Annotated in this window: 49 protein-coding genes, 1 tRNA gene and 3 pseudogenes (2 of these 53 only partly in view); 24 read left to right on the top strand and 29 right to left on the bottom strand. The window is 66.6% G+C overall.

Annotation, left to right across the window (positions count from 1 at the left end):
- Positions 1-1859, bottom strand: partial view of an ATP-binding protein gene (locus F1599_RS09770; RefSeq protein ID WP_150082900.1) — the 5' portion only. Its footprint begins 826 nt before the window's first position; the window shows 1859 of its 2685 coding nt (coding positions 1-1859); it begins with the start codon at positions 1857-1859; its stop codon lies beyond the left edge, outside the window.
- A 185-nt stretch (positions 1860-2044) separates the two neighbouring features.
- Positions 2045-2578: a hypothetical protein gene (locus F1599_RS09765; protein ID WP_149318434.1), complete on the bottom strand. Its 534-nt coding sequence runs from the start codon at positions 2576-2578 to the stop codon at positions 2045-2047.
- Between the two features lie 140 nt (positions 2579-2718).
- Between F1599_RS09765 and F1599_RS26515 the strand changes: the two are divergent.
- Positions 2719-3453 (top strand): annotated as a pseudogene (locus tag F1599_RS26515) (extracellular catalytic domain type 1 short-chain-length polyhydroxyalkanoate depolymerase); the annotation flags it as partial.
- On the opposite strand, the pseudogene F1599_RS26160 reads toward F1599_RS26515, so the two are convergent.
- The 3 genes and pseudogenes from F1599_RS26160 to F1599_RS09745 all read right to left on the bottom strand — a co-directional run.
- A pseudogene (locus F1599_RS26160) lies at positions 3383-3766 on the bottom strand (ATP-binding cassette domain-containing protein); the annotation flags it as partial. The pseudogenes F1599_RS26515 and F1599_RS26160 overlap by 71 nt on opposite strands.
- Positions 3759-4811 carry a branched-chain amino acid ABC transporter permease gene (locus F1599_RS09750; protein ID WP_150082899.1) on the bottom strand — a complete coding sequence of 351 codons (1053 nt, stop codon included), beginning with the start codon at positions 4809-4811 and terminating at the stop codon, positions 3759-3761. The pseudogene F1599_RS26160 and the gene F1599_RS09750, both read right to left, overlap by 8 nt.
- Positions 4812-4853: 42 nt before the next feature.
- A complete protein-coding gene (locus F1599_RS09745; protein WP_149316432.1) occupies positions 4854-5717 on the bottom strand; it encodes a branched-chain amino acid ABC transporter permease in 864 nt (287 codons plus the stop codon).
- Between the two features lie 503 nt (positions 5718-6220).
- Between F1599_RS09745 and F1599_RS09740 the strand changes: the two genes are divergently transcribed.
- The 3 genes from F1599_RS09740 (at position 6221) to F1599_RS09730 (ending at position 9111) form a co-directional block, all read left to right on the top strand.
- Positions 6221-7099: an IclR family transcriptional regulator gene (locus F1599_RS09740; protein WP_149316431.1), complete on the top strand. Its 879-nt coding sequence runs from the start codon at positions 6221-6223 to the stop codon at positions 7097-7099.
- A gap of 77 nt (positions 7100-7176) precedes the next feature.
- On the top strand, positions 7177-7992 hold the full coding sequence (locus tag F1599_RS09735; RefSeq protein ID WP_149316430.1) for an SDR family oxidoreductase: 816 nt from the start codon (positions 7177-7179) through the stop codon (positions 7990-7992).
- 132 nt (positions 7993-8124) lie between these two features.
- Positions 8125-9111: a Bug family tripartite tricarboxylate transporter substrate binding protein gene (locus F1599_RS09730; protein ID WP_150082898.1), complete on the top strand. Its 987-nt coding sequence runs from the start codon at positions 8125-8127 to the stop codon at positions 9109-9111.
- A 174-nt stretch (positions 9112-9285) separates the two neighbouring features.
- Here F1599_RS09730 and F1599_RS09725 read toward each other — a convergent pair whose 3' ends face one another.
- The 8 genes from F1599_RS09725 to fliL form a co-directional block, all read right to left on the bottom strand.
- Positions 9286-10677: an MFS transporter gene (locus F1599_RS09725; protein WP_150082897.1), complete on the bottom strand. Its 1392-nt coding sequence runs from the start codon at positions 10675-10677 to the stop codon at positions 9286-9288.
- A 273-nt stretch (positions 10678-10950) separates the two neighbouring features.
- On the bottom strand, positions 10951-11736 hold the full coding sequence (gene fliR / locus F1599_RS09720; protein WP_150082896.1) for a flagellar biosynthetic protein FliR: 786 nt from the start codon (positions 11734-11736) through the stop codon (positions 10951-10953).
- 99 nt (positions 11737-11835) lie between these two features.
- Positions 11836-12105, bottom strand: a complete 270-nt coding sequence (fliQ, locus tag F1599_RS09715) for a flagellar biosynthesis protein FliQ (protein ID WP_149316426.1) — start codon at positions 12103-12105, stop codon at positions 11836-11838.
- Between the two features lie 51 nt (positions 12106-12156).
- A complete protein-coding gene (gene fliP / locus F1599_RS09710; protein ID WP_150082895.1) occupies positions 12157-12945 on the bottom strand; it encodes a flagellar type III secretion system pore protein FliP in 789 nt (262 codons plus the stop codon).
- Entirely contained in the window at positions 12942-13487 is a 546-nt protein-coding gene (gene fliO, locus F1599_RS09705; protein ID WP_150082894.1) for a flagellar biosynthetic protein FliO, read from the bottom strand. The genes fliP and fliO overlap by 4 nt, the downstream gene beginning before the upstream one ends.
- Positions 13484-13921, bottom strand: a complete 438-nt coding sequence (gene fliN / locus F1599_RS09700) for a flagellar motor switch protein FliN (protein WP_006576009.1) — start codon at positions 13919-13921, stop codon at positions 13484-13486. Before fliN ends, fliO begins: the two co-directional genes overlap by 4 nt.
- On the bottom strand, positions 13914-14921 hold the full coding sequence (gene fliM / locus F1599_RS09695; protein WP_150082893.1) for a flagellar motor switch protein FliM: 1008 nt from the start codon (positions 14919-14921) through the stop codon (positions 13914-13916). The genes fliN and fliM overlap by 8 nt, the downstream gene beginning before the upstream one ends.
- Positions 14922-15062: 141 nt before the next feature.
- Positions 15063-15542 carry a flagellar basal body-associated protein FliL gene (gene fliL, locus F1599_RS09690; RefSeq protein WP_023265181.1) on the bottom strand — a complete coding sequence of 160 codons (480 nt, stop codon included), beginning with the start codon at positions 15540-15542 and terminating at the stop codon, positions 15063-15065.
- A 240-nt stretch (positions 15543-15782) separates the two neighbouring features.
- Here fliL and F1599_RS09685 point away from each other — a divergent pair, with 240 nt between their 5' ends.
- Positions 15783-17075 (top strand): esterase-like activity of phytase family protein, encoded by a 1293-nt coding sequence (locus tag F1599_RS09685; RefSeq protein WP_223819549.1) that lies wholly within the window; start codon positions 15783-15785, stop codon positions 17073-17075.
- Between the two features lie 107 nt (positions 17076-17182).
- Here F1599_RS09685 and F1599_RS09680 read toward each other — a convergent pair whose 3' ends face one another.
- Positions 17183-17677, bottom strand: coding sequence for a hypothetical protein (locus F1599_RS09680; RefSeq protein WP_150082892.1), 495 nt, complete (start codon positions 17675-17677; stop codon positions 17183-17185).
- A 260-nt stretch (positions 17678-17937) separates the two neighbouring features.
- Between F1599_RS09680 and acnB the strand changes: the two genes are divergently transcribed.
- The 7 genes from acnB to F1599_RS09645 all read left to right on the top strand — a co-directional run bounded on the left by acnB (position 17938) and on the right by F1599_RS09645 (position 26507).
- Positions 17938-20529: a bifunctional aconitate hydratase 2/2-methylisocitrate dehydratase gene (gene acnB, locus F1599_RS09675; protein WP_149316420.1), complete on the top strand. Its 2592-nt coding sequence runs from the start codon at positions 17938-17940 to the stop codon at positions 20527-20529.
- Between the two features lie 266 nt (positions 20530-20795).
- Positions 20796-21863 carry an XRE family transcriptional regulator gene (locus tag F1599_RS09670; protein ID WP_149316419.1) on the top strand — a complete coding sequence of 356 codons (1068 nt, stop codon included), beginning with the start codon at positions 20796-20798 and terminating at the stop codon, positions 21861-21863.
- Between the two features lie 6 nt (positions 21864-21869).
- A complete protein-coding gene (locus F1599_RS09665; protein ID WP_150082891.1) occupies positions 21870-22364 on the top strand; it encodes a PIN domain-containing protein in 495 nt (164 codons plus the stop codon).
- 232 nt (positions 22365-22596) lie between these two features.
- Positions 22597-23064 (top strand): DUF2846 domain-containing protein, encoded by a 468-nt coding sequence (locus F1599_RS09660; RefSeq protein ID WP_149316417.1) that lies wholly within the window; start codon positions 22597-22599, stop codon positions 23062-23064.
- A 229-nt stretch (positions 23065-23293) separates the two neighbouring features.
- Positions 23294-23887, top strand: coding sequence for a tetratricopeptide repeat protein (locus F1599_RS09655; protein ID WP_150082890.1), 594 nt, complete (start codon positions 23294-23296; stop codon positions 23885-23887).
- Between the two features lie 51 nt (positions 23888-23938).
- Positions 23939-24766, top strand: a complete 828-nt coding sequence (locus F1599_RS09650; RefSeq protein WP_150082889.1) for a hypothetical protein — start codon at positions 23939-23941, stop codon at positions 24764-24766.
- A gap of 910 nt (positions 24767-25676) precedes the next feature.
- The gene (locus F1599_RS09645) at positions 25677-26507 is read left to right on the top strand and encodes an alpha/beta fold hydrolase (protein ID WP_150082920.1); all 831 of its coding nucleotides are present in this window, start codon (positions 25677-25679) and stop codon (positions 26505-26507) included.
- A 128-nt stretch (positions 26508-26635) separates the two neighbouring features.
- Here F1599_RS09645 and F1599_RS09640 read toward each other — a convergent pair whose 3' ends face one another.
- Positions 26636-27550 carry a LysR family transcriptional regulator gene (locus tag F1599_RS09640; RefSeq protein ID WP_150082888.1) on the bottom strand — a complete coding sequence of 305 codons (915 nt, stop codon included), beginning with the start codon at positions 27548-27550 and terminating at the stop codon, positions 26636-26638.
- Positions 27551-27654: 104 nt separating this feature from the next.
- On the opposite strand from F1599_RS09640, the gene F1599_RS09635 reads away from it, so the two are divergent.
- Positions 27655-28404: an SDR family NAD(P)-dependent oxidoreductase gene (locus F1599_RS09635; protein WP_150082887.1), complete on the top strand. Its 750-nt coding sequence runs from the start codon at positions 27655-27657 to the stop codon at positions 28402-28404.
- 152 nt (positions 28405-28556) lie between these two features.
- On the opposite strand, the gene F1599_RS09630 is transcribed toward F1599_RS09635, so the two are convergent.
- From F1599_RS09630 to F1599_RS09605, 6 genes are all read right to left on the bottom strand, one after another.
- Entirely contained in the window at positions 28557-29489 is a 933-nt protein-coding gene (locus F1599_RS09630; protein ID WP_150082886.1) for an MBL fold metallo-hydrolase, read from the bottom strand.
- A gap of 623 nt (positions 29490-30112) precedes the next feature.
- The gene (locus tag F1599_RS09625) at positions 30113-30979 is read right to left on the bottom strand and encodes an NmrA family NAD(P)-binding protein (protein ID WP_150082885.1); all 867 of its coding nucleotides are present in this window, start codon (positions 30977-30979) and stop codon (positions 30113-30115) included.
- Positions 30980-31108: 129 nt separating this feature from the next.
- Positions 31109-32431, bottom strand: a complete 1323-nt coding sequence (locus tag F1599_RS09620; protein ID WP_150082884.1) for an MFS transporter — start codon at positions 32429-32431, stop codon at positions 31109-31111.
- Positions 32432-32612: 181 nt separating this feature from the next.
- Positions 32613-32816: a DUF2783 domain-containing protein gene (locus F1599_RS09615; protein WP_150082883.1), complete on the bottom strand. Its 204-nt coding sequence runs from the start codon at positions 32814-32816 to the stop codon at positions 32613-32615.
- 37 nt (positions 32817-32853) lie between these two features.
- Positions 32854-34599 carry an FAD-dependent oxidoreductase gene (locus tag F1599_RS09610; RefSeq protein WP_150082882.1) on the bottom strand — a complete coding sequence of 582 codons (1746 nt, stop codon included), beginning with the start codon at positions 34597-34599 and terminating at the stop codon, positions 32854-32856.
- A gap of 67 nt (positions 34600-34666) precedes the next feature.
- Positions 34667-35626, bottom strand: coding sequence for an MBL fold metallo-hydrolase (locus F1599_RS09605; protein WP_150082881.1), 960 nt, complete (start codon positions 35624-35626; stop codon positions 34667-34669).
- Positions 35627-35896: 270 nt separating this feature from the next.
- Between F1599_RS09605 and F1599_RS09600 the strand changes: the two genes are divergently transcribed.
- The 3 genes from F1599_RS09600 to F1599_RS09590 all read left to right on the top strand — a co-directional run bounded on the left by F1599_RS09600 (position 35897) and on the right by F1599_RS09590 (position 38090).
- The gene (locus F1599_RS09600) at positions 35897-36670 is read left to right on the top strand and encodes an IclR family transcriptional regulator (RefSeq protein ID WP_150082880.1); all 774 of its coding nucleotides are present in this window, start codon (positions 35897-35899) and stop codon (positions 36668-36670) included.
- Between the two features lie 3 nt (positions 36671-36673).
- The gene (locus tag F1599_RS09595) at positions 36674-37498 is read left to right on the top strand and encodes an IclR family transcriptional regulator (RefSeq protein WP_150082879.1); all 825 of its coding nucleotides are present in this window, start codon (positions 36674-36676) and stop codon (positions 37496-37498) included.
- A gap of 91 nt (positions 37499-37589) precedes the next feature.
- Positions 37590-38090: a cupin domain-containing protein gene (locus F1599_RS09590; protein WP_149316404.1), complete on the top strand. Its 501-nt coding sequence runs from the start codon at positions 37590-37592 to the stop codon at positions 38088-38090.
- A gap of 62 nt (positions 38091-38152) precedes the next feature.
- On the opposite strand, the gene F1599_RS09585 is transcribed toward F1599_RS09590, so the two are convergent.
- The 3 genes from F1599_RS09585 to F1599_RS09575 all read right to left on the bottom strand — a co-directional run bounded on the left by F1599_RS09585 (position 38153) and on the right by F1599_RS09575 (position 41612).
- The gene (locus tag F1599_RS09585) at positions 38153-39544 is read right to left on the bottom strand and encodes a tripartite tricarboxylate transporter permease (RefSeq protein WP_150082878.1); all 1392 of its coding nucleotides are present in this window, start codon (positions 39542-39544) and stop codon (positions 38153-38155) included.
- 23 nt (positions 39545-39567) lie between these two features.
- The gene (locus tag F1599_RS09580; RefSeq protein WP_150082877.1) at positions 39568-40086 is read right to left on the bottom strand and encodes a hypothetical protein; all 519 of its coding nucleotides are present in this window, start codon (positions 40084-40086) and stop codon (positions 39568-39570) included.
- A 158-nt stretch (positions 40087-40244) separates the two neighbouring features.
- Entirely contained in the window at positions 40245-41612 is a 1368-nt protein-coding gene (locus tag F1599_RS09575; protein ID WP_150082876.1) for a hydroxymethylglutaryl-CoA reductase, degradative, read from the bottom strand.
- Positions 41613-41733: 121 nt separating this feature from the next.
- Between F1599_RS09575 and F1599_RS09570 the strand changes: the two genes are divergently transcribed.
- The gene (locus tag F1599_RS09570) at positions 41734-43155 is read left to right on the top strand and encodes an aminotransferase-like domain-containing protein (protein WP_150082875.1); all 1422 of its coding nucleotides are present in this window, start codon (positions 41734-41736) and stop codon (positions 43153-43155) included.
- Between the two features lie 113 nt (positions 43156-43268).
- Here F1599_RS09570 and F1599_RS09565 read toward each other — a convergent pair.
- Positions 43269-43345: transfer RNA gene (locus F1599_RS09565), tRNA-Val, on the bottom strand.
- A 209-nt stretch (positions 43346-43554) separates the two neighbouring features.
- Here F1599_RS09565 and xth point away from each other — a divergent pair.
- The 3 genes and pseudogenes from xth to F1599_RS09550 form a co-directional block, all read left to right on the top strand.
- Positions 43555-44358 (top strand): annotated as a pseudogene (gene xth / locus F1599_RS09560) (exodeoxyribonuclease III); the annotation flags it as partial.
- Positions 44359-44757: 399 nt separating this feature from the next.
- Positions 44758-45777 carry a MerR family transcriptional regulator gene (locus F1599_RS09555; protein WP_150082873.1) on the top strand — a complete coding sequence of 340 codons (1020 nt, stop codon included), beginning with the start codon at positions 44758-44760 and terminating at the stop codon, positions 45775-45777.
- Positions 45778-45883: 106 nt separating this feature from the next.
- A complete protein-coding gene (locus F1599_RS09550) occupies positions 45884-46774 on the top strand; it encodes a class I SAM-dependent methyltransferase (RefSeq protein WP_150082872.1) in 891 nt (296 codons plus the stop codon).
- 106 nt (positions 46775-46880) lie between these two features.
- On the opposite strand, the gene F1599_RS09545 is transcribed toward F1599_RS09550, so the two are convergent.
- Complete coding sequence (locus F1599_RS09545) at positions 46881-47654, bottom strand: aldolase (protein WP_149316396.1); 774 nt, start codon at positions 47652-47654, stop codon at positions 46881-46883.
- Positions 47655-47713: 59 nt separating this feature from the next.
- On the bottom strand, positions 47714-48691 hold the full coding sequence (locus F1599_RS09540; protein ID WP_223819548.1) for a Bug family tripartite tricarboxylate transporter substrate binding protein: 978 nt from the start codon (positions 48689-48691) through the stop codon (positions 47714-47716).
- Positions 48692-48826: 135 nt separating this feature from the next.
- On the opposite strand from F1599_RS09540, the gene F1599_RS09535 reads away from it, so the two are divergent.
- Complete coding sequence (locus F1599_RS09535) at positions 48827-49378, top strand: helix-turn-helix domain-containing protein (RefSeq protein WP_150082871.1); 552 nt, start codon at positions 48827-48829, stop codon at positions 49376-49378.
- A gap of 154 nt (positions 49379-49532) precedes the next feature.
- On the opposite strand, the gene F1599_RS09530 is transcribed toward F1599_RS09535, so the two are convergent.
- Positions 49533-50387 carry a D-amino acid aminotransferase gene (locus F1599_RS09530; protein WP_150082870.1) on the bottom strand — a complete coding sequence of 285 codons (855 nt, stop codon included), beginning with the start codon at positions 50385-50387 and terminating at the stop codon, positions 49533-49535.
- 381 nt (positions 50388-50768) lie between these two features.
- Positions 50769-51737 carry an alpha/beta hydrolase gene (locus F1599_RS09525; RefSeq protein ID WP_223819555.1) on the bottom strand — a complete coding sequence of 323 codons (969 nt, stop codon included), beginning with the start codon at positions 51735-51737 and terminating at the stop codon, positions 50769-50771.
- Positions 51738-52046: 309 nt separating this feature from the next.
- Between F1599_RS09525 and F1599_RS09520 the strand changes: the two genes are divergently transcribed.
- The 3 genes from F1599_RS09520 to F1599_RS09510 form a co-directional block, all read left to right on the top strand.
- On the top strand, positions 52047-54053 hold the full coding sequence (locus F1599_RS09520) for an alkaline phosphatase D family protein (RefSeq protein ID WP_150082868.1): 2007 nt from the start codon (positions 52047-52049) through the stop codon (positions 54051-54053).
- A gap of 235 nt (positions 54054-54288) precedes the next feature.
- Positions 54289-57183, top strand: a complete 2895-nt coding sequence (locus tag F1599_RS09515; RefSeq protein ID WP_223819547.1) for a M16 family metallopeptidase — start codon at positions 54289-54291, stop codon at positions 57181-57183.
- 149 nt (positions 57184-57332) lie between these two features.
- Positions 57333-57671: the 5' end (the start) of a glutathione peroxidase gene (locus tag F1599_RS09510; protein WP_150082867.1), read on the top strand. The gene runs 393 nt beyond the window's last position; the window shows 339 of its 732 coding nt (coding positions 1-339); it begins with the start codon at positions 57333-57335; its stop codon lies off the right edge, out of view.

The following is a 57671-nucleotide window of genomic DNA, read 5'->3' as shown; positions in this document are numbered from 1 at the left end:
TGGCCCGGCCGGCTGAGCAGTTCGAGGTCCCCGCCCATCTGGCGGGCGAGCTGGCGCGAGATCGACAGACCGAGGCCGGTACCGCTGGTCGAGCGCGCTTCCGCGGCCCGGAAGAACGGCTCGAACAGCCGGGGCATCTGGTCCGCGGCGATGCCGGGGCCGCGGTCGCGCACCACGATGCGCACCGTTTCCCGATCGACATCCTCGCCCGCGCTCTCGAGCTTCACCGTGATGTCGCCATGGCCGCTGAACTTGATCGCATTGCTGAGCAGATTGCCGACCACCTGCCGCAGCCGCTGCGGGTCGGCCCGATGGCGACGGGCCCGCAGCGTGCCCAACTGCAGGCGGATGCGCAGACCGCGCGATGCCGCCAGCGGCCGAAACGCCTGGACCCACTGCTGCAGCAGCGTATCGAGCTGCACCGGCTCCGGCCGGATTTCCATTCGGCCCGCCTCCAGCCGCGCCATGTCGAGCAGATCGCCGACCAGCGCGACCAGCGACTTGGCGCAGTCGTGCGCGGTGTCGATGTAGTGGCGGGCCTCGCCATGGATCGCGGTCTTGTGCTTGAGCAGATCGAGGATGCCGATCACCGCGTGCATCGGTGTCCGGATTTCATGGCAGATCGTCGCCAGCAGGCTCAGGCGGTCCGCATCGGGCGAAGCGCCGGGGGAAGCACCGACGGCAGCGCCGACGGCAGAGCCCACACAAGGCGAGGGACCACGGTGGCCGCCGTCCGCGGACGGCCGCATGCCGGCCGCGCTGCGGTGGGTGGCCGGGCTTGCGTGGCCCAAGCGCCGGTGCAGCGTAGTGGCGGCGCGGGCGATGCGCCGGCCGTGGCGATGCAGGGCGACCGCGCACGCACCCATTGCCGTCATCCACAGCAAGGTGCCGAGCGAGCAGGTCAGCAGCCATGGCCGACGTCCGTGGTGCGCGTGCGCGGGCGCCGGCAGCGCAGCGGGAACCGCAGCGGGCATCGGCGCCGTCGACACCCAGCCGGCCTGCAGCGCGTCCCAGTGCGCTGGCGGGATCGCGGCCAATGCCTTGTTCAGGATCATGCGCAGCTGCGGCGCCGCCGGCGAAACGCCGAAGCCGATCGCGGCCGGCTGCGGGCCGAGCGGAGCGGCCACGCGCAGCCATGGCGCGAAGGCGTAGCGGACCATGTAGTGCGCGCAGGTCAGCGTGTCGACCGCGGCGTCGGCCTGGCCGTGCGCGACCATGCGGTAAGCCTCGGTCGTGGAACTGGTGCGGATGACGGTGGCGTTGGGAACCTGTGCGAGACGCTCCGCCAGGCCGCGGCTGCTGCGGCGCACGGCGATGCGCATGCCGGCCAGGCCCGCGGCATCGCGGATGGCGCCGTTGGCGGCGTGGGTGGTGATGACCCATGGCGTAATCAGATAGGGCAGCGATGGCTGCAACCGGCGCGCCCGGCGTCCCGATTCGCGCATCGCGGCGGCATCCGGCGGCGGCAAGTCCGCCGTCACCGCGGGCACCAGCAGCACCGTGCCGTCGCGCAGGGCCGCTTCGCGCGCCCCGGGGTCTTGCTGCCAGACCGGTTCGAAACGCAGGCCGGTGATGCGGCCGACCTGCTCGAGCGTCTGTACGGCGATGCCGGCGGCATGTCCACCGGCGCCGACGAAGGCCATCGGCCCACCGATCGGCGATGCGCTGTAGCGCACCACCGGATGGGCGGCCAGCCAGCGCCGTTCGGCACTGGTCAGCGTGTCGGCGAGCCGTTCGCGCACTGCTCCGGTATCGTCGCGCTGCGTCTGGATGCGGCCGAGCTGCGCGGCCACCAGCGCCGCCCACAGCAGGCAGCCGCACGACATCAACCCGTACAGCCGACGCTCAGAGCGCTGCATCGGCCGGCCGGCGCATCGTCGCCGCCATGCACGGCGTGCGGTTGGCAAGAGGGGTTGGCATCGCGGCGACCTCCGGGCAGACACAGTGAAGCGGAGGAATCTAGCCAATGCGCCATGCCGCGACTATCGCAGTTCGACGCGGACGGTGTTCTATCGGACGCGTTGCTCCGAATCCGATGCCGGGATCAATCCTGTTCGCAGCGGCCGGGCGCGATCGCGATTTCGCCGACCGGCCGGTCGCCGATGCCGGTGTAGCGAAACACCAGTGCGATGCCCAGGCGGCCCAGCACCGGTACATCGGGATTGCGACAGATGCCGCGCACCAGAGCCGGCGTGGCGCTGGCCATGAAGGCGGCGGTGCCCTCGCGCGAGGCATCGAAACGAACGAGATTCAGATGGAAGACCACGCGCTTGCCGCTTTCGCCGCGGCAGCCGTCCAGACGCGTGGCGGTATCGAGCAGGATGGGGCCGGAGCGCGTCAGCTCGCGGCAGGCGCTGCCCAGCGCCACATCGGTGCTGCTGCCGGAACCGGTCAGCCGCGTGACGCCGTTCATGCCGGTGGGCCGGCCGTCGGCCACCCCGACCAGCAACCGGGCCAGTGCCGACATGCTCGACGGCGCGGTGGTCGAGGCGGCGGCGTTGCCATGCTGGGCCACCGCCGGCCACGATGCGCAGGCGATCAGGGCGGCTGCGCGCCAGGGGTGGGGCAACGAAATCAAAAGCGAGTTCCGCATGAAGATACCGGTATCGAGTTGGCCTCGAATGGCGGCTGCGGGCGGGCTGCCCGTTCGCCATGGCGAAACCATAGCGAGCCGATTGCCGGTGTGCTGTCAGTCACTGTCCTACATTGGCAAGCGAAATGCGTTCAAATCCATGTGCTATGCTGCAACGCAGCAAAAATCAACCCGGAGCGTTCGCGCGCTTCCGCAAACCGCGCATGGCAAGAAGCTTGATGGGAAATTGGCAGCGTCCGTGGCGGCAGATCGGCACGCTGCCGCGTCAGTCGGCCCGTCACCTTGGCGACTGGCTCGATCGCTTGCACGGACGGGGCACCACGGCTCCCACCGCCCGCACGCGCGTTCCGCCGCCGCTCGCGCTGCCTGCCGGTCCGCTGCCGGGGCAGTGGTCGCAGTGGCGCCTGAAGCTGCCGGCAATGCCCGGCGAACTGGTATCGCAGTTGAGCTACTGGCTTTACGAGCCGTCGCGCCGGCACCGCGGGCCGCTGCCGCTGGTGGTGATGCTGCATGGCTGCCGGCAGACCGCCGAGGACTTCGCCGCCGGCACGCGCATGAATGCGCTCGCCGAGCGCGAGGGCTTTCTGGTTGCCTATGCCGAACAGCCGCTGCGGCGGCAGTTGCAGCGCTGCTGGCAATGGTTCGACCTCGCCGCCAGCGAGGGCGCGCGCGAAGCGCAGGCGATCGCCGCGCTGATCGATGCGCTGGCCTTGCGGCGCGATGTGTGTCCCGATCGGGTGTACCTTGCCGGCCTGTCCGCCGGTGCCGCGATGGCGGCCGTGGTGGCCTTGCGCTATCCCGACAGGATCGCCGCGGTCGGCCTGCATTCCGGCGTGGTGGTGGGCGCAGGCCCGCATGGGTGCGCAGCCGATGGCCGACGATCAGGTTGTCGAGCACGGTGGCGCGATCGAACAGCGCGGTGGCCTGGAAGGTGCGGGCGATGCCCAGGCGGGCGATGCGGTCGGCCCGCATGCCGGCCACGTTGGTGCCCTTGAACAGCACCTCGCCGGAGCTTGGCGCATGGGTGCCGGCGACCAGGTTGAAGAAGGTCGTCTTGCCGGCGCCGTTCGGGCCGATGATGGCGTTGATATGGCCGGCCTCGAAGGTCACCGAGACATCGTTGACCGCGGTCAGCCCGCCGAATTTCTTGGTCAGGTTGCGGATCTCAAGCATGGTCGGCTCCGGCGGAAGCGGGGGCGGGCGCAGCGGCCTTGCCGTCGGCTGCCTCATCTCCGGCGGCGCGGCGTGCCGGCTGGCGCTGGCCGCGGCGCGCGGCGGCGGCACGGCGCGCCTGGCGCTTCAGGTAGGTCCCGACGATGCCGTCGGGCAGGAAGATGATCAGCAGGATCAGCACCGGGCCGAACACCAGCATGCGGTAGTCCTGCAGGAACTGCAGCGTCTGCGTGACCCAGGGCACCAGCAGCGCGCCCAGCAGCGGCCCGAGCAGCGTGCCGATGCCGCCGACCAGCATCGCCATCACCATGTCGAAGGTCAGGTCGGTTCGCGCGATGTCCGGACCGAGGAAGCGCACGTGGCCCGCATACAGTGCACCGGCGAAGCCCGCATAGGCCACCGACAGCACGAAGGACAGCACCTTGGTGCGCATCAGGTCGATGCCCAGCGCCTCGGCCAGCGCGTCGCTGTTGCGCACCGCCATGAAGCTGCGGCCCAGCAGCGAGCTGACGATCCGGTGCATCAGGAAGGCGCCGATCACCAGGAAGAACAGCACCAGGTAGTACTGCGCCTGCACGCTGTCGAAGGTTACCGGGCCGATCGCGGCCGGTACCGGAATGCCGATCAGGCCGACCGTGCCGTGCGTCAGGCTTTCCCACTTCTCGATCAGCAGGTAGATGATGTAGCCGATGCACAGCGTGAAGATCGAGAAGTAATGGCCCTTGAGCCGCAGCGATACCACGCCGACCACATAGCCGACGATCATGCAGACCACGCCGGACAGCACGAAGGCGGCCCAGAACGGCATCTGGTGATCGACGGTCAGGATGCCCAGCGTATAGGCGCCGATGGCCATGAAGCCGCCGTGCGCGAGATTGAGCTGGCCGGTGTAGCCGGTGATCAGGTTCAGGCCCAGCGTCGCGATCGCGTAGATGAAGGCCAGCGTCATCACCGTCAGGTAATAGCTGTTGGTCGTCAGCAGCGGAAACGCGATGGCCAGCGCCAGCAGCAACGCCCAGCCGGTCTTGCCTTGCAATGCGTTCATGTCGAGAGTTCTCCTACCTTGTGCGCTTCGATGCGGCGGCCGTCACGCGGCCTTGCCGGCGAACAGGCCCTGCGGCCGGATCGACAGGATGATCACCAGCAGCACGAAGGCGATGATGTCCTTGTAGTCGGTCGACACGTAGAAGCCGCCGAAGCTCTCCGCCATGCCGATGATCAGGCCGCCCAGGATCGCGCCGGGGATGCTGCCCATGCCGCCGAGGATGATGATCACGAAGGCCTTGGTGATGACCAGGTGCCCCATCGCCGGATAGACCAGGTTGATCGGCGCATACAGCGTGGCGGCGATCGCGGCCAGCGCGCCGGAGATCGCGAACACCAGCAGCGTGACGCGCGTCGCGTCGATGCCGACCAGCGCCGCGCCTTCGCGGTTCTGCGCCATCGCGACGATGGTCGAGCCGGTCACGGTGCGGGTCAGGAACAGATGCAGCACCACCATCAGCGTGAAGGCGGCGGCGATGATCAGCAGCCGCTGCAGCGGCGCGGTCAGGCCGAACACCTCGACCAGCTGCCCGTAGGGTGTCGGCATGCGATGGAAGTCGGCGCCCCACAGCGCCTGTGCGCCCGCTTCCAGGAACAGGAGGATGCCGATCGCCGCGATCATGTCGTGCAGCTCGGGCGCGTTGCGCAGCGGATGGAAGACCAGCCGCTCGGCCAGCATCGACAGCAGCGCCACGGCCAGCGCCGCGGCGACCATCGCCAGCCAGTAGTTCACGCCCAGCGACGTCATCATGTAATACGAGACGTAGGCGCCGGCCATGTAGAAGGCGCCGTGCGCGAAGTTGGGTACGTGCAGGATGCCGTAGACCAGCGTCAGGCCGAGCGCGACGAGGCTGTAGACCCCGCCGAGCGTCAGCCCGTTCAGAAACTGTTGGAAGAACATTGACACCGACTCACCTCATGCAGATCGAAATCGCAAACGGGGGCGCGCTTCGGCGAACCGATGCGCGTGGCAGGACAGCGCCGCGAAAAAAGACGCGGCCTGCCGGTCAACCAATGTGGGGGTCAACTGCGCGGCTTGGCGCGCATCGGAAAGGGTTGCATGGCGGTCTCCTGAAACGGTCGATCCGGGCCGCAAGATGCCCAGCTTTCATACCGGTTATTCGTGTCGTGACTGACCGCTGCGAGGTGTGTCGCAGCGTCTCCGCACGATCGTTCGTTTTCGTTGACTGTTGCATAGGGCTTGAGGCACAGTCAAGGAATACGGAATAGTCTTTCGCACAGCGAAATAGGGGTTTCCGGCCCGGCCGCGCAGGGGTTTTTCGCTGTCGCAGCGCGGTCAAATGCGCGCGGGTTTTCCCTGCTTTTCGGCCGCTGCCGCCGCTGTCGCGCCCGGCTTTCCGCTCGATTTCCGCCTCGATTCCGCCCCGATTTCCGCCTGGACCGCCGATCATGAAGCGCACCGCCACCGTGATTCCCGTTGTCGCCGAGCCGCCCTCGACGGTGCCGGCGAGCGCATTGCGCGATGCCGACGAGGCGGGTCCCGGAAATCCCGCGGAGGCCGAGGATCGCAGCTTCGTCACGGCGCTCGCGCGCGGTCTCGATCTGCTGCGCGCGTTCGGGCCGCAGGACGACTATCTCGGCAATGCGGAGCTGTCGCGCCGTACCGGCATTCCGCGGCCGACGGTGTCGCGGCTGACCTATACGCTGACGCGGCTCGGATACCTGGTGTATGTCGAGTCGCTGGAGAAATACCGCCTGGGCCAGGGCGCGATGGTGCTGGGTCACCGGTATCTCGCGACCTCCGGCATTCGCGAGGTCGCGCAGCCGCTGATGCAGTCGCTGGCCTTCGCCACCGGCTGCACCGTTGCCCTTGCCACGCCCGACCGCCACGAGATGGTCTATCTCGAAGTCTGCCAACCGCGCGGCGCGCTGGTGATGCGGCTGACGCCGGGCTCGCGCCTGCCGATCGCGACCTCGGCGATCGGCCGCGCCTGGCTCGCGGGTTTGCCCGCGGCGCGGCGCGCCAGCGTGCTGGGGGATCTGGAGCGCCACTATCAGACGCGCTGGCCGACGATTCGGAGCAAGCTCGAACGGTCCTTGCGCGACTACGGGCGGCGCGGCTTCTGTGTCGCGCATGCCGAATGGGACCGCACCGTCAGCGGGGCCGCCGCGCCGGTGGTGCTCGAAGGCGGTACCGAAGTGCTGTCGATCAATATCGGCGGCGCGGCCTCGCGGCTGACGCCGGAAATCCTCGAGGCGAATCTCGGCCCGCGCGTGCGTCAGCTTGCCGAGGCGCTGCAGGGCAGGCTGTGGCGCGTCCACGGCTGAGCGGACCTGGCCATCGGGACCATCACCAATACCCACGACATCTCGACCACCACAATCATCAGCACAAGGAGACAGGCATGGAGATCAGCAACAAGACCGTCGTCGTCACGGGCGGCGCCACCGGCATCGGGCGGGCACTGGTACTGGCGTTCGCCAAGGCGGGCGCGCGTGGCATCGCGGTCGCCGATCTGGACGAGCGCGGCGCGCAGCAGGTCGCCGCGGAGGCGGCCGAGCTGGCGCCGTCGTGCCAGACCTTCGGCTGCCGCACCGATGTCGCCGATGCGGCCGCGGTGCAGGCGCTGGCCGACGAGGCCACGCGCCGCTTCGGCCAGGTCGACGTGTTCTGCTCGAACGCCGGCATCATCCTGCGCAAGGGCCTCGATGCCACCGCCGACGAATGGCAGCGCATCTGGGAAATCAACGTGATGGCCCACATCCACGCCGCCAATGCCGTGCTGCCGCAGATGCTCGAGCGCGGCGAGGGCTATTTCGTCAATACGGTGTCGGCGGCGGGCCTGCTGTCGCAGATCGGCTCGGCGCCGTATGCGGTGACCAAGCACGCGGCGATCGGCTTCGCCGAATGGCTGGAGATCACCTACGGCGATCGCGGCATCAAGGTCAGCTGCATCTGCCCGCAGGGCGTGCAGACCAAGATGCTGTTCGGCGAGAACGGCGAGCGCAAGGGTTTCCTGCAGGAGGGCTCGGTCACGGCCGAGCACGTGGCCGCGGTGACGCTGGAAGGCATCCGCGACGAACGCTTCCTGATCCTGCCGCATCCCGAGGTGCTCGAGTACTACCGCCGCAAGGGGCAGGACTACGACCGCTGGCTCAAGGGCATGCGGCGGCTGCAGGAGAAGGTGATGAGCGAGTTCGGCGGCATCGGCAAGCAATGACCGCCGGCACGCCGATGTTCGAGATGGATTGACCCATGGCGGCGACGGGCCGATTGAAACGATTGGCCCCGATTGGCCGCAATCGAGACGACAGAGACCGAACAAGCGTCCAACACAAAGGAGACAAAGATCATGCGGATTTCCCCATTCACCGGCGCGCTGTCCGCGCTTGCCACGGTGCTTGCCACCGCGTTCGCCGCGCCGGCGGTGCAGGCCGAAACCTATCCGGGCCGGCCGATTCGTATCGTGGTCGGCTTCCCGACCGGCGGCGCGCCGGACACGCTGGCGCGCATCGTGTCGGAGAAGATCTCGCCGTCGTGGGGCCAGCCCGTGGTGGTCGACAACAAGCCCGGCGCGGGCGGCAATATCGGCGCGGAAGCGGTGGCACGCGCGCCGGGCGACGGCTACACGCTGGCGCTCGGCACGGTCGGCACCCATTCGATCAATGGCGCGGTCTACAGCAAGCTGCCGTACGACATGGTCAAGGACTTCACGCCGGTGATCCTGCTGGCGACGACGCCCAATGTGCTGGTGGTCCATCCGGGCGTGCCGGCCAAGACCACCGCCGAGTTGATCGCGCTGGCCAAGTCCAAGCCCGGCGCGCTGACCTTCGGCACGCCCGGCATCGGCACCTCGCCCCACGTGGCCGGCGAGCTGTTCAATACGGTGGCCGGGGTCAAGATCACGCACGTGCCCTACAAGGGCCGCGCGATGGCGATCCCCGACCTGCTGGGCGGCCATATCACGATGATGTTCGACAACCTGCCGTCGGCGCTGCCGGTCATCAAGGAAGGCAAGCTGCGCGCGCTGGGCGTGACCAGCCTGAAGCGCTCGGCCTCCGCCCCGGATATTCCGACGCTGGCCGAGCAGGGGTTGAGCGGCTTCCAGGCCGACTCGTGGTTCGCGATCTTCGCGCCGGCGACCACGCCGAAGGACGTGGTGGCCAAGCTCAATTCCGAGCTGAACCGAATCTTCACGCTGCCGGACGTGCAGGCCAAGCTGAAGACCCTCGGCCTCGATCCGGTGCTCGGCACGCCCGACGCGCTGGCCTCGTTCCAGAAGGCCGAGATCGCGAAGTGGGCGAAGGTGGTGAAGGACTCGGGGACGACGCCGCAGTAATCGGCGGTATCGGCAACACCGAGCGTTACGTCATGCGACGCGGTTCTCCCCTCTCCCGCCGGCGGGAGAGGGGACGGGGGAGAGGGCAACAGCGCCCGCTATTGCCAATAGCGCCCGCAAAACCACCACCGCCTTTTCCTCTCCCGCGCGCGGGAGAGGGGAGCCCCGCCCCGGTTATTCCTCGAGCGCAGTAGTACCTCGTTCCGCCAGCCGGTCGGGCACGCCGCGCAAGCGCGCCAGGCTGACCGCCGCGCCAACCGCCGCCACGCAGGCCGCCACGCCCAGCGCCGTGCGCGAGGCGGACGTCCCGATCAGCGCAAACAGCAAGGCCACCACCGCGGTGCCCGTGGTCTGCCCCAGCAGCCGCGTGGTCGCCTGCGCGCCGCTGGCGCCGCCGCTGCGATGCGGCGGCGTCGCGCCGATCATCGCGCGGTTGTTCGGCGACTGGAACAGGCCGAAGCCGAGCCCGCACATCGCCATGCGCCACAGCACGTCGATGCTGCTGCTGCCGCGATCGAGCATCGCCAGCAGGACCAGCCCCGTGCACAACAGCGCGAGCCCTAGCCCGGCCAGCACGCTGGCGGGGAAACGATCCGAAAGCCGCCCTGACAGCGGCGCCATCACGGCCACCATCAGCGGCCACGGCGTGATCAACAGCCCGGTCTCCTGCAGCGATCGCCCGAGCTGGTATTCGAGATAGAAGGGCAGCGCGACGAAGGCCAGCATCTGCGTCATGAACGAGCAGAACGACGTGCCCACCGCCAGCGTGAAGGCGCGGTTCGCGAACAGGTCCACCGGCACCAGCGGCGCCGCCTTGCCACGTTCCATCCGTGCCAGCCACCAGCCGAGCAGCAGCGCCGCGATCAACCCGCCGACCGCCGCCCGGCGCAGGCCGTCATGGCCCAGGCCATCGACGCCGAGCACGAACAGGCCGATCACCACCGCCGACAGCAGCGCGCTCGGATAGTCGAACGCGCGCGGCTGCGGCGGCGTGACAGGCAGCGCCCAGCGGCTCAGGCTCAGCGCGATCACCGCCACCGGCACGTTGATGGCGAACAGCCATTGCCAGCTGGCGAACGACAGGATCAGCGCGCCGACCGACGGGCCGATGCCGGTCGTGATGCCGACCACCAGCGCGTTCAGGCCGATGCCGCGGCCGAGCTTGGTGGGCGGATAAATGTAGCGCACCAGCGCCGTGTTGACGCTCATGATGCCGGCGCCGCCGATCCCCTGCAGCACGCGCGCCGCCACCAGCATCGGCAGGTTGACCGACAGCGCGCACAGCAGCGAGCCGACCAGGAAGGTCGCCAGGCCGATCCGATAGACGCGCTTGTAGCCGAGGATGTCGCCGAGCGAGGACAGCGGCAGCAGGCAGACGGTGACCGTCAGCTGATAGGCGTTGACCACCCAGATCGTATGGCCGGGATCGGTGCCGAGCTGGCGGGAGATCGACGGCAGCGCGATATTGGCGATCGAGCCGTCGAGCACGGCCATGATCAGGCCGCAGAAGACGGTGAGGATCGCCCACTGGCGTTGCGGATGGGGAAGACCTTGATCTGAATGCATCGACGGTACGGCGGGGAAGGCGAGGATGGCGGCTGGCCGGCCCGGTGCGATCGCGCATCAAGTACGCCGCGGCGAGCGGACCGATGGCGCGGCCCGATGCTGGCCGGCGCCGGGCGGCGACATTATCGGCGCAGCGCCGCGCGCCCGCAAATCGCCGCGTTGTGGTATATCGCGCGCGCTGGAATCATGCGCACGTGCCGCGTTTTCGCACAGACATTGCAGACATGGCATCGCCGTGCGCGCCCGTAACCGGCGCCGTGCCGGTGTTCGCGATCAGCGCGCCAGCTGGCCGAGCACGCTCTCGAGCGACGACAGCCCGTTCTCGATCAGGTGCGACATGTAGACGTTCATCTGCGGCATCACCAGCATCAGCAGCAGCATGCCGCCGGCCAGCGTGACCGGGAAGCCGACCGCGAAGATCGACAGCTGCGGCGAAGCGCGGTTCAGGATGCCCAGCAGCAGGTTCAGCGTCAGCAGCGCCGCCACCAGCGGCAGCGCCAGCAGCAGGCCCGACGAGAACACCGTGCCGCCCGCACGTGCGACGGCCGCCCAGCCATCGGCCGACAACGGCGTGCCGCCGATCGGCAGTGCCGAGAAGCTGTCGACCAGCGTGGCCAGCATCAGCAGGTGGCCGTCCAGCGCCAGGAACAGCAGCATCGCGACGATGCCGAGGAAGCGCCCCAGCACCATGGTCTGGCCGCCGGCGCTCGGATCGAAGAACGAGGCGAACGACAGGCCCATCTGCAGGCCGATGATTTCGCCGGCGTATTCGACCGCGGCGAACACCAGCCGCATCGTGAAGCCGAGCGCGATACCGACGCCGATCTCGTTCAGGATCAGCAGAAAGCCGTCGAAGGAATAGACCGGCACCACCGGCAGGTTCTCGATGGTCGGCGAGATCGCGATCGCGATCAGCGCGGCCAGGCCGATCTTGGCCTGCCGCGGAATGGTGCCCTCGCCGAACAGCGGCGCGGTGGCGATCAGCGCGAGCAGCCGGAACAGCGGCCACAGGAAGGCCGCGATCCATTCGTAGAGCTGGGCCGTGGTCACCGATACCATCGCGTCTCGCCTCTTGCCGTGGTTGTCGTTGTCTGCGCCGCTATCCGCGTCGCTACCTGCGTCGTCTTCTGTGCCGCACGTGGCCGACTCACGGCCGGCTCAGCGCACCAGCCCCGGAATGCCCTCGAACACCTCGCGCATGTAGTCGACGAAGGTGTTGATCATCCACGGCCCCACCAGCACCAGCGTGATGAACAGCGCCAGCAGCTTGGGGATGAACGAAAGCGTCATTTCGTTGATCTGCGTGGCGGCCTGGAACAGGCTGATCGCCAGGCCCGCGATCAGCGCGACCAGCAGCAGCGGGCCGGCCAGCAGCAGCGTCATCTTCATCGCCTGGGTGGCGATGGTCATTACGGTTTCCGGCGTCATTTGGCCTCCGGTGCGCTTGCGGCGTCGGCGTGGTACATCGAAGGTGGCACGTCAGGTCAGGAAGCTCTGCGCCAGCGAGCCCAGCAGCAGCTGCCAGCCATCGACCAGCACGAACAGCATCAGCTTGAACGGCAGCGAGATCGTCGCCGGCGGCACCATCATCATGCCCATCGCCATCAGCACGCTGGCAACCACCAGGTCGATGATCAGGAAGGGGATGAAGATCGTGAAGCCGATCTGGAACGCGGTCTTCAGTTCGCTGGTGACGAAGGCCGGCACCAGCACGCGCAGCGGCACGTCTTCGGGGCCCTGCATCTCCGGCGTCTTGGCCATCTGCGCGAACAGCGCGAGGTCCTTCTCGCGGGTCTGCTTCAGCATGAAGGCCTTCATCGGCGCGGCGGCGCGTTCGGCCGCCTGCTCCAGGCTGATGCGGTTCTCCGACAGCGGCTTGTAGGCCTCGGTGTAGACCCGGTCCAGCACCGGCGACATCACGAAGAAGGTCAGGAACAGCGACAGGCCGATCAGCACCTGGTTCGGCGGCGACGTGGCCGTGCCGAGCGCGGTGCGCAGCAGGCCGAGCACGATCACCACGCGGGTGAAGCCCGTCATCATCAGCAGGGCGGCCGGCAGGAAGGACAGCGAGGTCAGCAGGACCAGCGTCTGGACCGACAGCGACCAGGTCTGGCTGCCACCGGGGCCGGGGCGGCTGACGATGCCCGGCAGCGCCTGCGCGGCCGCGGGATCGGTGCCGAGCGCGAGAGCGGCGGCCAGCAGCAGGCCGAGCGTCAGCGTCAGCGGCGCTCCGGACCGACGCCGGCTGGCGGCGTACATGGTGTTCATGACTTCAGGGTCTGTTGCAGGTTCTGTTGCATCGAGCGCAGCAGTTTCTGCGCGAAGGTGGCCTTGTCGCCGAACGGGGCGTGCGGCGACATCGGCGTCGAACCCGTGCCGCGCATGCCGCCCGTGCCGGCCATCGCGGCGATCGCCTCGCCGGGCGATGCGGAGCCGGCCGGCAGCGTATGCAGCGTGCGGATTTCGCCGGCGCTGACACCGAGCACCAGCCAGGTATCGCCGACCTCGACCAGCAGCAGGCGCTGGCGTGCGCCCAGGCTGGTGCTGCCGACGACTTTCATCACACCGCCCTGGACATGCCGCACCAGGCCGGCGCGGCGCGCCAGCCAGGCAAGGCCGAGGATCAGCGCAATGATCGCGAACAGGCCGAGACCGGCCTGCGCGAGCGCGCCGGCACCGGTCGCGCCGGTCACCGCATCGGCCGCGTGCGCGAGGACCGGCAGGCCGGTCGCCGCACCGCAGATCGAGCGGGCCGCGTACGAGCGCGTGCCAGGCGCGGGCCGCAATGCGCGGCCCCGAGCGGGTTTCATTTGTTCAGCTTCCGGATGCGTTCGGACGGCGTGATGATGTCGGTCAGGCGGATGCCGAACTTGTCGTTGACCACCACCACCTCGCCCTGCGCGATCAGATAGCCGTTGACCAGCACGTCCATCGGCTCGCCGGCCAGGCCGTCGAGCTCGACCACCGAACCTTGCGCCAGTTGCAGCAGGCTCTTGATCGGTACCTTGGTGCGGCCCAGTTCGACCGTCAGTTGCACCGGGATATCGAGGATCATCTCGATATCGTTGTGGAAGCCGCTCGACGCTTCGCGCTCCAGCGGCTGGAAGACCGTCGCGGCCGCGGGCGTGGCCGTCGCCACCGTGGCGGCGGGCTCAGGCGCAGCGGTCGCGCTGGTTTGCTCGGCCAGGGCGCTCGCCCAGTCGTCCATCGGATCGGCCGGCTTGTCCTCTTTGCCGTCAGTCATGGTCGGTTTCCTTGTTGGAATCGCTGTCTTGATGATTGAACATGCGCTGCACACGCAGCGCGTACTGGCCGTTCATCGTGCCGTAGCTGCACTGCATGACCGGCACGCCGTCGACCTTGCCGATCACGTTCTCGGGCAGCTCGATCGGCAGCACGTCGCCGGCGCGCAGCGCCAGCACTTCTGCCACGGTGCTGCGCAGATGCGCGAACTCGGCCACCAGTTCCACCTCGGCGGCGCGCAGCTGTTGCGACAGCTGCTGCAGCCAGCGCTTGTCGACCTCGACTTCATCCTGCAGCGGATTCATCAGCAGATCGCGCACCGGCTCGATCATCGAGTACGGGAAGCAGACGTGCATCTGCCCGCCGACCGCGCCCAGCTCGATATGGAATGCGGTGGTCACCACGACCTCGTTGGGGATCGCGATGTTGGCGAATTTGGTGTGCATCTCCGAGCGGACGTATTCGAACTCGATCGGATGGACCGCCTGCCACGCGTGGCCATAGCTGGCCAGCGCCAGATCCAGCATGCGGCGGATGATGCGTTGCTCGGTCTGCGTGAAGTCGCGGCCCTCGACGCGCGTATGGAAGCGCCCGTCGCCGCCGAACAGGTTGTCGACGACCAGGAACACCAGGTTCGGGTCGAACACGAACAGCGCGGTGCCGCGCAGCGGCTTCATGTGGACCAGGTTCAGGTTGGTCGGCACCGGCAGGTTGCGCACGAACTCGCCGTATTTCTCGATCCTGATCGAACCGACCGAGATATCCGCGCCGCGGCGGATGAAGTTGAACAGCGCCGTGCGCAGCTGGCGCGCGAAACGCTCGTTGATGATTTCCAGCGTATGCAGCCGGCCGCGGACGATGCGCTCCTGGGTCGCCAGGTTGTAGGGCCGCACGCCGTCTTCGGAGACCGGCGCCACGGCCTCGGGCGTCTCGGCCTCGCCGGATACGCCCTTGAGCAGCTCGTCTACTTCATCCTGCGAGAGGAATTTGTCGTAAGCCATTTAATGTCCTGCCCCAATGAACGACTGGATTAAAGAAGCGCCGCGCGCACGCCGGCCTGGGCGCGCGCGAGGTGCGCATCGGCGGGCGAGAGTCGGGTGGTCGGCTTCATATCGGGTTGGCAAGCGGGGCAGGGCACGGGCTTACTGCACCACGAAGGAAGTGAACAGGACATCCACGATCTGTTGGCTCGGCAGCGCCGGTGCGAACGGCTTTGCCAGCGCCTGCTTGATTTCTTCGGCGAGCTTCTGCTTGCCCTCGACGGTCGACAGCTCCGGTGGCTGCTTGGCCGACAGCAACAACAGGATGCGGCTGCGCGCCTCCGGCAGATATTCGGCGATGCGCGCCTGCGTCTGCGTGTCGGCCACCTTGACCGACAGGCCGGTGTGCAGGAAGCGGTCGCCGTCCTCGCCCTTCAGGTTGACGGTGAAGGCGTCGAGCGCGACAAAGATCGGCGCCGGAACCACGGGGGCGGCCGGCGCGGCGGGTGCGCGGTTGTTCAGCAGGCTGCCGAGGAAGAAACTTCCCGCGCCCAGCACGGCCGCGACCGCGACACCGGCGAGAATCAGCACCCCGCGCTTGCTGGAGCTGGGTGCCTGGGGAGTCGTGAGCGTTTTCGCCATGAGATGCCTGTATCGGAATGCCACGCCATTCTCGGTGAATCGGTGGCGGGCAATGGGCCGAAAAAAAGGGGGAAACCCGCTCAGCTTGGCCGTTTGAGTCGAGCGGGAGCGACCGTCGGCGGCAGCGGACGGTCATCTCATGGGTTAACGTTGGTGGCCGGCGGAACTTGAGCGGGCTGTCATCGGCGGGTCATTGCCGGGCGCCAGACTCGCGGGATTTCCATCCACGAGAGCCTGCGCATGCGCCGTCCCGCCGTCCGTTCCGCCGCCTGTTTCGTCGCCACTTCCGTCGATCCTTCGATCGAGGCCGTCGTTGCGTCCGCCGATGCGCCCGCCATTGCGCCGGCCATTGCGCCCGCAATTGCGCCGGCCGGCGCGCCCGGCCGCCGTGCCGGGACCCGGGTAGTGGGCCTCGCCGCGCTGGTGATGTCGACCGCGCTGCTCGCCGCCTGCGGGGGCGATGACGACCATGACGACGGCCCGCGGCGTTCGGTGGGCGCGGTCCGGCTGATCGGCGAGCAGACGCTGCCCAACGACCTGCAGGTCGGCGGCACCACGGTGGGCGGCCTGTCCGGCATCGACTACGATCCGGCGGCCAATCTCTGGTATCTGGTCTCGGACGACCGCTCGGACAAGCAGCCGGCGCGCTTCTATACGGCGCGGATCAGCTATGACTCGGCTCGCCTGCAGCCGGTGCAGATCGCCAGCGTCGTGACGCTGCGCCAGGCCGACGGCAGCGCCTACCCCAACCGCACGGCGGGCGGCGTCGTGCCCGATCCCGAGGCGATCCGCTTCGATCCGTCCACCGGCGGCCTGTGGTGGACCAGCGAGGGCGATCGCGTGCTCGGCCTCGATCCCTTCGTCGCGCGGGCCCGCACGGACGGCACGCTGAGCGGGACGCTGCCGCTGCCGGCGGCGTTCCAAATGTCGCCCACGCAGGAAACCGGCTCGCGCAACAACGCGACGTTCGAGGGACTGTCGCTGTCGGCCGACGGCAAGTCGCTGTGGGTCAGCATGGAAGGGCCGCTGTACCAGGACGGGCCGCTGCCGACGCCGTCGTCCGGCTCGGTCTCCCGCCTGCTGCGCTACGACCGCAACGGCAATGTGCTGGCGCAGTTTGTCTATCCACTCGACGCAATCCCGGCCGCGCCAGCCCCGGGGCGCAGCGCCGACAACGGCGTGACCGAGATCCTGGCGATCGACGACAACCGGCTGCTGACGCTGGAGCGCGCCGGCGTGCAGGGCGCCGATGGCAACTTCACTACCTATGTGCGGCTGTACCAGATCGATATCCGCGGCGCGACGGACGTGCGCAGCCTGGACCGGCTCGCCGGCGCCAGCTACGTGCCGGTGCGGAAACGGCTGGTGCAGAACCTGAACGCGCTGGGGCTGAAGACCGTCGACAACATCGAGGGCATGGCCTGGGGGCCGAAGCTGGCCAATGGCCGCGACAGCCTGGTGCTGGTGTCGGACAACAACTTCAACGCGACGCAGATCACGCAGGTGCTGGCGTTCGAGGTGGTGCCGGAGTAGAAGAGGGGGCCGGCGCTGGCGGCGTTCCTCGGCTTCCGTCAGCCGCCGTCAGCCGCCGTCAGCCACCGTCAGCCACCGTCAGCCACCGTCAGCCACGTCAGCCGCCGTCAGCGCCCGTAGCCGTATCCGTCGTAGCCGCGGCCGTCGTATGGCTGGTCCGGATAGCCCTGCTGGTAGGCCGGCGGATAACCGCGGCGGTCCTCGCCGTATTGCCGCTGCCGCGCCGGCCCGTCGGCCCGGATGCGGGCGGCACGGATCGGCCCGGCCGCTTCCAGCGGCCCGTTGACGATCAGGTCGCCCTGCACGCGCAGGGGGCCATGCACGGTCAGCGGGCCGTTGAAGGTGCGCTGCGGCGCCCCCCGCATCGACGGGCCGTCGTCCGTCTCGAACCATTGCCCGGTGACCGGCCCGCGTACCCGCACGCGGCCATCGACCTCGACCGGGCCCTGCACCGTCACCGGCCCGTTGACGACCAGCGTGCCGGCCACCGTCATCGGGCCCGATTCGACAGGCTGCGCCTGTGCCTGGCCTGCCAGCATCGTCACGCCGCACATGGCCATGGCGGCCAGCCCTCGGCGCAGGGCAAAAATTCCTGCATTCACACCGTTCTCCCCATGATTCGGTAGCCTCCGTTGTACCGCGTGGCGAGGCGCCCTGGGGCCGCCGTTTCCCTTTGTTGCCAACGACTTACGGCGGTTACACCCGGTAACGGCGGGGCAGTGTTGCGTGGCTGTTGCCAGGTCGTCAGTCCTAAGTCTTATATAAGATATAAGACGTTTGACCGAGGACCGGCGTTGAGCGTACAATCGCGATCACAACGGTGTTGTTTAACCCCTATTCCTCTATCACCCCGCAGGCTCCCATGCTCGAAAACTATCGCGCCCATGTCGCCGAACGCGCCGCGCTTGGCATTCCTCCGCTGCCGCTGTCCGCGCAGCAGACCGCCGAACTGATCGAACTGCTGAAGAATCCGCCCGCCGGCGAAGAGCAGACCCTGCTGGACCTGATCACCTACCGCGTGCCCGCCGGCGTCGATGACGCCGCCAAGGTCAAGGCCTCGTACCTGGCCGCCGTCGCCCTCGGCAAGGAAACCTGCGCGCTGATCAGCCGCGCCCGTGCCACCGAACTGCTCGGCACGATGCTCGGCGGCTATAACATCTCGCCGCTGATCGAGCTGCTGGACGACGCCGAAGTCGGCACCGTCGCCGCCGACGCGCTGAAGAAGACCCTGCTGATGTTCGACGCCTTCCACGACGTCAAGGAAAAGGCCGACAAGGGCAACGCCAATGCGCGCGCCGTGCTGCAAAGCTGGGCCGACGCCGAATGGTTCACCAGCCGTCCGGAAGTCCCGCAAAGCCTGACCGTGACCGTCTTCAAGGTCCCGGGCGAAACCAATACCGACGACCTGTCGCCGGCGCCGGACGCCACCACCCGCCCCGACATCCCGCTGCACGCGCTGGCGATGCTGAAGAACAAGCGCGAGGGCGCCGCGTTCCAGCCCGAGGAAGACGGCAAGCGCGGCCCGGTCAAGTTCATCGAAGCGCTGAAGGAAAAGGGCCACCTGGTCGCCTACGTCGGAGACGTGGTCGGTACCGGCTCGAGCCGCAAGTCCGCCACCAACTCGGTGCTGTGGTTCACCGGCGAAGACATCCCGTTCGTGCCGAACAAGCGCTTCGGCGGCGTGTGCCTGGGCGGCAAGATCGCCCCGATCTTCTACAACACGATGGAAGACGCCGGCGCGCTGCCGATCGAGCTCGACGTGTCGAAGATGGAAATGGGCGACGTGGTCGAGCTGCGTCCCTATGAGGGCAAGGCGCTGAAGAACGGCGAAGTCATCGCCGAATTCCAGGTCAAGTCCGACGTGCTGTTCGACGAAGTGCGCGCCGGCGGCCGCATTCCGCTGATCATCGGCCGCGGCCTGACCGCCAAGGCGCGCGAAGCGCTGGGCCTGGCGCCGTCGACGCTGTTCCGCCTGCCGCAGAACCCGGCCGACACCGGCAAGGGTTACACGCTGGCGCAGAAGATGGTCGGCCGCGCCTGCGGCCTGCCGGAAGGCAAGGGCATCCGCCCGGGCACCTACTGCGAACCGAAGATGACCTCGGTGGGCTCGCAGGACACCACCGGCCCGATGACCCGCGACGAACTGAAGGACCTGGCCTGCCTGGGCTTCTCGGCCGACCTGGTGATGCAGTCGTTCTGCCACACCGCCGCCTATCCGAAGCCGGTCGACGTCAAGACGCACCACACGCTGCCGCAATTCATCAGCACCCGCGGCGGCATCTCGCTGCGCCCGGGCGACGGCGTCATCCACTCGTGGCTGAACCGCATGCTGCTGCCCGACACCGTCGGCACCGGCGGTGACTCGCACACCCGCTTCCCGATCGGCATCAGCTTCCCGGCCGGCTCGGGCCTGGTGGCCTTTGCCGCCGCCACCGGCGTGATGCCGCTGGACATGCCGGAATCGGTGCTGGTCCGCTTCAAGGGCAAGATGCAGCCGGGCGTCACGCTGCGTGACCTGGTCAATGCGATCCCGCTGTATGCGATCAAGCAGGGTCTGCTGACCGTTGCCAAGCAGGGCAAGAAGAACATCTTCTCCGGCCGCATCCTGGAAATCGAAGGCCTGCCCGACCTGAAGGTCGAGCAAGCGTTCGAACTGTCCGACGCCTCGGCCGAGCGCTCGGCCGCCGGCTGCACGGTGCGCCTGAACAAGGAACCGATCATCGAATACATCAACAGCAACATCACGCTGCTGAAGTGGATGATCGCCGAGGGCTACCAGGACGCCCGCAGCCTGTCGCGCCGCATCAAGGCGATGGAAGCGTGGCTGGCCGATCCGAAGCTGCTCGAGCCCGACGCCGACGCCGAGTACGCCGCCGTGATCGAGATCGACCTGGCCGACGTGCACGAGCCGATCGTCGCCTGCCCGAACGACCCGGACGACGTGAAGACGCTGTCCGACGTCGCCGGCGCCAAGATCGACGAAGTGTTCATCGGCAGCTGCATGACCAACATCGGCCACTTCCGCGCCGCGTCGAAGCTGCTGGAAGGCAAGCGCGACATCCCGGTCAAGCTGTGGGTCGCGCCGCCGACCAAGATGGACCAGAAGCAGCTGACCGAGGAAGGCCACTACGGCGTGTTCGGCACCGCCGGCGCGCGGACCGAAATGCCGGGCTGCTCGCTGTGCATGGGCAACCAGGCACAGGTGCGCGAAGGCGCGACGGTGATGTCGACCTCGACCCGCAACTTCCCGAACCGCCTGGGCAAGAACACCAACGTGTATCTGGGCTCCGCGGAACTGGCCGCCATCTGCTCGCGCCTCGGCCGCATTCCGACCAAGGAAGAGTACATGGCCGACATGGGCGTGCTGAACGCCAATGGCGACAAGATCTACCGCTACATGAACTTCGATCAGATCGAGGACTTCAAGGGGGTGGCGGATACGGTGACGGTTTGATGGCAGGGATTTGATCTGGTCTTTGGGGTTTGGGTTGGCGATTGTCCCGAGCCCCAGGGACTGAGCTGAACTGCTTTTGCATTTGTTGCTGTTGGAAAGCCTCGGAGGCGAAAGTCTCCGGGGCTTTTTGTTTTGGCGCGACTTGTTGGAGGGCGATTCTGTTGCCGCGTCCTCCCGAGCGGGGTCTTGTGTCGGCTTGACCGTCATCGGTTTACAAACAATAATGAAATCACCATAGTTGTAAACTAGCCTGCCCGGGAGGTGCGATGATTGGAAACCGACTGAAGAGGGCACGTGAGGCGCTCGGCCTTTCCTTGCGCGACCTCGAAGCGACCATCGAGGGCCTGGTGTCTGCACAAGCCATCGGCAAATACGAGCGAGACGAGATGATGCCGAGTTCCACCGTACTTCTTGCCATGGCGAAGGCGCTGCGCGTCTCCCCCGAATTCCTGCTCAGCGAACGGAAGATCGAGCTGACCGGCGTCGACTTTCGCAAGGCGCCCCATACGGCTGCGAGGGAGGAGCGCGCGGTCGAGGCGGCGGTACTGGATCACGTCGAGCGCTATCTCGAGCTGGAAGAACTGCTGGCGGCGGAGGACGGCGCCTGGTCTCCGCCACGCGGCGCCGCGTTCGCCATCGGTGATATCGAAGATGCCGAACCTGCCGCGGACACGCTGCGGCGCCTCTGGTCGCTGGGGACTGACCCGATCCCGGCAATGACCGAATTGCTCGAAGACATGGGCATCAAGGTGATCGCGCTCGATCTGCCAGAGTGTTTCTCGGGCTCCAAGGCGTTCGTCCAGCAAAGCGGGCAGCGCGATGTCCCCGTGATCGTCATCAACAAGAATCACAACGGCGAGCGTCAACGCTTCACGCTGGCGCACGAGCTTGGGCATCTGGTGCTCTGCTTCGCGGAGTTGAGCGACGCGGAGCAGGAAAAGGCGGCGGACCGCTTTGCCGGCGCCTTGCTGATGCCGAAGGAAATGATGACTCGGCTATTGGGCAGCCATCGCACGTCCATTTCGATCGGCGAACTGGTGGAGCTGAAGAAGATTTTCCAGGTCAGCGTTGCGTCGCTGGCAGTACGGTGCTCGCAGCTTGGCGTGATATCGAAGGCCGCCTACGGCCGCCTGTGGGGACAAATTCGGGGAATGGGCTGGAACAGCCCCGGATCCAATGAACCTCACAAGCTTCCGGCCGAAGTGCCGCAACGCATGGAACGCATGTGCCTGCGAGCCGTCGCAGAGCAGGCCATTTCGGAAGCGAAAGGCGCTGAGCTGCTCAGTATCAGCGTCCGCGAACTGGATCGCCGCTTGATGGGGCACGTCCACTGATTCGCCATGATCATCCTCGTTTCGGATACGTCTGTTCTGATCGATTTGGAACGAGGGGGATTGCTCGAAGCCTCGTTTTCGTGCGGCTTGACGATGATCGTGCCCGATCTGCTCTACGAGCGGGAGCTCGAAGCGGAAAACGGGCCGCTCTTGAGGAAGCTGGGGCTTGGAGTGGTGGCCCTCACGCCCGATGAAGTGGCATTCGCCCAGCGAGTGAGAACCGAACGGCGAAAGTTGTCACTGCCGGATTGCTTTGCGCTCAGTTGCGCCACACGGCCGAACCACGTTCTTGTCACGGGAGACGGGGAGTTGCGAGCCGAAGCTATATCCAGGCTGGGAAAGGTGTATGGGCTGCTTTGGCTGCTCGATCAAATGGCGTCTTCAGGGGTGTTGTCGAGTTCTCAGCTTCACGAAGGATTGTCTCGGATAGCTGCGCATCCGCGGTGTCGGTTGCCGCAAGGTGAGGTGAGGATTCGACTGAGCGCTTGGGCGCCGGCGTAGTTCGGTCGATGTAAAGCTGAGATGACAGCTCTGGTCAGCCTGACAGCGAGACAGGTACCCAACGATGGAGGGGTACGGAAATAGCGGACTGTGGTCGATAGCCAGAAGCGTTCCCGTTGCGCATGCGACGCCATCACGTCGGTATCGGTCGGCGCACAGCGACCCGCGAACGTATTTGCCGCGTTTATTCTCGTCCTGGCCTTCTGCCACTACCGCTTCCCAGATTCATAAAATGAAGATAAATCACAGCATTATCACTATCCTTGCCGTCTCTACCCTGGCGTTGACCGGCTGCGCGTCCGTCGACATGGCGAGCAAGGAGCAGTCCGACCAGGCCAAGCAGTTCAGCGCCCCCAGCGCAGGCAACTCTGGACTCTATGTCTACCGCAATAGCTTCGTCGGCAAGTCGCTGAAGAAGGACATTTGGGTGGACGGCAAGTGCCTGGGCGAAAGCGCATCGGACGTGTTCTTCTACACGCAGGTCGAAGGCGGCAAGAAGCACAAGATCGAAACGGAGTCGGAGTTTTCGCCGAACGCCCTGGAAGTGGCCATGGAAGCCGGCAAGAACTACTTTGTCCGCCAGTTCATCAAGCTCGGCGCTTTTGTTGGCGGGGCCGATCTGGAGCTGATTCCCGAAGAGCAAGGCAAGGCCGACGTGGCCAAGCTCGAATTGGCAAAGTCGGGCACCTGCAGCCAGTAAGACGTCTGATTTGGCGGTCGGTCACGCGCCGTGAGCGTATTGTCCGACCGCGCTTCCCCCGGCAATCCCCGGACGCCCCTCGTTACGCGACCTCTTCGCACGGTGCAACGAAGGCCGCACACCTACGGCGGTTGGGTGCAAATATTCCACGCCGAAAATACAATCCATACGCCTTCTCAAAAGGCGAACAAATACAAAACGAACAAAAGCAGACCTCGGGGGGTCATCCATGCGTGTTCTTGTTCCATTGCTGTTGGCCACGGCTTTGGGCTTTGCCGGTTGCGCGCAAACGCCTGAAGAACAGTTGGCACCGCGCTCGTCCACGGTGCGCCTGTGCGACGGGAATGCCTGCACCGAACAGGATCGACGCGTAACAACAGCGCAACTCGCGTCGAACGAAGCCGATCCGCGTATGCAGGCATTGGCCAACGTGGCCGAGAAGAATCCGGACGCGGCCTACGACCTGGGCCTGCGCCTTCTGCGCGGCGACGGCGTGAAGCGCGACAGCTATCAGGCCCTGGAATGGCTGCGCAAGGCCGGCGACAACGGTCATACGCAGGCGCAACTGGCGCTTGGCCGAATTTATCTGATGGGCTTTGAGGAAATGGGTTCGGACCCTGCCGAAGCCGAGGCTTGGCTGATGCGAGCCGCAGCCAAGGGCAGCAAGGAAGCCAAAGAGTTGATTCCGCAGGCTCAGGCTGCCAAGAAAGACGAACAAAGCGCGTACCGAGTCCGCGAGGCTTATCGCACCTCCTGGATTGCCTGGTACAGCAGCTATCCGTATTACTGGGTATGGGGCCCTTCCGGCTGGTATCACCGCTAAGCCTTCCCACCCGGATTTTTTCGTCAATTTCCTCGACAGGAACGCCCTATCATGCCCAAGAGTATTTCCTTGCGCGCGGCCGCATTGGCCGCGTCTCTGGTTCTCGCTGGCTGCGCCACGGCCGGCGGCGGTCTGATCAGCACCGGCACCGCGCCCACCGCTGCCACCGGCGCCGCGGGTGGCGCCACCAGCGTGAATGCCAATGCTTCCCTGGAGCGTTGCGACGCGCCGCTGGGCACGCTGGCGGTGGACGACGGCCGGGGCAAGGAGTGGTACGCGAGCTTTGGCGCGGCCACCAAGGTCACCAGCATCGAGCCGCTGATCCGTCTGGCCGTGCAGCAGTCGAACTGCTTCGTGATCACGTCGATCGGCAACAATCGCACCGAAAGCAAGCTGTCGAACATCACCGACAAGCAGCGCAATTCCGGTGAATTCCGCGCAGGCTCGCGCCAGCAGAAGGGCCAGCGCGTAGCGGCCGACTACTACATGGAGCCGGCCATCATCATCGACAACGACTCCACCGGCCAGCTGGCTGCCGGTGTTGGCGGCCTGTTCGGCAGCGTCGGCGCGCTTGTGGGCGGTGCCATGCAAAGCAAGGCATCGGTCGTGACGCTGACCATGTTCGACATCCGTTCGGGCGTGCAGGTCTCCATCTCGGAAGGCAATTCGACGGCGACGAACTTTGGCGCCGCCCTGGGCGCGTTCGGCGGCAATACGGCCGGCGGCCTGGGTGGTTTCTCTCGCACGCCGGAAGGCAAGGCCACCGTCGCGGCATTCATGGACGCGTACAACAACATGGTGATCTCGCTGCGCAACTACAAGGCGCAGGAGGTCAAGGGCGGACTGGGACGAGGCGGGCGGCTGAAGGTCGGCTCGTAAATTCCTTCGACGATCGCCCGCGTTTGCCGTCATCTGCCGCTCGCCAGAAGCCGGTGGATGCATGGAGCGCGGGGGGATCGGTTCCGCATTACCGCGTAGGGGACCTTTGTCCCGCGAGAGCCCGCAAGACCTTACGCGACCGCGATACAACCCGGCCACCGGGAAGTATGCGAAGAAGGCGATCATCGCCGCGCCCCGGCAGGCCTCATGGCCTTGTCGGGGCGTTTTTCGTTTGGGCCAGGAAGCACGGCGGCCCCTGCTGATGGTTGAGGCAGAGGGCCCGGGCGTGATGCCGCCCGACAGCAAATAGCCAGCCCCGCCAGCCAGCCGGCGACCACCGGAACGGCGGCACCCTGAATTTTTGGGCCCTTGTCCGAGCCCTCGCCCCATCGCTCGCTGTCTTCTCGAGATTCCGCGGGTATCTCCACGCGCGCACAAAGGCGAGCCAAATATTTGGCACCCGACGCGCTTCGCCATCGGGCGAGGGAATTGGCGCCGCGCGGACAACATGCTGTTTCTACACGCGCGCCTAGTGCCTACAAACAATGGTGGCTAGGATTCAACGCAACCCGTCAAGTACCAATACATCGATCCATTGCGATGGCGGTGGGTGCGATGCCCATCCGTTTTCCTGATTCGCTCACTCCGCCAATCGTTCGTCCAGTGAAAGACGGGGGACCTTCGCTCGGAGCTTTATCCGTTCATTTTGTTCGCACGACCTGACAAGAGTCTTGATGCCATGAAACCTGCATCTACATCGCCGTCCGTCTCTGAGGGAATCACCCGCCGCCAACTGCTCTCGCTCGGAACGAGTGCCGCGGTAGCTGCGTCCTTGCCCTTCACGGCCACGGCTGCTTCGACGACGTCCACCGCGCAGAAGACCGCGGCAACCTCACAGGGGAATTTCGCCATGAACTATGTCACTACCAAGGACGGTGTCCAGATCTTCTTCAAGGACTGGGGTCCTGCCGATGCGACGCCGATCGTCTTCTCTCATGGATGGCCGCTGAGCTCCGACGATTGGGACGCTCAGATGATGTTCTTCCTTGCCAAGGGCTATCGCGTCATTGCCCATGATCGGCGCGGCCATGGCCGCTCGTCGCAGGTTTGGCAAGGACACGATATGGACCACTACGCCGACGACCTGGCAGCGGTGGTAAGCCATCTTGATCTCAAGGGCGCCATCCACGTGGGTCACTCCACTGGCGGTGGCGAAGTCGTGCGCTACCTGGCGCGGCACGGCGAGAAGCGGGCCTCGAAGGCTTGCCTGATTGCCGCGGTTCCGCCGCTGATGGTCAAGACGTCATCCCATCCGGGCGGCCTGCCGAAGGAGGTGTTTGACGGCCTGCAATTGCAGACGGCCACCAATCGGGCACAGTTTTTCCGGGATCTTCCCGCGGGGCCGTTCTATGGTTTCAACCGGCCGGGCGCAAAGCCTCAGGACGGCCTTATCCAGAACTGGTGGCGACAAGCCATGATGGGCAGCGCGAAGGCGCATTACGACGGCATCGTGGCGTTCTCGCAGACCGACTTTACCGAGGATCTGAAGAAGATCAATTTACCCGTGCTGGTGATGCACGGCGATGACGATCAGATTGTGCCCTACTCGGAATCGGGCCCCTTGTCGGCCAAGCTCTTGAAGAAAGGCATCCTGAAGACGTACAAAGGCTTCCCGCACGGAATGCCGACGACGCACGCGGAGGTCATCAACGCGGATCTCCTGGAGTTCCTCAAGGCCTGATCGGCGGAAGCCGCAGACAACTGCCGGGTCCGCTTCGAAGCGGACCGGCAGTCGTTGCCCCCTGGCCGATGCCGGAGCGCGATCGAGGGTATCGGTACATTGCCACCCCCATCAGCACTCGCATCGGCTCACGCTCGCATCGCGCGCGCGCCTTCGGTCTGGCCGGCAAGCTCCGCCGCGACAAAGTCCACCAGTACGCTTGCGCGCGCCGGGATCCGTCGACCGAATCCGTGCAGCACCTGCAGCGGTACCGCGCGTAGCGCCAACGCTGGCACTACACGCTGCAGCCGGCCGGCATCGAGGTCAGCCTGCACGGCGACGTGCAGCAGCTGCGCGATACCCAAGCCGCTGAGCGCTGCCGTGCGCATCGCGGCCCCATTGTCGGCATCGAAGGATCCCTTCGTCTGCAGCCGCGTGCCGTCGGCAAGCGTGACCGGCATGACTTGTCCGGCCAGTCGATAACGGACATGGCGATGGTGCAGCAGGTCCGCCGCCGTGCGAGGCTCCCCGCAACGTTCCAGGTACGCCGGCGAGGCCACGAGCACCACAGGAAGGGTTGTCAGGTGCCGTGCATGCAGGCCGCTGTCAGGTGCGTGACCGGCGCGGAAGGCCAGGTCGAACCCCTCGCGGATCAGATCGGCGTGCTGGTCGCTGAAGCTGACGTCCAGGGACAGGCGCGGATGGCGCGGCATCAATTTCGACGCGATCGCGGCCAGCAATGTGGCGCCCAGATCGGCCGGCATGCTGATGCGAAGATGACCTGCCGCCGCCATCTCCGACGGCGCGATCAACCCCTCGCTTGCTTCCTCGAGTCCTCGTACCAGCGGCGCGACGCGTCGGTAGAAGACGGTCCCTTCGTCGGTCAGTGCGAAGGCGCGGGTAGATCGGTGAAAGAGCTTCACGCCCAATCGGGCTTCAAGTCGCGACACGCTCTTCGAAATGGCCGAGGGCGTAGTGCCGAGGAGCCTGGCGGCCCTGGTGAACGAACCCGTTTCTACCGCACGGACAAAGGCTGAAAGGCCATGGAGGCGTTCTATCGACATGGAAGACAATTTGGCACAAGTCATGCGCCCAATGCAGGGCTGCTCGCCTTGCGACGGATCCTCTAGATTTTCATTCTCATCAAACAGGAATGTCGAGGTACACGATGGGCAAGCTTGAAGGAACGGTCGCGGTGATTACGGGCGGCAACAGCGGTATCGGATTGGCGATGGCAAGGCGGTTCGTCAACGAGGGGGCCCAGGTGCTCATCGTCGGCCGGCGCGCGGACGCCGTTGATGCGACGGTTGCCGAACTGGGGCCGCGCGCGAGTGGCCTGACAGGCGATATCGCCGATCTGTCCACGCATGATCGCGTGTCGGCAGAGGTCGTCAAGCGGTTTGGCGGGGCCGACATCTACGTGGCCAACGCGGGCATGAACCAGATCAGGCCGTCCGCCCAGGTTGACATCGACGAATACGACGCCCAGTTCGCCACCAATACGCGAGCTGTGTTCTTCGGCGTGCAGAAGATCGTGCCGGTGTTGCGCGACGGTGGCTCCGTTCTCCTTGTCAGTTCGATTGCCAGTGCCAAGGTGCTCGATGGACACGCCGTCTATGCAGGTTCCAAGGCGGCAATTGAGGCGTTTGCGCAGGGCTGGGCGCTCGAGTTCAAGGCGCGCGGCATTCGGGTGAACGTCATCAGCCCAGGTCCCGTCGATACGTCGATTCTGTCCAAGCTGGGCGTTGCCGACGGTGACCGGCCAGCTTTCGAGGCAGCCTTGGCAGGTGCCATTCCGCTTGGTCGCCTTGGGCGTGCCGAGGAAATTGCTTCGGCGGCACTGATGCTGACCAGTGAGGAAGGCAGCTTCATCACCGGCGTGAACCTGCGCGTCGATGGTGGGATCGCGCTGACCTGATATTGCTGACGGCAAACCGCCTCGCTGTTGGGGCCGGCTGGCAGCGCTGCCGTGATTGGAAAGAAAGGCGCCGCGGGTCTTTTGAACCCTCGGCGCTTTTCTCGCGATCATCGTCGCAATCGACTCGATGACGGTTTGTCGTCGAGTATCGATCAGTAATCCCACTGCACCGGAACGAAGCGGAAACTCCCGCCGTTCTTTGCGACGTGACCGATGGACGGGAAGGCGACATGCGCCGCGGCCAGTAGAGCGCCGGTCTCGGCGGCTTCGTTAAGCAGCGCGATACGCACGTCCACAGCGACTTCCGGCTCGTGCTCGAAGCCATTCTGCCAAGCGGGATTGTCGAAGCCGACTTCGAAGATGGCATCGCCCACGAAGGTCAGCTTCTCGCCCTTCGATGCAACATCCACGACGCAGTGCCCCGGGGTGTGTCCACCCGTTACACGCGCCGACACGCCCGCTGCGACTTCGACGGTCTGATCGAACAGCACGAGGTTCTTGCTGTAGAGCTCGACGAACTTGGCGGCCGCCTTGCGCAAGGCGGGAGGAACCGCTTCCGGCATGACCGTCTGGCTGAAGTCCGGATTCTTCCAGAATTCGACTTCCGCGGCCGCTACGTGAATGCGTACGTCCGGCCGCAGGCGGGCCTTGACGCCATCCACGTTCAGGCCACCGACATGATCCATGTGCATGTGGGTGATGACGATATCGGTGATGGCAGCCAGATCAATACCGGCCGATTCCAGCCGCATCACCGACCGACCGGCGCGCGAGAAGTATTCGAATCCGTCACCGACGCCCGAATCGATCAGGATCAGGCGTTCGCCGCTACGCACGAGCGCGATATTCAGCGCCCAGTCGAACATGTCACGTTGCAGGAAGCGGCTATCGAACCATTCGTTGCGGTCCCATTGGCTCACGTTGGTCGACATGGTACTGGTCGGAAGCGGCAGAATGCCATCGCTGATCAGCACGACGTCGACGTCACCGATGCGCACGGCGTAGCGGGAGGGAACGAGTTCGCCGGAACCTGCGTTGCCAAGGTGGACGGTAACCGGCTGCACATTGCGGATTGTTTCGCTCATTTTCTGGAGTCCTGTCAATTGAGTGGGTAAGCCGCACGATGCGGCAGGCGAGGTCCGTTTCGCTGCGCGGACATCTTCCTCGACCGTCGCACGGGTTGTGCAACGATCGTTGCCACCGAGTGTAGGCAGGAGGGGCGATTGGCAGTAGAGTCGCGGCGGCCTTCAGTATGTTGACCGAACGGCAACAATCTCCGACGGGCGACAACACGCGCGATCCGTCGTCTTGCTGGAGGATAGGGACGAAAAATCGAAGCGCTTGGTGGGGCTGTCGCTCAGACCAGGCGCACGGCGCATCGCGTGCGATGTTATGATCGAAGCTGGATTCGACGACGGCTTGAACAGGAAATAAAACTGCAGAAGCAGCGTTCCGGGGCCGTGCTTCTCACAATCAATAGCGTCAGGCCATGGCCTGGAAGTACTCAAATGATGGATTGGTTCCCTATCGTCTTTATCGCGTTCAAGGTCCTCGTGTTGGGCACGGGCATGTTCTTCGCCATCAAGTGGCATTACGATAAAGGCAGGAAGAAATGATCAAACCAGCGGACGCTCGCTGCTGATGGGCCGATTTGCGGGAAGTGCCCGGCTGGATTGAGAGTCGGCGAGATGCGAGCGAGAACGTGGCCCTACGCATCGCCCTCGGCCACCAGTCTTTCGATGTATTCCTCCAGCCCCGTCCCACCCCTCATCGGTTCCGCTGACAAATCGAACCGACTGTCCAGACTGACCGCGGTCATCCGCGCATAGGAATCGGCAGCGGCATCCGAGAACCCCAGCCCCACAAACGTCTCCTTCCACTTCTCCCGCGGCACGACTTCGACCTGAACGGGCCGCCGAAGTGCCTGCGAGAAGGCCATCGCAACCTCTTCGGATGAATACCGCCGTGGCCCTTCCACATGGCGGACGCCAACATCGTCGAGCGGGGACATCAGCCTGGCTGCTGCCGCTTCCCCCAAATCGCGTGGCGCCACCATGGGGATTGGTAGATCGGCAGGAAACATCGTCGGCAGCTTGCCCGTGCTGCGTATCGTATCGAGCAGCCAATCCCAATTGCTCATGTAGTAAGCGGCGCGATTGATCGCCGCAGGAATCGGTTGGCGGCGCAGTCCTTCTTCGAGCTCCCACAGCACGCTCAAATCGCCGATGCGCTCGCCGGGCCGGGCGCCGCCTGTGGATTCGGCGACGACCTTCTCCAGGCCCGAGCCCTGAAGCGCGGCAAGGATGTTGGCCACCGTGTGCCGCTCGATCGCATCGGTGTCCTTGCTGGTATCGGCGGGCGGATTGAGCAGGAACGCTCGGCGTCCCCGCTGAAACGCGGCCCGCAGTGACGCCACGTCTTCCACGTCCGCCTCGACGACCGCGGCGCCCTTGTCGCGCCATTTCGCGGCGCGGGCGGCCGAACGGGTCACGATGGTGACCGCCTGGCCGCGGGCGAGCAGCGCATCCGCTGTCGCCGATCCAACATGTCCGGTACCGCCCATGATGACGTACATGTGCTTGCCTCCCGCGTCCCCTGAGCCGTTGTCGGGAATGGACGCATAAGTCATTGCTCATGTCGAAACCATATCAAAGACCGAAGCGGCGTTGGCAATTCCCCCTTGAAATGGCCGAACTGGCGACGATTACTGCCCCGCATCCCTCGGCACCGCTGTCCACATGACGATCCCGGCCGCCACCAGCAATCCCGCCAACAGATACAGCGCGTTATCCATGCTGCCGGTCTGAACCTTGACCTGCCCGATCACCCACGGGCTGACGATCCCGCTGGTAATGCCGACACTGCTGATGAACGCGAGTCCGGTTGCAGCGGTATGCCCGGGCAAATAGCTGCGTGGCAGCGACCAGAAGATCGGCAGCGCCGCAAAGATCAGCACCGCCGCCACAGACAGGATCGCCAGCATCGCGCCGAAATGCGGCAGTCGCAGGGTCAGCAGTGCGAGCGCCAGGGCACCGCCGCAGCAGCACAGCAGGAAATGCTTGTGCCGCTCGCCGGTGCGGTCCGAATGCCGCGCGATCAGGATAAGACCGACGGCGCCCACGGCATTCGGAATGACGCTATACAAGCTGATCGACACGACATCGGTAATGCCGAAATCGCGAATCATCAGCGGCATCCAGAAATTCAGCGTCAGCGAGCCGCAGGTCAGCGCGAAATAGATAAACGCGAACACATACAGCCTGGGGTTGCGCAGCGCCTCGCGCAGGGCGCCGAGCGTATGGGCCGCGTGGCTGCCTTGCTCGCCTTCCAGTTGCCGTGCCAGCAGCGCCTTCTCGCGAGCGGTCAGCCATTTGGCGTCGGCGGGGCTGTCAACCAGATACCAGGCGGCGATCAAGCCGAGCAGCACGGCGGGCGCGCCTTCGATGGCGAACATCCATTGCCAGCCGAACAGCCCCATCACGCCGGCCATATCGCGCATGATCCAGCCGGAGACCAAGCCGCCCAATACGCCGGCAATCGCGACACCCGCGAAGAAGATGGCCATCACGGCCGCGCGCCGATGCGCGGGGAACCAGTAGGTCATGTACAGCACGATGCCGGGGAAAAAGCCGGCCTCAAATACGCCGAGCAGAAAACGCAGCGTGTAGAACTGCGCCGGCGTGGAGACGAAGGCCATTCCCACCGAGACGGCGCCCCACAGCAGCATGATCCGCGTGAAAGTCCGCCGAGCGCCGAAGCGGGCGAGCAGCATATTGCTTGGCACTTCGCACAGTACATAGCCGACATAGAACACCGCGGCGCCGAGTCCGTACATTGCATCGCTGAAGCCGAGGTCCTGCTTCATCTGCAATTGCGCGAAGCCGATATTGACGCGGTCAAGGAAGGAAATGACGTAGCAGGCGAACAGGAAGGGGACGATGCGCAGCCAGATCTTCTGGTGCAGGGCGTCTTCTTCGTGTGCGAGGGCGAGCGGGGGCGTCGCGGTGCCCGCGTGGAGTTGGGACATGCTTTGTCTCCGTAAAGCAGGAAGGAGGAAAAAGAGGGGCGGATCGCGCCGCCCTTAACGGGCCGGTGTCTTGCGCACCGTGGGCCCGGAGTGGATTCCGTCGTGTATCAACCGTTGGCGCGAGCGCGCCCTGTCGTTCGTCGAATATGTTGTCGCGTATCTCGTCGCGTATCCCGTCGAATCAGGCCGCGGCCGTTTCGGCCTCGCGCGCCAGTTGCAGCGCCGACAGCAGCGTTTCGTGGTCGCCGATATGGTTGGCCAGCAGCAGGATCAGGCGGGCGTTGGCCGCCTGGCTTTGCGCATCGTCCAGATCGCGGTGCATGTCGATCAAGGCTTCGTAGAAGTCGTCGGGACGGGCGAGGTTGGGGGCGGTGATAAGGGGCATGGTGTCTCCGGGGAATGTCGTTGCCGCTTGCTGGGGATCACGCCGCGAGCGCTTCGGCGCAGGCCGGTGTTCCTCGCGCCGCCGGCGCAGTCTCCGCCAGACGCTTGCCTTGAGCCCGAGCCATCGCCTCCATCACCCGTTCCGCATCCACCGCACGCCAGCGTGCGCAGACATGCTGGTCCGGACGAATCAGATACGCGGTACCCGGCACCGCGTCGTAGCGTTGCGCCACGATGCCGTCGCGATCCCTGACCACAGCAATGTCCGATGTCCGGGCAGCGCGGTGACCGTCCGGCGCGACGAACAGCATCCGTGGTGCACCGGCTTGACGGCGGAGCGCGGCGATCTGCCTGGCGGCCTCCGCATCGAGATCGTTGGGATGGCCGTAGACCAGCAAGCTGAATCCGCCATGCAGCTGCGACAGCAGCCAATCCTCGGCGCCATCGACCTCGACCGGCGCATCGGCACACGGTGCCCCAGGAATCATGGCGCCAGCGAAGGCATCGGTGTCGGCCGTATTCAACGGGGACGAGGCCAGCACGCTCGGCACCGACAGGCGCCCGCTATTGACCAGCGTCCGCGCAAACGGATGCTTCGCCGCCAGCGTCAGCACCGCGTCGCGAAACACACGGCTTACCTGGCTCTTCGGCGTGATGAAGTCCGTGGAGCGAGTCGAATTGCGGATGTTCTCGTCCGCCGCGTATTCGCGCTCGCTGGCATAGGTGTCGAGCAGCGCGTCCGGTGCCTCGCCGCGCAGCACGTGGGCCAGTTTCCAGGCCAGATTGTCCGCATCCTGTACGCCGCTATTGGCGCCGCGCGCGCCGAAGGGCGACACGCCATGCGCCGAGTCGCCGGCGAACAGCACGTTGCCATGCCGGAAGCTGTCCATGCGCAGGCACGAGAACGTGTACACGCTGACCCATTCGAGCTCGAATTTCGCATCCGGGCCGAGCAGGGCCTGCACGCGAGGAATGACGCGCTCCGGCGATTTCTCCAGCACCGGGTCCGCGTCCCAGCCCAGCTGGAAATCGATACGCCAGACGTTGTCGGGCTGCCGATGCAGCAGCACCGATTGATTCGGATGGAAGGGCGGATCGAACCAGAACCAGCGCTCGCTTGGAAAGCCGGCTTCCATCCGGATATCCGCGATCAGGAAGCGGTCCTTGAAGGTGCGGCCCTTGCTGTCCAGGCCCAGCAGATTGCGCATCGGGCTGCGCGAGCCGTCGGCGGCAACGACATAACGAGCCCGCACCGGATATGTGCCATCGGGCGTTTCCACGGTCAGCGTGACGGTGGCATCCGCGCCGCCCTCATCGCGGCGCTCGATGCCGACCACCTTGTTCTTCCAGCGGATCTGCAGATTCGGCAGTTCGAGCGCGCGCTCGAGCAGGAAGCCTTCGACGTAATACTGCTGCAGGTTGATGAAGGCCGGCCGGCGATGTCCGCTTTCGGGAAGAAGATCGAATGCATAGACCATCTGGTCGCGCAGGAACACTTTGCCGAGATTCCAGCGCACGCCCTTGTCCACCATGCGATCGCCGCAGCCAAGTCGATCGAAGATCTCCAGCGTGCGCTTGGCAAAACAGATCGCGCGCGAGCCGGTCGACAGTGTGCAATCGTCGTCCAGCAGTACGACCTCGATGCCTTGCTGGGCCAGGTCGATCGCGGTGGCCAGGCCTACCGGGCCGGCACCGACGACCACGATCGGATGCATCGCGTTGGTAGCCGATTGCTCCGCGCACGGCCGGTATTCAAAGGTCAATCGTTGATAGTCGACCGCCATCTTGTTGTCTCCTTCCACCATCCTGGATGCCGATATCGATGCCGATACCGATGCCGATACCGCCGCGTCAGTCCTGCAACGCGGCCCACATTTCCTTGTCGCGCTCGGCGGTCCAGATGCGCGGATGCGTGATGCCGGACGCCTCGTCATAGGCGCGCGTCACGTCGAAGGGCAGGCAGTGCTCGTAGATGAAGACGTGGCCGAACTTCGGGTCCATGCTCTTGCGGGTATGCGCCATCGCGGCCTTCAGATCCATCTTCTGAGCGACCGCTTCCTGGCCGGCGCGGTACAGCGTGCTGACGAAGTCCTTGGTGTAGGCGATGCCCTCGCGGACCTGCTGCGGCGTGGTCAAGGCCGGACCGCGCCCCGGGACGAGCTTCTCGGCGCCCAGCGCCTGCAGCGCGTCCAGCGTCGCCGGCCATTGGGCCAGCTGCGCGTCGCCGCAATAGCAAGCTGCCTCGTACTCGACCAGATCGCCGGAGAACAGCACCTTCTGCGACGGCAGCCAGACCACGGTGTCTCCCTTGGTGTGGCCCGAGCCGAGATGCGCGATGCGGACTTCCAGCTTGCCGAGGAACAGCGTGATTTCCTTGTCGAACACCAGCGTCGGCCAGGTCAGGCCCGGCACGGTCTCGACGCCGGCGAACAGGCGCGGGAACCGCTCGATCTCCGACTTCATGTCGGCCTCGCCACGCTCGACGATCATTTCGTAGGTGCCGCGGCTGGCGATGATCTGCTGCGCGCCCTCGGCGAAATACGCCGAGGCGCCCAGCACGCGGACCGCGTGGTAGTGCGACAGCACGACGTACTTGATCGGCTTGTCGGTGACCGTGCGGATCCTGGCGATCAGGTCCTGCGCCATCGCGGGCGTCGCGGTGGTGTCCACGATCAGCACGCCGTCGTCGCCGATGATCACGCCCGAGTTCGGGTCGCCTTCGGCCGTGTAGGCGTAGGCGTTCTCGGACAGCTGGGTGAAGGTGACCTTTTTGGCTTCCAGGTCGGCTTGCGATGCGAATGCTTTGGCCATGCTTGCCTCGTCGTGGGTGACGGGGCGCGGCAGCGGGCGGCATTGCGCAGCGGCAATGCACAGGTACTGTCTCGCCCCTTCGTTATTGGATTGGCCGCGCGCGAGAGGGCATGCGGCGTTGTCGGGGTAGACGGATGGTAGGAGGTCTCCGTGCGTTAGTCAATGGATAAGTTATTGGCTAAAACATAAAGAACGAACAACAGACCGGCGGGTGGCAAGCGCGGCGCCCATGCGGCGTTGGATTAATATCCAGCCTTTCGGAGGGCAACCATGAGCGAGGCAGGGCAGGCGGGACAGGAGAAGACGCAGCGCGGCGTGCAGAGCGTCGACGTGGCGGGTCGCTTCCTGCAGGCGCTGGCAGAGGCGGGCGCACCGCTATCTGCGGTCGAACTCGCCACGGGCGTGGGCATCGCCCCGGCTCAGGCCCATCCCTACCTCGTATCGCTGACGCGGCAGGGCTGGATCAAGCGCGACCATCTCGATGATCGCTTCGAACCCGGGCCGCTGGCGCTGCAACTGGCGCGGATGCGGCTGGAGCTGGATCCCGGCCTGCACGCCGCGGTGCCGCTGGTTGCCGCGCTGACCGCGCAAACGGGCTGCAGCGTGGCGGTCAGCGTGCCGGGCCCGCAGGGTCCTACCATCGTGCGCTACGAGCGCGGCAACGCGCCGCTGCACGTCAACCTGCATGTCGGCACCGTGATGTCGCTGGCCACTACTGCTACCGGCCGCATGTATTGCGCCTGCATGCCCGAGGCGCAATGGGTGCCGCTGTTCGACGCCCTGCCGGCGCGTCCCAAAAGCGCGGCGTTCCTTGCCGAACTGGACGAGGTGCGCAGCCGCGGCATCGCCCGCAGCATCGATATCCCGAGTCCCGGCGTCAGCAGCCTGTGCGTGCCGGTACGCGACGCCGCCGGCGCCCTCCGGCTGCTGCTTACCGCAATCGGCCCGACCGCAACCATCGACACGACCTGGCGAGGCGATCTTGCGCGCGCCCTGCAGGCAACCGCAGGGCAGATCGCCGATTCACTGCGCGTAGAGGGCTGAGCCATGACGAATGCCACTGGAACGACCGACGAGGCCACGGGCAAGCTGCAACGCGGCATTCAGGCGCTCGACGCCAGCGCGCAGCTGATCGGTGCGCTGCTGCGCGCTGGCGGTCCGCTCGCGCTGAGCGAACTGGCGCGCGGCGCGGGCATGGTGCCCGCCAAGGCCTTTCCGCACCTGGTCAGCCTGTTGCGAGCCGGCGTGCTCGAGCGCGATGCCGATGGCCGCTTTCTGCCGGGACCGCTGGCCCTGCAATTGGGACTGATCGCGTTGCAGCGCCTGTCGCCGGTGCGCGAGGCCGAGCCGGAAGTGCGCGGCCTTGCCGTGGATACCGGCCTCAGTGTCGCAATGGCCGTGCTCGGGCCGCTCGGACCGACGGTCGTGCGGCTCGAGGAATCGACGCGGCCGCAGCACGTCAGCCTGCGCGTCGGCACGGTGCTGTCGCTGGTGAATACCGCAATCGGCCGCGTGTTTGCCGCGCATCTGCCGGAAGATGTGCTCGGCGGAATGCTCCACCAGGAAGCGGTGCGGATGGCGGGCGCGTCGACGAAGGACATCGGGACCGGCAAGACCCCTTATGCCGCGAGGCTGGCCCGCATTCGCGCGCAAGGCGTCGACGATGCACTCGACAAACCGGTGCCCGGCATCCATACGTTGGCGGTGCCGGTGTTCGACCACACGGGTACCGTGGTGCTGGTGCTCGCGGCGATGGGGACGGCGGGGAGTTTCGATAGCGGGCACGACGGCAACGTCGCGCGCCGATTGGCCGGCGCAGCGCAACGCTTGTCGTGGCGATTTGGGCGGACGCAATCCGACGCACGGGGGTGAGATGACTGCCCAGCCTTGATTTCCATTGTTCGAACATGGTGTCAGGCCAACACTAGACTGTCAGGACAACAATCTTCAAGGAGACGACCCAATGTCACGCCCCATCCTGAACATCGCCGACGCCCAATACCTCGACTTCGCCGACCTGTCGCGCCAATACGGCTCCGAACTCCCCGCCGACCGCTACGGCGGCCGCATGGCGCCGATCGGGCGCATGCTCGGCGCGCAAAAGCTCGGCTACAACCTGACGGTGATCGAGCCCGGCAAGCGCGTGTTTCCTTTCCACAGCCACCGCGCCAACGAGGAGATGTTCTTTATCGTCGAAGGCAGCGGCGAAGTGCGCATCGGCGAGTCGCGCCATCCCGTTCGCGCCGGCGACGTGATCGCCTGTCCGGCGGGCGGTCCTGAAACCGCGCATCAGATCATCAATACCGGTACGCAGGAACTGAAAGTGCTGGCCGTCAGCACGATGACCGCGCCGGAGCTTTGCCACTATCCCGACTCGGGCAAGTTCGGCGTGCTCGATCACGGCAATGGGTTTGCCTATATCGGCCGCGCGGAGGGGAGCCTGGACTATTGGGAAGGCGAGTGAAGCACGGTTCGCCAGCCGCGACGCTGGCGAACCGCAGGGGCAGGAAGCGGTAGGCGGTGCGCTTATCCCGCCAGCTTGATCAGCGCCGGCACCGTCAGCACCGCCGTGTAATACCCCATGAACTGCACGCCGGTGTTGAAGCCCAGCACGCGCGACAGCAGGCCGCCGATCGAGCCGAGCGTGACGATCACCAGCAGGCCCAGCAGCTGACCTTCCCACACGCTGATCACCAGGATCAGCCCGACAAAGGTGGCGACGATGGCCTCGTGCGAAATGCGGCGCGATACGAACAGCGCGGCGCGGCGCGCGTAATTCATCGCAAACGGATACGACACGATCGCCGCCAGCAGCACCGCCAGCAGGCCGTAGCCGAGGAATTCCCAGTGGCTCAGCAGGTTGTGCAGGTTGTGGGTCTGGCCGTTGCCGGCATCGACGGTGAAGACCGGCGGGGCATTGAACAGCGGCGCGGCCGGACCGGCGGCCACCGGGCTCAGCGGCAGGCCGAAGGCGATCAGCGGAATCAGCGCCTCGGCGATATAGGTCGCCTCGGTGACGCCGTTGCGGGCGCTGAGCACCGTGGTCAGCCGGTGATAGGCGTGCTTGATGCGCGAGCCGACCAGTTCGCCCAGCACCACGGTCATCGCGACCGGGCTGAACACGAAGGTTGCGCTCGAGATCGCGGCCGTCGTCACGGTCCAGCGGGTCTGCGTGCCGTCCATCACCTTCAACGGATTGGGGAAATAGCCGCTCCATCCCTTCACGTCAGGTGCCAGCGTAAACGTGCGGGCTTCCTTGCGCTGCATGCGCGGACGGTCGACCGGCGACAGCGTCGAAAACAGGTCCGCGATCAGCGGGCCGATCGCGATGCCGAGGAAATAGCTGATGCTCAGCTTGACGCCGAATTTCGCGGTCAGGGTCTGCAGCGCGACGATCACCACCACGAAGGGCACCAGCGTCGCCACCGAGGCCCAGCGGCCCGGCGACGCGTAGGCGATCACCAGCGCGGCGGCCACGAAGATCCACGGCGCGGCCTTCGTGATCGTGGCGCCGAACGGGGCCAGCAGCACGGCGAACAGCACGGCCAGCGGCACCGCGCAGAACGCGGCGACGATGGCGCCGGAAATCATCTTGCGCAGCGCGATATGCGGCACGCCGAGATTGCGCAGATGATTGGCGTCCTGCATCAGCGGCGTGGCCATGGTATCGCCGGGAATGCCGAGCAACGCGGTCGGCACCGCGTGCGTCATGTGCTTGGCGACCGCGCCGGCCAGGAAGAAGGTGAACACGCCGGCGGGCGGCACGCCGAGCAGCACGACCAGCAACGTCAGCGGCGCGAGCGTGGTGGTCTCGTCGGTGCCCGACACCAGGCCGATCGCCGCGAAGACGATGGCGCCGGCCAGGCCCATGCCCAGCGCGACAAGGATCTGCGTCAGCAGAGGGGTGGATTCGATCATGATGCGCTCCAGGCGGTGGCGGGTCAGGCGGCGTTGGGGCGAGCAGGAGCGGCGGCCGCGTCCGCATCCGGTATCGCGACGTCGGCGTGGCCGGCGGCCATCGCACCGCGTTCGCGCGCGGCAAACAGCTCGTAGAGCTGGAGTTCGCGCAGTTCCTGCACCGTGGCGGCGGGGAGGTCGGCCATGGTTCCGAGTCCACCGGATTCCTCGGCAAGACGGTCGAGCGCCTGCTCGCGTGCGGCGGCCGCGGTTGCGCTGCTCGCATCGGTTCCGCTGTCCTCGGTGACCACGCGCTTGGGTTTGAAGAGGCAGGCGCAGATGAAGCCGGCCAGCACGCAGCCGGCCAGCCCGGCGAGCATCGCATAGGCGCGCGCGAGCTCCGGTGTGCGGACCAGTTCGGTCAGGATGCGGCTGGCGATCGCAAAGGCCGCGAGGCTCAGCGCGCCGCCGATGACGATGGCGCAGGCGAGATGGCGCGGATTGGCGGTATCGCCCCAGACTTCGACCAGCGGGCTGCCGGCGGCCTTGGGTTGTGGTTGCATGGTTGTCTCCTGTGTGGCGCCTCGCTTGTCGGCGGGCGCTTTTTCTTGGTGTGGCGAGCGGGGGTGGTCGGCAGGTCGCTGCCCCCTCCCTTAACCCCTTGCCCGCTCGCGGGAGAGAGGCCGGGGAGAGAGAAGTCTCCCGCCGCCGGGGGGCGCCTCTATCCCTGCCGCAGCTGCGCCAGCAGTTCGATTGCACGGTCGGTGCGCACGTCCTTTTCCTCGGCCATCCGGCGCGCCACCTGTTCGACCTCCTGGCCGACGGCGCCGGCGACCAGCGCGATATTGCGGGCGTGCAGCGCCATATGGCCGCGCTGGATGCCTTCGGTGGCGAGCGCGCGCAGGGCGCCGAGATTCTGCGCCAGTCCGACTGCGGCGGCGATTTCGCCGAGTTCCTGCGCGCTTTGCACGCCCAGGATCTTCAGCGCGAGCCGCGCCAGCGGATGGGTCTTGGTGGCGCCGCCCACCAGCCCCACCGGCATCGGCAATTCGATGGTGCCGACCAGCGCGCCGGTGGCGTCCTTCTCCCAATGCGTCAGCGACGTGTAGCGGCCCGCGCGGCAGGCATAGGCATGCGCGCCGGCCTCGACCGCGCGCCAGTCGTTGCCGGTCGCGACGATGACCGGATCGATGCCGTTCATGATGCCCTTGTTGTGTGTCGCCGCGCGGTACGGGTCGATTGCCGCGAAGGTGTAGGCGTCGAGCACGCCTTCGATGATGGCCTCGCCGCTGCGCTCGCCGGTGGCCAGCGCTTCGGGCGTCAGCCGCACGCGTGCGCGCGCAAGGCGCAGGTCGGCGAGGTTCGACAGGATGCGCAGCCGGACCGGCGCGCCGGTGATGCGCTCGACCACCGGCGATACCGCCTCGGCCATCGTATTGACGGTATTGGCGCCCATCGCGTCGCGCACGTCGACGATCAGGTGCATCACCACCATCGCGCCGCGCGGCGTGTCGGGAAACACATGGACCTCGATGTCGCGGCAGCCGCCACCGAGTCCGATCAGCACCTTGTCCCGCGCGTTGGCAACGGCGAGGATCTCGTCGCGATGGCGCAGCAGCGCCTGCCGCGCGCCATAGGGATCGGCGACGCCAACCACCTGCACCTGCGCCCGCATCAGCGGGCCGGAGCTCGAGGTCTCGAAGCCGCCGCAGCCGCGCGCGAGCTTGGCCATGTAGGAGGCCGCGGCAACGACGGACGGTTCCTCGACCGCCATCGGCACCAGCACGTCCTTGCCATTGATCTGGAAGTAGCCGGCCACGCCGAAGGGCAGTTCGAAGGTGCCGATCACGTTTTCGATCATGCCGTCGGCACGTGCCGCGCCCAGCGCGCCGGGCTCGGCCAGCCGTGCGTGCTCGTCGTCGTCCAGGCCGACCGCGTCCGCGATGGCGGCCAGGCGCTGGGCCGGCGTCATCTCGCGAAAGCGCGGCAGGCGGGAATCGACGGGTTTGCGGCGGGAGTCGGCCGCGGCGGTGGCATCGGAGGCAGCGGCGGCAGCGGCGGCATCGGACGAGGGGAGGGAGGCAAGCATCGAGGTCTCCGTTCTATGGTTCTCTGGTATGGAATGGAGACAGTCTAGGGTGACTGTACCAGCCAATAAGGGTACAGTTTGCGGGGACAGTGACCAGCCGCCCGGTATTTGCGCCCTATCGATGACCTCCACCGCTCCCGGCACCGCCCGCAAATCCCCATCGCTCGCCACCACGCTGGCCGACTCGATCGCCCGCCAGATCGCCGAAGGCGCCTATCGCACCGGCGATCGCCTGCCCTCGTTGCGCGAACTGGCGCAACTGCATGGCTACAGCAAGAACACGATCGTGGCCGCCTTCGAACTGCTGGTCGCGCGCGGGCTGGTCGAGCCGCGGCGTGGCTCGGGCTTCTTCGTTCGGGAGGTGGCGGTCCGGCCCGCGCCCGAGGAGGATGCCGGCACACTGGGCCGCGCGATGGACATCGTCTGGCTGATGCGCGAGCAATTGAAGAGCCGGCCCGACGTGCTGGCGGTCGGGGACGGCTTCCCGCCGGTGTCATGGCTGGCGGAGGCGCGGCTGGACCGCTATCACCACAAGGTCGTGCGCACCGGCCTGGGCGCGCTGTTCCGCTACGGCAACCGTTTCGGCTTCGGCCCGCTGCGCGACCATCTGGTTCGCAAGCTCGGCGATGTCGGCATCGGCGCGCAGGCCAGGCAGATCGTGCTGACGCACGGCGCCAACGAGGCGCTGGACCTGGTGATCCGCTACTTCGTGCCGGCCGGCGGCACGGTGCTGGTCGACGATCCCGGCTATTACCCGCTGTTCGGCAAGCTCAAGCTTGCCGGCGCCCGCATCGTCGGCGTGCCGCGGCTCGCGGATGGCCCGGACATCGACGCGCTGGAGCAGATCCTGACCCGCGAGCGGCCGCGGCTGTTCTTCACCCAATCGGTCGGCCACAACCCCACCGGCTCGGATCTTTCCGCGGCCATGGCCTATCGCCTGCTGCAGCTGGCCGAGCGCTTCAATCTGCTGGTGGTCGAGAACGATGCGCTGGCGGACTTCAAGCCGACCACGCTGCCGCGGCTGTCCGCATTGGACCAGTTGCAGCGCACGATCTATATCGGCAGCTTTTCCAAGTCCTTCTCGGCGGCGCTGCGGGTCGGCTATATCGCGTGCAACGACGCGCTGGCCAGCGATCTGGCCGACCTGAAGGCGCTGATCCATGTCAGCAGCTCGGAGTACTGCGAGCGCACGGTCGACGTGATCCTCAGCGAAGGCCATTACCAGCGCTATCTCGCCAAACTGCGGGCGCGGCTGGCCGCCGCCACCGAGCAGGCATTGGCGCTGTTCGATCGGCTGGACGCGGACGTATGGGTGCGTCCGCCGCAGAGCCTGTACTTGTGGGCCGCGTTTCCGGACGCGCCGGACTCGCTGGCGCTGGCCGAGGCCTTGCTCGCGCAAAAGGTGATGATCGCGCCCGGCCGCGTGTTCCGTGTCGATCCGGAGGCCCGGTCGCCTTGGGCGCGGTTCAATGTGGGCGCGGTGCTGGATCCGCGCTTCGAGGCGGCCGTGCGGCGGGTGTTGGGGCGGCGAGGACGGGGTTAGCCCGTCGGGGGAAACAACTGCGTGGAAAACCGGGATGCAGAACGCGATCGCGGTGGGCAACGTCGTCGCCGGCACCGGATGGCGATGCCTCCGGTGCCGTCGTCGATTTGCGTTGGTAGGCTCGATTGGACTCGAACCAACGACCCCCACCATGTCAAGGTGGTGCTCTAACCAGCTGAGCTACGAGCCTGTGGAAGGCGCGGATTATAGAGAAGCTTTTGCGTGCGCACAAGCCTGCCGCGAAAAAAATGCGGCACGGATTTGCGGGCTGTGGGACACCGCCCGATTGCCGGGCCCGCGTGGCTCTCCTAAAAAGGGAACAACGGCAAGCCAACAAGCCTGTCCAGCCAGCCATTTGGCCCATCCGCCCATTCCCCCATTCGCCCATTCACACGTGCCATGCTGAAGATCGCCACCTTCAATATCAACGGCATCCGCGCCCGCCTGCCCGCATTGCTGGAATGGCTGGAGCGCGAGGCGCCCGACGTCGTCTGCCTGCAGGAATTGAAGACCGTCGATTCCGGCTTTCCGATCGATGCGATTCGTGCCGCCGGCTATGGCGCGATCTGGCATGGCGAGAAGTCGTGGAATGGCGTGGCGATCCTGTCGCGCGGAACCGAGCCGATCGAAAGCCGGCGTGGATTGCCCGGGGACGATGGCGACAAGCAGAGCCGCTACATCGAGGCGGCGGTGCATGGCGTGCTGGTGGGCTGCCTGTATCTGCCGAACGGCAATCCGCAGCCGGGCCCGAAGTTCGACTACAAGCTGGCCTGGTTCGAGCGCCTGCTGAAGTATGCGGCCACGCTCTACGACAGCGGCCATCCGGTCGTGCTGGCTGGCGACTACAACGTGGTGCCGACCGACGAGGACATCTACAACCCGCGTTCCTGGCTCAAGGACGCCTTGCTGCAGCCCGAAAGCCGCGCCTGCTATCGACGCCTGCTGGAGCAGGGATGGGTCGATGCCTTGCGCGAAAAATATCCCGACGAGCGGATCTATACCTTCTGGGATTATTTCCGCCAGCACTGGCAGACCAATTCGGGGCTGCGCATCGACCATCTGCTGCTGAACGCGACGCTGGCCCCGGCGTTGCGCGAGGCCGGCGTCGATCGCTGGGTCCGCGGCGCGCCGCAGGCGAGCGACCATGCGCCGGCGTGGATCACGCTGGAGTTCGGTGGTGGCGCGGGAAGGCGTCGGGCGTCGTCGAAGGCGGCGGCGAAGGCGCCGGCGAAGAAGGCTGCCACGACCGGGGCCGCGGCTGCGAAGGCGGTTATCGCGAAGGCGCCTGCGGCTGCCAAGCGGGGCACCGCTGCGGAGAAGGCCACGGCTGCCAAGAAGGCCACCGGTACAAAGGACGCTACCGCCGCAAAGAAGGTCACTGCGGCCAGGAAATCCACCGATACAAAGAACGCTACCGCTGCAAAGAAGGTCACTACGGCCAGGAAAGCCACCCCGGCAAAGAAAGCCACCCCAGCAAAGAAAGCCACCGCCAAGAAGGCCACCGCCGCCAGGTGAAGCGCGACTGAGCGACAATGACGCCCGTCGCGGCCACAGGCGCCGCGCCAATGCCGTTTGTCGATTGAACTCCCCCTCGCTTCGCCCATGCTCCTGAAAGTCGGCGCGCTCGCCAGGCAGACGGGCCTGACGGTCCGCGCCCTGCATCACTACGACCGCATCGGCCTGCTCAAGCCTTCCGGGCGTTCGGCCGCGGGCTATCGCCTCTACAACCGCGACGACGTGGCGCGGCTGCATGCGATCCAGGTCTTGCGCCAGTCCGGCCTGTCGCTGGCCGCCATCGGCGCGCTGCTGGCGGGCGAGGGGCCGCCGCGGCATCGCATCGTCACGCAGCAGATCGAGGCGCTCGATCGCGAGATTGCCCGGGCGACCGAACTGCGTGGCCGTCTGGTGCTGCTGCAGACGGTGCTGGCCGCGGGCGGCGAGCCCGAGATCGAGCACTGGCTTGCGGCCCTGCGCCAGATGCGGGCCTATCGCGAGTACTTCAGCGAGGCGGAGCTCGAAACGATCTTCCGCGACTGGATCGCCACCGAGGCGGAATGGCAGCCACTGCTGGACGAGATCCGCGAGGCGATGGCCGGGCAATGGCCCGCGGATGCGATCGGCACGCAGGCGCTGGCGGCTCGCTGGATGCATCTGGCCATGCGCTGGATGCAGGGCGACATGGCACGGGCCATCCGTTGGGGCGAGATGATCAAGCAGGCCGCGCAACAGGGCTTTGGCGGCATCGACGCGGCGATGGTCCGCTATATGGAGGCGGCCGTCGAACTGCGCATGGCGGCGTGGCTGCGGCACCTGTCGCCGGACGAACTGGCGCGGCTCGACAAACGGCTCGAACCCGAATGGCGGGCGCTGGCGCAGCGCGCCCGTGCGCTGATCGCGGCTGGCACCGATCCTTCCGCGGCGGCGAGCCGCACGCTGTTGCGCGATTGGGATGCCTTGGTCGACCGTATGGTGGGCCACGATGCAGGGCTGCGCGACAAGCTGCTGAAGGCCTATCGCGACGAGCCGCTGCTGCAGGTCGGGCACATGGTCGATCCCGGCGTGCGCGAGTTTGTCGAGGCGGTGCGCACGCACGCCGGTAAGGCGCCGCCGCGGCGGCGCTGACGATCGGGTCACGCCGTGACATGGCGGGAACCGGCACGCGCGGGGGGTTGACCCTGACGTCCACGTCAGGGTCTATGCTGCCCCGCTTTCGCAGCAGGAGACCGCCATGTCCCACACCGACACCACCGCGCTGGCCCAGGGCCGGCCCAGCACGACAGCGCTGATGATGGCCATTGCGCGCGCCGTTCACCAGTTGCTCGACGATCCGCTCGTGCTGCCCGATCCCATTGCCTTGCCAATTCTTGGCCCCGAACTCGAACGCGCCGTGCGGGACGATCCCTATCGCCATAACGACCCGATGGCGCGCCCGATGCGCGCCGCGGTGGTGGCGCGCGCGATGGTCGCCGATGCCGAGCTGGCCGAGGCCGTTCGCGCCGGCGTGCGCCAATGCGTGGTGCTCGGCGCGGGCCTGGATACGCTGGCGTGGCGCGTGCCCGCGGCGGATGACGGCATGCGCGTATTCGAGGTCGACCATCCCGCCACGCAGGCGTGGAAGCGAGACCTGATGCGGCAGGCCGGGCTGAGCATGCCCGACGGTGTGACCGCCGTGCCGGCCGACCTTCAGCATGCATCGCTGCAGGGCGTGCTGGAGCGAGCGGGCTTTCGCCGCGACCGGCCCGCCTGCTTCGTATGGCTTGGCGTGACGCCGTATCTGACGGACTCCGCGATCGAAAGCACGTTGCGCCATGTCGCCAGCCTGCCGGCGGGCACGCGCATCGTGTTCGACTACCGCGTCGATGCCGGCGTGCTGCCGCCATTCGAGCGCGTGATGGCGGCGCATATGGCCGAGCAGGTGGCCGCGCTGGGCGAGCCCTGGCTGTCGGAGTTTGTGCCGGAACAACTGGTGCAACGGCTGACCGCCATGGGCTTTACCGAGGTGACGGATCTCGACGCGCCGGCGCTGAATGCGCGCTATTTCCCTCGCCGCAAGGACGGCCTGCAGACCGCCGGCGGGGGCCTGCGGGTGCTGTGCGCCAGCGTGGGGGAAGCGCGATAGCCTGGCGTCGTGGAGGCGCCAGGCGCGAGACGGCAGACGCCTGACGCCTGACTGACGGCTGACGGCTGACGCCGGACGCCGGACGCCGGACGCCAGGCGCCACCACTCAGCCGCGTGCCGCCGCCAGCGTCCGGCGGGCGTAGTACTCGAACGTCAGCTGCGAGCGGCGCGGCGTCAGGATCCAGTCGTGCGCCTCCGTGGCCAGCGCCTCGGGCAGCGGCTTGATGGTGCCGGCCGCCATCGCGGCCAGTTGCATGCGGGCCGCGCGCTCGAACAGCAGCGCCATCACGCAGGCCTCCTCGACCGAGGTGGCCGCGATCAGCAGGCCGTGGTGGGCCAGCAGGATCGCGCGCTTGTCGCCCAGCGCCGCCGAAATGATTTCGCCTTCCTCGTTGCCGACCGGCACGCCCGGCCATTTCTCCAGGAACGCGCAATCGCCATACAGCACGCACGTATCCATATGCGACACCGTCAACGGGACTTCCAGCATCGACAGCGTGGCCGCGTGGAACGGATGCGTGTGGATGATGCAGTTGACGTCCGGCCGCGCGCGATAGATCCACGAGTGAAAGCGGTTGGCGGGATTGGCCATGCCGCCGCCCTCGAGCACACGCAGGTCTTCGTCGACCAGCAGCAGGTTTTCCGCGGTGATCTCGTCGAAGCCGAGCCCCAGCTGCTGCGTGTAGTAGCGGCCGGGTGCGTCCGCCCGAGCCGTGATCTGGCCGGCAAGGCCGGAATCGTGGCCGCCGTCGAACAGGATGCGGCAGGTCAGCGCCACCTTTTCGCGCAGCGATCGTTCCGGCACGGTCAGCCGGGTTTGCATCTCGCCCTGTGCGCGGGCGATCAGCTCGTCTTTCTTCAGGTCGAAGGTATCAGCCATGTTGGATGCTCCGTTGGGATGTCGAGGGGCCGGTTGCGGTCGTCCGGTTGCGGTCGCCCTTACTCGGCCTTGATCTTTGCCGCTTCGACCACCGCCGCCCACTTCTTCTTTTCGGCGGCCATCGTCGCGGCGTATTCCTGTTGGGTGCCGGCCAGCGCCTCGCTGCCTTGCGCCGCGAGCCGGCTGCGCAAGCCCGGGCGCGCCAGCGTGGTCCGCAGCGTCGTGGCCAGTCTGTCGACGACTGCCGGCGGCGTGCCGGCCGGGACGTACAGCGCATTCCATGAACTGGTCTCGAACGATGGCAAGCCGGCTTCCTGGCTCGTGGGCACCGTGGGAGCGGCGCTGGAGCGCGTGCCGTTGGCGATCGCCAGCGCGCGCAGCTTGCCGGCCTTGACCTGCGGCATCACCACCGGCACGGCGTCGATCACCGCGGCGACATGGCCGCCGATGGCGGCATTGACGGCTTCCGCGCCGCTCTTGTACGGCACGTGATTGATCTTTGTCCCGCTCAGCAGCTTGAACAGTTCCATGCTCATGTGCGGCGCGCTGGCGCTGCCCGCCGATCCGTAGTCGAGCCGGTCCGGATGGCTGCGCGCATAGGCGAGGAATTCGTTGAGGTCGCGCGCGGGCACGCTGGCGGCCACCGCCAGCATGAAGGGCGACTTCGACACCATGCCCAGCGGCGTGAACTGGCTGTCCGGCGAGTAGGGCAGCTTGCCGGCTGGGTAGATCAGCGGATTGACGATCTGCGTGCCCACCGTGCCCATGAACACCGTATAGCCGTCGGGCGCCGCCTTGGCGGCCGCCTGCGCGGCGATCAGGCCGCCGGCCCCAGGCCGGTTCTCGATCAGCACGGTCTGGCCCAGCGCGCCGGACCATTCCTGCCCGACCAGGCGGGCGATGTTGTCGGTGATGCCGCCGGCGCCAAAGGGCACCACCAGCCGGATCGGCTTGGCGGGGAACGGCTCTGCGGATAAGGCATTGGCGGTCAGCAGGCAACAGCCGGCCACCGCCATCATCCATCGGGGCGCTTTCATCTGGAACTCTCCGTTGTGTGTCATGTGATTGCCGGCATGACACAATGTGTCCTATGGAATGTGTTGTGTCAAGTAGGACATGTTGTACCCGGAGCGTCGATATAATGCCGCGGTCGCTTTCGCTACCGCCTCGTCATGGTCAATCTGGCGCATCGCCTCCGCACCCTCCGCCGCCAACGCGGCTTTTCGCTGGAAACGCTGGCCGAGCAGACCGGCCTGACGCGCAGCTATCTGTCCAAGCTCGAGCGGGGGCTCAGTTCGCCATCGATCGCCACGATCCTGAAGATCGCCGATGCCTACGGCATGGGAACGGGGCAACTGCTGGGCGATGCCCGCGACAGCGCGCACGAAGTCGTGTGCATCTCGCGCGCCGGCGAGCGCGAGCCGCTGTTACCCTCGGAACGCGAGGGGACCTATCGTTACGAGGCGATTGCCGCGCAGCGCAAGGTCAAGGCGATGGAGCCCTTCATCATGTATCCGCCGCGGGAGTTTCCCGACGAAGCGCGCTCCGCGCACAGCGGCGAGGAGTTCCTGTTCGTGCTGAAGGGCCAGGTCGAGGTGATGCTCGGAGAGGAAACGATCGCGTTGTCGATCGGCGATTCGCTGTACTTCGATGCCGATCTGCCGCACCGCATTCGCACGGCAGGGCGGGCGCAGGCCGAGGTGCTGGTTACCACGGCGAAGTAACAGCCGGAGCAAGAACCGGAGCAAGAACCGGAGCAAGAACCGGAGCAAGAACCGCAGCCGCAATGGAAAAGCCGCCGGGGCGCATCGCCGCCGGCGGCTTTGGCACGGTGGGGTGGGAGCCGGCACGCCGCCAGCTCCCTCCGTCGAATCGGCTTCAGGCCGTCTTGGCCTCCTGATAGGCCCTGTACAGGCGCTGGAACACCGGTCCCGGCACGCCCTTGCCGATTGTTTGGCCGTCGATCGTCACCACCGGAAGGATCTCCTTGCTGGCCGACGACAGCAGGACTTCGTCGGCGGCGAACACCTCGTCGCGGGTGACCGGGCGGGAGACCAGCGGAATCTCGAAGCGGGCGCACAGCTCTTCGATCAGGCCATAGCGGATCCCTTCGAGGATCAGATTGTCCTTGGGCGGCGCCGCGACGACGCCATTCTTGACGACCCAGACGTTGGACGCCGAGGCCTCGGTCAGCATGCCGTCGCGGAACTGGATGGCCTCGGTCACGCCATGCTCGGCCGCATTCTGCGCAGCCAGCACATTGCCCAGCAGCGAGGTCGACTTGATCTGGCAGTGCAGCCAGCGCTTGTCCTCCATCGTGACGCAGGCCACCCCGCGCTCGGTCGCGGCGGCCGGCGGCAGCGACATCGGATTGGTCATGATGAAGACGGTCGGCGTGACTTCCTTCGGGAAGGCGTGCATGCGCTTGGCGACGCCGCGCGTGACCTGGATATAGATCATCTGGTCCGGCATCGGATTGGCCTGCATCACGCGCGCGATCAGCGCCGTCCATTGGCCCTCGTCATGCGGATTCGGAATACCGATCGCATCGAGGCTGCGCGCGAGCCGGGCCAGATGCTGTGCCGCGCGGAACGGCTTGCCGGCATAGACCGGGATCACCTCGTAGACGCCGTCGCCAAAAATAAAGCCGCGGTCGAGCACGGGGATGCGCGCCTCGGACAGCGGCGTCAATTCGCCGTTCAGATAAACGATGGCGTCGGAGCTGGAAGTCATGGTGTTGGATGCGTGGAGAACAGGATGAAGCATTGTTCCACAGCGGCTTGCGCGGGGTCATGCCGAATACGCATAACGTTGCGCCGGGGGCCTTCCGGACGAAAGCCGACGAACGCCGGACGAAAGCAAGCTTGGCCTTGCTTGTAGGACGAATCCTTGCCGTAATCAGCGGCCCTCCGACGCCGCTGACCGGTGTCCTGCGGAATACTCCGGGGAAAACGACTGACAGCGTGGCGCCGTGCTCACCTTCGTGTTGCTGACCCTCGCCGCGATCGGGCTGATCGCGATCGTGATCTACCTGTCGAAATGAGCGGCAGGCGGCTGGCCCATGCCATGCGACGAGGCACGGGGCAGGGCCGGTGCGCGCCGGCAGCGCGCGCCTCAGCTCGCGCCGTCGGTACGCAGCGGCGCGGCGGCGACCGGCAAGCCCGGAGGCTCCTGGCCGCCGCCCGTATCGTTGGCAGCGACGCGCTCGTCCGGTGCCGGGGCCGGCGTGGGCGTCTCGTCAAGACGATTGCCATGCGCGTCCAGGTCCGGCCGGCGCGCGAACAGCAGCGCGAAGTCGCTCAGTGCCTGCCACGTGCTCTGGTGCGCGATGATGTCCGAATGATTGCTGCCGGGAATGGTCTCCACCGCCACCGGCCCCGGCCACGCCGCCATCAGGCGCTCGGAGCATGCATGCGGGACGACGTCGTCGACCTCGGCGAGCAGCACCTTGGTCCGCTGCACCACCTTCTTGCAGTGCGAGATCGAATCGAAGTGATGACGCATCAGCTGGCGCAGCGGCACCAGCGGAAACCGCTTGCGCACCAGTTCCAGCAGCGAATCGTAGGGCGTGATCAATTGCAGGCTCTCGAAGTCCTGCAGATCGGCCAGCTGGATCGCGACCCCCGTGCCCAGGCTGCGGCCGACCACGTGGACCCGCGTGCCCGGCAGCACGCGCCGCAGATGCAGCAGGAACTGGCTGGCATCGGCGACGGCCGCCGCCTCCGACGGGCTCCCGTCGGAATGGCCGAGGCCCCGATAGTCGAACGTGGCGAAGCCGACTTCGGGCGGCAGCCAATGTAGAAATTGCATGGTCTCGAGCACGTCTTCCCCGCGACCTGGCAAATAGAACAACAGATCGGTGACGGCGCAGTGCGCATCGCCGCGATACACGTAGCCGCGCAGCATCCCGCCGGGGATGGTGTGCGAATAGGCGGTGATGCCTTCCGGCAGTTCGCGCGGCGGGCGCCGCCTCGCGTCGAACAGCAGGCGGCCCTGATTGATGCCGAGGTAGGTCCAGTAGCTGAGAAAGCCGGCTGCCGTCAGCACGGCGGCGGCGCCGATGGTCTTGCAGGGCAGGTGCATCAGGACCTGCCGGAACAAGCTGCGGTTCGCGTGGTGATTCGCGTGGTGATTCACATTGCGATTCGCATTGCGGTTCGGGTTGCGTTTCTGTTCATCCATGAGGCGCACCTTATACGAATTCGCCCCTGTGCGGCAAATCGCTGCCGAACACGGGCGGATAGCGGCAATTGCCGGCAGTACCCCAATGGTGCGGACCTGTGCGTCGCGGCATCGCATCCGCATCGGGGGTCACCCCCTCGCGATCGGCGGATCGATTTCCTATGCTGCCTGTGTCCCCTCACCTGTCCCTGTCCTGACAAGGAGAACAACATGGATCGCCGCCAGTTCTTGAAATGGGGAAGCTTCATCACCGTCTCGGTCGCCACCACAGGGTTGGCCGGCTGCGGCGGTGGCGATGACAATCCCGATCCGCCCGAACCCGACCTGTTCGACTTCCGCCACGGGGTCGCCTCCGGCGATCCTCGTCCCGACAGCGTCGTGTTGTGGACACGCGTCGAAGGCGACAACGGCAGGCGCCACGTCAATGTGCGCCTGCAGGTGTCGACCCAGGAGGACTTTTCCACGCTGGTCGTCAATGACCTTCTGCGCGCCTTGCCCGAGTGGGACTACACGCTGCGCACCAAGGTCACCGGCCTGAGCGCCGCCACCACCTACTACTACCGTTTCCGCGTGGGCAGCCGCTTCAGCCCGGTCGGGCGCACCCGCACCGCGCCCGCGGCCGGCACGCCGCTGTCGCAGCTGAAGTTCGCCTTCGTCAGCTGTCAGGACTGGAGCATCAACCACTGGGCCGGCATGGAGGAGCTTGCCCAGCAGGACCTCGATTTCATCGTGCACACAGGCGACTACATCTACGAGGCCGTGGCCGACGGCGCGCCGGTCAATCTGGTCGAAAGCCGCCATACGCCGCTGTCGCTGCCCGACGGCACGACGCTGCCGAGCGGCTTCCGCTACGCGACCACGCTGGAGGACTACCGCTATCTGTACAAGGCCTATCGCAGCGACGCGCGCCTGCAGGCGCTGCATGCGCGCTTCCCGATGATCGCGATCTGGGACGACCACGAGTTCTCCGACGACTGCTGGCAGGACCGCCAGAGCTACGATGCCGACGACGACCAGTCGCCGCAGACCGCGCGGCGGCGCAGCGCCAACCAGGCCTGGTTCGAGTACCTGCCCGCCGATGTCACGCTGGACCTGAACAACCCCTCGTTCCAGAACATCCAGATCTATCGCGCGTTCACGTTCGGCAATCTGGCGACGCTGCTGATGACGGACGAGCGGCTGTATCGCGCCGACCATCTGATTTCCGAGGCCAATGCCGGCGGCGATGTCGGCAGCCGCTTCTTCATCCGGCGCGATGCGCTGAAGGCGGCAGAGGACGCCAAGATCGCCGCGGCCGGCGGTGCGCTGACGCAGGTATCGATGCTGGGCGATGCGCAGCGCGCGTGGTGGCAGGACCGTGTGGGCGGTGCGGCGACGACGTGGAAGCTGTGGGGCAACCAGGTTTCGCTGCTGCGCATGCAGATCGATCTGACCGAAGCCATCGCGGAGCTGATGGTGTTGCGGCTGATCGCAAGCAATACGGCGCTGACGCCGCTGCGCGACCAGATGGAAACGGCGTTGACCGCGGACCTGCGCGCCGCGCTATCGTCCGGGACCTATCCGAACAACGTCGCCTACACCAATCTGCGGCAACTGCTGTCCACGCAGGCCGGCATCGACAGCGCGACCTTCGACGCCAATATCAAGCCGACGCTGGACAGCCGCCTGCCACCGGCCTCGCTGCTGGCCACCTATGTCTTGAACGCGGACCAGTGGGATGGCTACGACGCGGAACGTCGGAACCTGATGGCCTTCCTGAAGACGAACAACGTCCGCAATGTGGTGGCGCTGACCGGAGATATCCACGCCTTCTTTGCCGGCGTGGTGATGGACGACTTCGATGCGGCCACGCCGACGCCGGTGATGGTCGACCTGGTCGGGGCAGGGCTGTCGAGCAATACGCTGATGAGCACGTACAAGAGCGTGGTCGACAACGACCCGCGCTTTGCCGAGATCAAGGCGTTGATCTACGAGGAGGTCAGCGGCGCGGTCGTCAATACCCTCAATCGCACGCTGCAGCATTTCAATCCGTGGATGCGGTACGCGGAGACCAATGTCACCGGCTATGCGATCGTCACGTTGACGCCGGACAAGCTGAACTGCGCCTTCCATATCATGAAGGGCTTGGTCGACGGCAATGCGCCGCCGCAGCCGGCGACGGCGCGCGTCACCACGGTCGAGGTGCCGGCGGGTTCGGCGGTGGTGAACGTGGTCTGAGGGGGATCGCGGCGCGGCAGGCCGGCGCCCCGCCGGCCGCCGCCGGCCCCCGCTGGCCACCGCGCTGAGGCATGGGGTTTGGTACGATCAGTGACGGCGCGCATCCGATGCGATGCGCGCCGCGGAAGGGGCACCCGAAGGCGGGCACCCGAAGGCGGGCACCCGAAGGCGGGCACCCGAAGGTGGGCACCCAAAGGCGCGTCCACCTGTCTGTCTGATCCACCACGGAGATCCCATGCGTTGCAGCGCTGCCGGCCCGGTCCTGTCCGCCATCCCGATCAGGGTCCTTGGCGCCGTCCTGAGCGCCGTGCTTACCGCGGGACTTGGCGCCGCGTTCTGCGGCCCTGGCGTGGCGCATGCCGCGCCTGCGTCGGTGGAAACGGCGGGCGTGCCGCCGCCCGCATCAGCCGGCGAGGCGGCGCCGGCGTTGCCCACGCCGGTCGCCACCGCCGAAGGCATCTCCGAGTACCGCCTGCCCAACGGACTGCGCGTGCTGCTCGCCCCGGATGCGGCGCAGCCGACCACCACGATCAACATCACCTACCTGGTCGGCAGCCGGCACGAAAGCTACGGCGAAAGCGGCATGGCCCACCTGCTCGAGCATCTGCTGTTCAAGGGCACGCCGAGCGTTCCCGATGGCGCGATCGGCCGGCAGATGGCGAGCCGGGGGATGCAGTTCAACGGCACCACCGCGCACGATCGCACCAATTACTTCGCCACCTTTGCCGCCAGCGAGGAAAACCTGGACTGGCTGCTGCGAATGGAAGCGGACCGCATGGTCAACAGCACGATCTCGCGCAGTGCGCTCGACAGCGAGATGACGGTGGTGCGCAACGAGCTGGAGCGCGGGGAAAACAGCCCGACTGGCGTGCTGCTTCGCCAATTGGCGGCAAGCGCCTACCACTGGCACAACTACGGCAAGGCGCCGATCGGCGCGCGCAGCGATATCGAGCACGTGGGCATCGATGCGCTGCAGGCCTTCTATCGTCGTTACTACCAGCCCGACAACGCGGTGCTGGTGATCACCGGGCAATTCGATCCAGCCCGCACGCTGGCCAGCGTGAGCCGCTATTTCGGCGCGATCCCCAGGCCCAACCGCGTGCTGGCGGAACAGTACACCGTCGAGCCGCCGCAGGAAGGACCACGCGAGATCCTGCTGCAGCGGCCCGGCGATATCCAGGTCGTGGCCGCGCAATACCACATTGGCCCGGGCGCGCATCCGGATACCGCGGCGATGACGCTGCTGGTCGATATCCTGACCGCGATACCGGGAGGCCGGCTGTATCGCGGACTGGTGGAGCAGAAGAAGGCCGCGTCGCAAACGGGCTTTCTGCGAGCGTTGAAGCAGCCGGGCAGCGTGGTGTTCCTCGCGCAGGTCGGCAAGGCGCAATCGCTGGAGCCGGCGCGCACCGGACTGCTTGAGCTGGTGGAAGGCATCGCGGCCCAGCCGATCACGCAGGAGGAACTCGACCGCGCGCAGCGTCGCGCGCGCAACGGCTACGAACGCATGCTGAACGACCCGGCCAGCTACGGCGTGGCGCTGTCGGAAGCCATCGCCAAGGGCGATTGGCGGCTGATGCTGATTACGCGGGATCAGATCGAGCGGGTAACGGTCGACGACGTCAATCGCGTCGCCCGCCACTATCTGCAGCGCACCAATCGCACGCTGGGCCAGTTCATTCCGGTCGACGTGCCGAGCTACGTCGCGATTCCGCCGGCGCCGGACCTGGCCGAGCTGACGCGCGGCTATCGCGGCAAGCCCGGCAACGCGCCGGTCGCACCGTTCGCGCCGACCCCCGCCAATATCGAGGCGCATACGCTGCGCGCGACGCTGCCGAACGGCATGGTCATGGCGATGCTGCCCAAGCCCACGCGCGGTGCGCGCGTGCACGGCCAACTGGTGCTGCGCATGGGCGATGTCGACAGCCTGCGCGGCCTGGACGCGGTGGGCACGCTGACCGCCGGCATGCTGATGCGCGGCGCCGGCGGACGCGATCGGCAGCAGCTGATCGATGCCTTCGAGGCGCTGCGGACGACGGTCGGGGTTTCGGGCGACGCCGAACGCGTCACCGTCAGCTTCCAGGCGCCGCGCGAACATCTGCCGCAGGTCCTGACGCTGCTGCGCGATGTGCTGCGCGAACCGACCCTGCCCGCCGCGGAATTCGAGGTGCTGCGCACCACTGCGGTCGCCGGCATCCAGAGCCAGGTACGGCAGCCCGAGGCGCTTGCTCCGGTCGTGCTGGGCCGGCACGGCAATCCCTATCCGAAGGGCGACCCGCGCTATGTGCCCACGCTGGAGGAATCGATCGCCGAGCTGCGGGCGGTCCAGCTCGAGCAACTGCGCGACTTCCATCGGCGCTTCTACGGCGCCAGCCATGCGCAGTTCGCGCTGGTGGGCGACTTCGATGCCGAAGCCGCCCGGCAGCAGGTGCAGGCGCTGTTCGGCGACTGGAGCGCGCCGATGCCGTTCGCCCGCGTCGAGCGCGATTTCCTGCCGCTGCATCCGGCCAGCCTGGCCGTGCCGACGCCGCACAAGGCCAATGCCAGTTTCATCGCCGCGCTGCCGATCGGCATGACGATGGACCATCCCGACTATGCGGCGCTGGCGATCGCCAACCGGATCTTCGGCGGCAGCTCGATGAAGAGCCGGCTGGCCGACCGGCTGCGCCAGCAGGAGGGCATCAGCTATGGCGCCACCAGCTACCTGCGGATCGGCGCGCTGGATACCGCCGGCCGCTTCGGCATCCAGGCCTCCTTTGCCCCGCAGAACCTGCCGCGGCTCAAGGCCGGCGTGCAGCGGGAGCTGCGGCGCTTCCTGCGCGAGGGCGTGACGGAGGAAGAACTGGCCGAGGCCAGGAGCGGACTGCGGCAGCAGGGGGTGGTCACCCGCAGCCGCGACGAGGCGCTGGTCTCGATGCTGGCCTATCAGCTGTTCGTCGGCCAGACCATGGCGTTCACCGAAGAGCTGGAGCGCCGCATCGACCAGACTACGGTCGAGCAGGTCAATGCGGCGATCCGGCGCTATCTGGACCCGGACCGCTTTGTCGAGGTCTATGCCGGTGCCTGGCCCGACGCAGGCGGGGCCGGGGACCCCGGCAAGGCGGCAGCCACGCCTGAAGGCGGTCAATAGCTATATCTAATGACAACGGTTTAAACGATAAATTGTACAAATGGAGGGGGCGTCGCCAGAATGGGGCCTTCGCTGCGACACATAACCACGCAGCACCAAGAATCTCACCCCGGAAACCCGAACCTACTACCCAACCAGGAGCGATCCCAATGCTGCAATCCCGTGAAGGCCAACGCGTCCCCAATGTCACGTTCCGCGTCCGCGAGAACAATGAATGGAAGAACCTGAACACCGCGGCGCTGTTCGACAACAAGACCGTCGTGGTCTTCTCGCTGCCCGGCGCGTTCACCCCGACCTGTTCGTCGACCCACCTGCCGCGCTACAACGAACTGGCGCCCGTTTTCGCCAAACACGGCGTCGACGCGGTCCTGTGCGTCTCGGTCAATGACACCTTCGTGATGAACGAGTGGGCCAAGGACCAGGAATCCGAGAACATCGTGATGATTCCCGACGGCAACGGCGAATTTACCGACGGCATGGGCATGCTG

It is taken from the genome of Cupriavidus cauae (assembly GCF_008632125.1).
GTDB lineage: Bacteria > Pseudomonadota > Gammaproteobacteria > Burkholderiales > Burkholderiaceae > Cupriavidus > Cupriavidus cauae.
The sequence above is the reverse complement of the archived record's forward strand: the minus strand, read 5'-3'. Positions and strand labels throughout refer to the sequence as shown.

Coding starts and splice junctions, on each gene's coding strand:
- fliN (WP_006576009.1), bottom strand. CDS start 13,921: ATGACTGACGGCAAAGAGGACAAGCCGGCCGATCCGATGGACGACTGG.
- F1599_RS09525 (WP_223819555.1), bottom strand. CDS start 51,737: ATGCACCTGCCCTGCAAGACCATCGGCGCCGCCGCCGTGCTGACGGCA.
- F1599_RS09575 (WP_150082876.1), bottom strand. CDS start 41,612: ATGCTTGCCTCCCTCCCCTCGTCCGATGCCGCCGCTGCCGCCGCTGCC.
- F1599_RS09670 (WP_149316419.1), top strand. CDS start 20,796: ATGATTGGAAACCGACTGAAGAGGGCACGTGAGGCGCTCGGCCTTTCC.
- F1599_RS09530 (WP_150082870.1), bottom strand. CDS start 50,387: ATGACTTCCAGCTCCGACGCCATCGTTTATCTGAACGGCGAATTGACG.
- F1599_RS09645 (WP_150082920.1), top strand. CDS start 25,677: ATGAACTATGTCACTACCAAGGACGGTGTCCAGATCTTCTTCAAGGAC.
- F1599_RS09610 (WP_150082882.1), bottom strand. CDS start 34,599: ATGGCGGTCGACTATCAACGATTGACCTTTGAATACCGGCCGTGCGCG.
- acnB (WP_149316420.1), top strand. CDS start 17,938: ATGCTCGAAAACTATCGCGCCCATGTCGCCGAACGCGCCGCGCTTGGC.
- F1599_RS09650 (WP_150082889.1), top strand. CDS start 23,939: ATGCCCAAGAGTATTTCCTTGCGCGCGGCCGCATTGGCCGCGTCTCTG.
- F1599_RS09730 (WP_150082898.1), top strand. CDS start 8,125: ATGCGGATTTCCCCATTCACCGGCGCGCTGTCCGCGCTTGCCACGGTG.
- F1599_RS09585 (WP_150082878.1), bottom strand. CDS start 39,544: ATGATCGAATCCACCCCTCTGCTGACGCAGATCCTTGTCGCGCTGGGC.
- F1599_RS09625 (WP_150082885.1), bottom strand. CDS start 30,979: ATGTACGTCATCATGGGCGGTACCGGACATGTTGGATCGGCGACAGCG.
- fliP (WP_150082895.1), bottom strand. CDS start 12,945: ATGAACACCATGTACGCCGCCAGCCGGCGTCGGTCCGGAGCGCCGCTG.
- F1599_RS09735 (WP_149316430.1), top strand. CDS start 7,177: ATGGAGATCAGCAACAAGACCGTCGTCGTCACGGGCGGCGCCACCGGC.
- F1599_RS09550 (WP_150082872.1), top strand. CDS start 45,884: ATGTCCCACACCGACACCACCGCGCTGGCCCAGGGCCGGCCCAGCACG.
- F1599_RS09725 (WP_150082897.1), bottom strand. CDS start 10,677: ATGCATTCAGATCAAGGTCTTCCCCATCCGCAACGCCAGTGGGCGATC.
- F1599_RS09635 (WP_150082887.1), top strand. CDS start 27,655: ATGGGCAAGCTTGAAGGAACGGTCGCGGTGATTACGGGCGGCAACAGC.
- F1599_RS09685 (WP_223819549.1), top strand. CDS start 15,783: ATGCGCCGTCCCGCCGTCCGTTCCGCCGCCTGTTTCGTCGCCACTTCC.
- fliL (WP_023265181.1), bottom strand. CDS start 15,542: ATGGCGAAAACGCTCACGACTCCCCAGGCACCCAGCTCCAGCAAGCGC.
- fliO (WP_150082894.1), bottom strand. CDS start 13,487: ATGAAACCCGCTCGGGGCCGCGCATTGCGGCCCGCGCCTGGCACGCGC.
- fliR (WP_150082896.1), bottom strand. CDS start 11,736: ATGGTATCGGTGACCACGGCCCAGCTCTACGAATGGATCGCGGCCTTC.
- F1599_RS09630 (WP_150082886.1), bottom strand. CDS start 29,489: ATGAGCGAAACAATCCGCAATGTGCAGCCGGTTACCGTCCACCTTGGC.
- F1599_RS09665 (WP_150082891.1), top strand. CDS start 21,870: ATGATCATCCTCGTTTCGGATACGTCTGTTCTGATCGATTTGGAACGA.
- fliQ (WP_149316426.1), bottom strand. CDS start 12,105: ATGACGCCGGAAACCGTAATGACCATCGCCACCCAGGCGATGAAGATG.
- F1599_RS09595 (WP_150082879.1), top strand. CDS start 36,674: ATGACGAATGCCACTGGAACGACCGACGAGGCCACGGGCAAGCTGCAA.
- F1599_RS09620 (WP_150082884.1), bottom strand. CDS start 32,431: ATGTCCCAACTCCACGCGGGCACCGCGACGCCCCCGCTCGCCCTCGCA.
- F1599_RS09660 (WP_149316417.1), top strand. CDS start 22,597: ATGAAGATAAATCACAGCATTATCACTATCCTTGCCGTCTCTACCCTG.
- F1599_RS09570 (WP_150082875.1), top strand. CDS start 41,734: ATGACCTCCACCGCTCCCGGCACCGCCCGCAAATCCCCATCGCTCGCC.
- F1599_RS09655 (WP_150082890.1), top strand. CDS start 23,294: ATGCGTGTTCTTGTTCCATTGCTGTTGGCCACGGCTTTGGGCTTTGCC.
- F1599_RS09740 (WP_149316431.1), top strand. CDS start 6,221: ATGAAGCGCACCGCCACCGTGATTCCCGTTGTCGCCGAGCCGCCCTCG.
- F1599_RS09590 (WP_149316404.1), top strand. CDS start 37,590: ATGTCACGCCCCATCCTGAACATCGCCGACGCCCAATACCTCGACTTC.
- F1599_RS09750 (WP_150082899.1), bottom strand. CDS start 4,811: ATGAACGCATTGCAAGGCAAGACCGGCTGGGCGTTGCTGCTGGCGCTG.
- F1599_RS09605 (WP_150082881.1), bottom strand. CDS start 35,626: ATGGCCAAAGCATTCGCATCGCAAGCCGACCTGGAAGCCAAAAAGGTC.
- F1599_RS09600 (WP_150082880.1), top strand. CDS start 35,897: ATGAGCGAGGCAGGGCAGGCGGGACAGGAGAAGACGCAGCGCGGCGTG.
- F1599_RS09640 (WP_150082888.1), bottom strand. CDS start 27,550: ATGTCGATAGAACGCCTCCATGGCCTTTCAGCCTTTGTCCGTGCGGTA.
- F1599_RS09555 (WP_150082873.1), top strand. CDS start 44,758: ATGCTCCTGAAAGTCGGCGCGCTCGCCAGGCAGACGGGCCTGACGGTC.
- F1599_RS09520 (WP_150082868.1), top strand. CDS start 52,047: ATGGATCGCCGCCAGTTCTTGAAATGGGGAAGCTTCATCACCGTCTCG.
- fliM (WP_150082893.1), bottom strand. CDS start 14,921: ATGGCTTACGACAAATTCCTCTCGCAGGATGAAGTAGACGAGCTGCTC.
- F1599_RS09515 (WP_223819547.1), top strand. CDS start 54,289: ATGCGTTGCAGCGCTGCCGGCCCGGTCCTGTCCGCCATCCCGATCAGG.
- F1599_RS09545 (WP_149316396.1), bottom strand. CDS start 47,654: ATGGCTGATACCTTCGACCTGAAGAAAGACGAGCTGATCGCCCGCGCA.
- F1599_RS09615 (WP_150082883.1), bottom strand. CDS start 32,816: ATGCCCCTTATCACCGCCCCCAACCTCGCCCGTCCCGACGACTTCTAC.
- F1599_RS09580 (WP_150082877.1), bottom strand. CDS start 40,086: ATGCAACCACAACCCAAGGCCGCCGGCAGCCCGCTGGTCGAAGTCTGG.
- F1599_RS09540 (WP_223819548.1), bottom strand. CDS start 48,691: ATGAAAGCGCCCCGATGGATGATGGCGGTGGCCGGCTGTTGCCTGCTG.
- F1599_RS09535 (WP_150082871.1), top strand. CDS start 48,827: ATGGTCAATCTGGCGCATCGCCTCCGCACCCTCCGCCGCCAACGCGGC.